Origin of the sequence: Pseudoalteromonas lipolytica, assembly GCF_900116435.1 — a bacterium.
Classification (GTDB): Bacteria; Pseudomonadota; Gammaproteobacteria; order Enterobacterales; family Alteromonadaceae; genus Pseudoalteromonas; species Pseudoalteromonas lipolytica.
In genome coordinates this window covers 58896-116566 of record NZ_FPAZ01000003.1, presented here as the reverse complement: position 1 = coordinate 116566, position 57671 = coordinate 58896, and the positions used below count along the sequence as shown (strand labels likewise).

Annotated in this window: 48 protein-coding genes, 1 other RNA gene and 1 pseudogene (2 of these 50 cut by a window edge); 34 read left to right on the top strand and 16 right to left on the bottom strand. The window is 41.5% G+C overall.

What is annotated here, in order from left to right:
* From BM378_RS03480 to map, 4 genes are all read right to left on the bottom strand, one after another.
* Nucleotides 1-773: the beginning of an efflux RND transporter permease subunit gene (locus BM378_RS03480; protein WP_074988622.1), read on the bottom strand. Its footprint begins 2338 nt before the window's first position; only the first 773 of its 3111 coding nucleotides appear in the window; its start codon is at nt 771-773; its stop codon lies off the left edge, out of view.
* A 241-nt stretch (nt 774-1014) separates the two neighbouring features.
* Nucleotides 1015-1842: a 2,3,4,5-tetrahydropyridine-2,6-dicarboxylate N-succinyltransferase gene (gene dapD / locus BM378_RS03475; protein WP_036969760.1), complete on the bottom strand. Its 828-nt coding sequence runs from the start codon at nt 1840-1842 to the stop codon at nt 1015-1017.
* 9 nt (nt 1843-1851) lie between these two features.
* Nucleotides 1852-4470, bottom strand: coding sequence for a [protein-PII] uridylyltransferase (glnD, locus tag BM378_RS03470; RefSeq protein WP_036969758.1), 2619 nt, complete (start codon nt 4468-4470; stop codon nt 1852-1854).
* Between the two features lie 12 nt (nt 4471-4482).
* Nucleotides 4483-5292, bottom strand: a complete 810-nt coding sequence (gene map / locus BM378_RS03465; RefSeq protein ID WP_227006846.1) for a type I methionyl aminopeptidase — start codon at nt 5290-5292, stop codon at nt 4483-4485.
* Between the two features lie 248 nt (nt 5293-5540).
* Between map and rpsB the strand changes: the two genes are divergently transcribed.
* From rpsB to BM378_RS03395, 14 genes are all read left to right on the top strand, one after another.
* On the top strand, nt 5541-6269 hold the full coding sequence (rpsB, locus tag BM378_RS03460; protein ID WP_036969753.1) for a 30S ribosomal protein S2: 729 nt from the start codon (nt 5541-5543) through the stop codon (nt 6267-6269).
* Nucleotides 6270-6374: 105 nt separating this feature from the next.
* Complete coding sequence (gene tsf, locus BM378_RS03455) at nt 6375-7226, top strand: translation elongation factor Ts (protein ID WP_036969749.1); 852 nt, start codon at nt 6375-6377, stop codon at nt 7224-7226.
* Nucleotides 7227-7379: 153 nt separating this feature from the next.
* Entirely contained in the window at nt 7380-8129 is a 750-nt protein-coding gene (gene pyrH, locus BM378_RS03450; protein WP_036969747.1) for a UMP kinase, read from the top strand.
* Between the two features lie 14 nt (nt 8130-8143).
* Nucleotides 8144-8701 (top strand): ribosome recycling factor, encoded by a 558-nt coding sequence (frr, locus tag BM378_RS03445; RefSeq protein ID WP_036969745.1) that lies wholly within the window; start codon nt 8144-8146, stop codon nt 8699-8701.
* A gap of 58 nt (nt 8702-8759) precedes the next feature.
* On the top strand, nt 8760-9539 hold the full coding sequence (uppS, locus tag BM378_RS03440) for an undecaprenyl pyrophosphate synthase (protein WP_036969734.1): 780 nt from the start codon (nt 8760-8762) through the stop codon (nt 9537-9539).
* Nucleotides 9540-9561: 22 nt separating this feature from the next.
* Nucleotides 9562-10428, top strand: coding sequence for a phosphatidate cytidylyltransferase (locus BM378_RS03435; RefSeq protein ID WP_036969733.1), 867 nt, complete (start codon nt 9562-9564; stop codon nt 10426-10428).
* The gene (gene ispC / locus BM378_RS03430; RefSeq protein WP_074988621.1) at nt 10425-11624 is read left to right on the top strand and encodes a 1-deoxy-D-xylulose-5-phosphate reductoisomerase; all 1200 of its coding nucleotides are present in this window, start codon (nt 10425-10427) and stop codon (nt 11622-11624) included. The genes BM378_RS03435 and ispC overlap by 4 nt, the downstream gene beginning before the upstream one ends.
* A 1-nt stretch (nt 11625) precedes the next feature.
* The gene (rseP, locus tag BM378_RS03425; protein WP_036969731.1) at nt 11626-12978 is read left to right on the top strand and encodes a sigma E protease regulator RseP; all 1353 of its coding nucleotides are present in this window, start codon (nt 11626-11628) and stop codon (nt 12976-12978) included.
* Nucleotides 12979-13084: 106 nt separating this feature from the next.
* Nucleotides 13085-15556, top strand: a complete 2472-nt coding sequence (gene bamA / locus BM378_RS03420; RefSeq protein ID WP_036969730.1) for an outer membrane protein assembly factor BamA — start codon at nt 13085-13087, stop codon at nt 15554-15556.
* Nucleotides 15557-15567: 11 nt separating this feature from the next.
* Complete coding sequence (locus BM378_RS03415) at nt 15568-16086, top strand: OmpH/Skp family outer membrane protein (RefSeq protein WP_036969722.1); 519 nt, start codon at nt 15568-15570, stop codon at nt 16084-16086.
* Nucleotides 16087-16095: 9 nt separating this feature from the next.
* Nucleotides 16096-17136, top strand: coding sequence for a UDP-3-O-(3-hydroxymyristoyl)glucosamine N-acyltransferase (gene lpxD / locus BM378_RS03410; protein WP_036969718.1), 1041 nt, complete (start codon nt 16096-16098; stop codon nt 17134-17136).
* 10 nt (nt 17137-17146) lie between these two features.
* Entirely contained in the window at nt 17147-17599 is a 453-nt protein-coding gene (gene fabZ / locus BM378_RS03405) for a 3-hydroxyacyl-ACP dehydratase FabZ (RefSeq protein ID WP_036969715.1), read from the top strand.
* A 2-nt stretch (nt 17600-17601) separates the two neighbouring features.
* Nucleotides 17602-18372, top strand: coding sequence for an acyl-ACP--UDP-N-acetylglucosamine O-acyltransferase (lpxA, locus tag BM378_RS03400; protein WP_036969713.1), 771 nt, complete (start codon nt 17602-17604; stop codon nt 18370-18372).
* Between the two features lie 103 nt (nt 18373-18475).
* The gene (locus BM378_RS03395; RefSeq protein WP_141687274.1) at nt 18476-18850 is read left to right on the top strand and encodes a septal ring lytic transglycosylase RlpA family protein; all 375 of its coding nucleotides are present in this window, start codon (nt 18476-18478) and stop codon (nt 18848-18850) included.
* Here BM378_RS03395 and cydC read toward each other — a convergent pair.
* Genes cydC through BM378_RS03370 form a run of 5 tightly spaced genes read right to left on the bottom strand, consistent with a single transcriptional unit; the run spans nt 18847 to nt 25213 of the window.
* Nucleotides 18847-20583 carry a thiol reductant ABC exporter subunit CydC gene (gene cydC / locus BM378_RS03390; protein WP_036969711.1) on the bottom strand — a complete coding sequence of 579 codons (1737 nt, stop codon included), beginning with the start codon at nt 20581-20583 and terminating at the stop codon, nt 18847-18849. The genes BM378_RS03395 and cydC overlap by 4 nt on opposite strands.
* Nucleotides 20576-22336, bottom strand: a complete 1761-nt coding sequence (cydD, locus tag BM378_RS03385) for a thiol reductant ABC exporter subunit CydD (RefSeq protein ID WP_074988620.1) — start codon at nt 22334-22336, stop codon at nt 20576-20578. Before cydD ends, cydC begins: the two co-directional genes overlap by 8 nt.
* Entirely contained in the window at nt 22326-22478 is a 153-nt protein-coding gene (gene cydX, locus BM378_RS03380; protein ID WP_036969707.1) for a cytochrome bd-I oxidase subunit CydX, read from the bottom strand. The genes cydD and cydX overlap by 11 nt, the downstream gene beginning before the upstream one ends.
* A gap of 12 nt (nt 22479-22490) precedes the next feature.
* Nucleotides 22491-23630: a cytochrome d ubiquinol oxidase subunit II gene (cydB, locus tag BM378_RS03375; RefSeq protein ID WP_074988619.1), complete on the bottom strand. Its 1140-nt coding sequence runs from the start codon at nt 23628-23630 to the stop codon at nt 22491-22493.
* Entirely contained in the window at nt 23627-25213 is a 1587-nt protein-coding gene (locus tag BM378_RS03370; RefSeq protein WP_065979759.1) for a cytochrome ubiquinol oxidase subunit I, read from the bottom strand. The genes cydB and BM378_RS03370 overlap by 4 nt, the downstream gene beginning before the upstream one ends.
* Before the next feature lie 421 nt (nt 25214-25634).
* Between BM378_RS03370 and lpxB the strand changes: the two genes are divergently transcribed.
* The 6 genes from lpxB to BM378_RS03340 all read left to right on the top strand — a co-directional run bounded on the left by lpxB (nt 25635) and on the right by BM378_RS03340 (nt 33592).
* Complete coding sequence (gene lpxB, locus BM378_RS03365; RefSeq protein WP_036969702.1) at nt 25635-26792, top strand: lipid-A-disaccharide synthase; 1158 nt, start codon at nt 25635-25637, stop codon at nt 26790-26792.
* Entirely contained in the window at nt 26782-27387 is a 606-nt protein-coding gene (rnhB, locus tag BM378_RS03360) for a ribonuclease HII (protein WP_065979760.1), read from the top strand. Before lpxB ends, rnhB begins: the two co-directional genes overlap by 11 nt.
* Nucleotides 27387-30878 carry a DNA polymerase III subunit alpha gene (dnaE, locus tag BM378_RS03355; protein ID WP_074988618.1) on the top strand — a complete coding sequence of 1164 codons (3492 nt, stop codon included), beginning with the start codon at nt 27387-27389 and terminating at the stop codon, nt 30876-30878. The genes rnhB and dnaE overlap by 1 nt, the downstream gene beginning before the upstream one ends.
* Before the next feature lie 16 nt (nt 30879-30894).
* Nucleotides 30895-31851, top strand: a complete 957-nt coding sequence (gene accA, locus BM378_RS03350) for an acetyl-CoA carboxylase carboxyl transferase subunit alpha (RefSeq protein ID WP_036969697.1) — start codon at nt 30895-30897, stop codon at nt 31849-31851.
* A gap of 81 nt (nt 31852-31932) precedes the next feature.
* Nucleotides 31933-33243, top strand: coding sequence for a tRNA lysidine(34) synthetase TilS (tilS, locus tag BM378_RS03345; protein ID WP_074988617.1), 1311 nt, complete (start codon nt 31933-31935; stop codon nt 33241-33243).
* On the top strand, nt 33236-33592 hold the full coding sequence (locus BM378_RS03340; protein ID WP_036969693.1) for a hypothetical protein: 357 nt from the start codon (nt 33236-33238) through the stop codon (nt 33590-33592). Before tilS ends, BM378_RS03340 begins: the two co-directional genes overlap by 8 nt.
* A 51-nt stretch (nt 33593-33643) precedes the next feature.
* Here the strand turns inward: BM378_RS03340 and BM378_RS03335 are convergent, their stop codons facing one another.
* The gene (locus tag BM378_RS03335) at nt 33644-34540 is read right to left on the bottom strand and encodes a GGDEF domain-containing protein (protein ID WP_036969691.1); all 897 of its coding nucleotides are present in this window, start codon (nt 34538-34540) and stop codon (nt 33644-33646) included.
* Between the two features lie 139 nt (nt 34541-34679).
* Here BM378_RS03335 and BM378_RS03330 point away from each other — a divergent pair, with 139 nt between their 5' ends.
* Nucleotides 34680-36653 (top strand): monovalent cation:proton antiporter family protein, encoded by a 1974-nt coding sequence (locus BM378_RS03330; protein ID WP_074988616.1) that lies wholly within the window; start codon nt 34680-34682, stop codon nt 36651-36653.
* A gap of 8 nt (nt 36654-36661) precedes the next feature.
* On the opposite strand, the gene BM378_RS03325 is transcribed toward BM378_RS03330, so the two are convergent.
* A complete protein-coding gene (locus tag BM378_RS03325; protein WP_036971648.1) occupies nt 36662-37807 on the bottom strand; it encodes a patatin-like phospholipase family protein in 1146 nt (381 codons plus the stop codon).
* 139 nt (nt 37808-37946) lie between these two features.
* Here BM378_RS03325 and BM378_RS03320 point away from each other — a divergent pair, with 139 nt between their 5' ends.
* The 9 genes and pseudogenes from BM378_RS03320 to BM378_RS03280 form a co-directional block, all read left to right on the top strand.
* Nucleotides 37947-38810 carry a DUF3014 domain-containing protein gene (locus BM378_RS03320; RefSeq protein ID WP_036969689.1) on the top strand — a complete coding sequence of 288 codons (864 nt, stop codon included), beginning with the start codon at nt 37947-37949 and terminating at the stop codon, nt 38808-38810.
* A 136-nt stretch (nt 38811-38946) separates the two neighbouring features.
* Nucleotides 38947-39043: signal recognition particle sRNA small type (gene ffs, locus BM378_RS03315), an RNA gene on the top strand.
* A gap of 425 nt (nt 39044-39468) precedes the next feature.
* Complete coding sequence (locus tag BM378_RS03310) at nt 39469-39966, top strand: zinc-ribbon domain containing protein (protein ID WP_074988615.1); 498 nt, start codon at nt 39469-39471, stop codon at nt 39964-39966.
* A 424-nt stretch (nt 39967-40390) separates the two neighbouring features.
* Complete coding sequence (locus tag BM378_RS03305) at nt 40391-40891, top strand: SEFIR domain-containing protein (RefSeq protein WP_074988614.1); 501 nt, start codon at nt 40391-40393, stop codon at nt 40889-40891.
* 14 nt (nt 40892-40905) lie between these two features.
* On the top strand, nt 40906-43236 hold the full coding sequence (locus BM378_RS03300; protein ID WP_074988613.1) for an NACHT domain-containing protein: 2331 nt from the start codon (nt 40906-40908) through the stop codon (nt 43234-43236).
* Between the two features lie 183 nt (nt 43237-43419).
* Complete coding sequence (locus tag BM378_RS03295; protein WP_074988612.1) at nt 43420-43713, top strand: helix-turn-helix domain-containing protein; 294 nt, start codon at nt 43420-43422, stop codon at nt 43711-43713.
* 12 nt (nt 43714-43725) lie between these two features.
* Nucleotides 43726-44898, top strand: a complete 1173-nt coding sequence (locus BM378_RS03290; RefSeq protein ID WP_074988611.1) for a HEPN domain-containing protein — start codon at nt 43726-43728, stop codon at nt 44896-44898.
* Between the two features lie 64 nt (nt 44899-44962).
* On the top strand, nt 44963-45184 hold the full coding sequence (locus BM378_RS20615; protein ID WP_227006831.1) for a hypothetical protein: 222 nt from the start codon (nt 44963-44965) through the stop codon (nt 45182-45184).
* A 490-nt stretch (nt 45185-45674) separates the two neighbouring features.
* Nucleotides 45675-46238: pseudogene (locus tag BM378_RS03280) on the top strand (cytochrome b); the annotation flags it as partial.
* Between the two features lie 369 nt (nt 46239-46607).
* On the opposite strand, the gene BM378_RS03275 reads toward BM378_RS03280, so the two are convergent.
* Complete coding sequence (locus BM378_RS03275) at nt 46608-47987, bottom strand: alpha-amylase family glycosyl hydrolase (protein WP_074988610.1); 1380 nt, start codon at nt 47985-47987, stop codon at nt 46608-46610.
* A gap of 272 nt (nt 47988-48259) precedes the next feature.
* Entirely contained in the window at nt 48260-48460 is a 201-nt protein-coding gene (locus BM378_RS03270; RefSeq protein ID WP_074988609.1) for a hypothetical protein, read from the bottom strand.
* 1004 nt (nt 48461-49464) lie between these two features.
* Between BM378_RS03270 and BM378_RS03265 the strand changes: the two genes are divergently transcribed.
* The 4 genes from BM378_RS03265 to BM378_RS03250 all read left to right on the top strand — a co-directional run bounded on the left by BM378_RS03265 (nt 49465) and on the right by BM378_RS03250 (nt 54797).
* Entirely contained in the window at nt 49465-52104 is a 2640-nt protein-coding gene (locus BM378_RS03265; RefSeq protein ID WP_036969673.1) for a TonB-dependent receptor, read from the top strand.
* Between the two features lie 77 nt (nt 52105-52181).
* The gene (locus tag BM378_RS03260; RefSeq protein WP_074988608.1) at nt 52182-53699 is read left to right on the top strand and encodes a glycoside hydrolase family 10-like protein; all 1518 of its coding nucleotides are present in this window, start codon (nt 52182-52184) and stop codon (nt 53697-53699) included.
* A gap of 62 nt (nt 53700-53761) precedes the next feature.
* The gene (locus tag BM378_RS03255) at nt 53762-54514 is read left to right on the top strand and encodes a hypothetical protein (RefSeq protein ID WP_083422864.1); all 753 of its coding nucleotides are present in this window, start codon (nt 53762-53764) and stop codon (nt 54512-54514) included.
* A gap of 49 nt (nt 54515-54563) precedes the next feature.
* Nucleotides 54564-54797, top strand: a complete 234-nt coding sequence (locus tag BM378_RS03250) for a hypothetical protein (RefSeq protein WP_036969669.1) — start codon at nt 54564-54566, stop codon at nt 54795-54797.
* Here the strand turns inward: BM378_RS03250 and BM378_RS03245 are convergent.
* The 3 genes in view from BM378_RS03245 to BM378_RS03235 are tightly spaced (at most 20 nt apart) and all read right to left on the bottom strand, a layout consistent with a single transcriptional unit that may run on beyond the window.
* On the bottom strand, nt 54794-55174 hold the full coding sequence (locus BM378_RS03245; protein ID WP_065979768.1) for a diacylglycerol kinase: 381 nt from the start codon (nt 55172-55174) through the stop codon (nt 54794-54796). The genes BM378_RS03250 and BM378_RS03245 overlap by 4 nt on opposite strands.
* A gap of 20 nt (nt 55175-55194) precedes the next feature.
* Nucleotides 55195-56820 (bottom strand): phosphoethanolamine transferase, encoded by a 1626-nt coding sequence (locus BM378_RS03240; RefSeq protein ID WP_074988606.1) that lies wholly within the window; start codon nt 56818-56820, stop codon nt 55195-55197.
* Between the two features lie 15 nt (nt 56821-56835).
* On the bottom strand, nt 56836-57671 hold the 3' portion of the coding sequence (locus BM378_RS03235) for an LTA synthase family protein (protein WP_074988605.1). Its footprint extends 1108 nt past the window's final position; 836 of the gene's 1944 nt are visible here — the last part of the coding sequence; its start codon lies off the right edge, out of view; its stop codon occupies nt 56836-56838.

Below are 57671 nucleotides of genomic sequence, written 5' to 3'. Positions count from 1 at the left end.
TAAATTGGCCTGTCGCCAGAATAACCAACGCGCATTTGTGCCATGCTCGACAAATCATACTGACCCGTAAAGCGCACGGTATATTGACGGCGTCCGACATTAGCAAGGCCTCCTGAGGTATCGCGTGAACTGGCTAATACGTTACTTATTTGGTCAAGGCTTACGCCAAGGGCTGCGGCTTTGTGAGGATCAAAGGTGATGCGCAACTCTTTTGGTCGTTCACTGGCTAAATCAACGCGGGCAACACCGGGAATACGGGCTAAACGTGGCTCAACAAATTCGTCGATTTGTTTTTGAAACTGTGCCATATCAAGATCTAAGCTATCGGCGTTGTAGTGCGTGGGAGTCACTAACAAAGTGGCAGCGGCTTCGCCATTATTGCCGCCTGCAAATACCACAGGGTCGAATGCATCTAAGGGCAGTGGCGGTGCTTGGTTTAGACTTGTGAGTACATCGAGCATGGCTTGCTGCATATTTTGCCCGACTGCAAAAGTAAGGGTGATAGAGCCATTACCTCGGTTGATATTGGTATTCACCTCTAAAGCGCCTGGCGTGTTTTTTACTGCGTTTTCGAGCGGCTCAATAATCACTGATTCTATTTCTTCTGGTGCGGCTTGGCGCCAACCTGAAAAAATAGTGATTTGCGGTTGTTCAATATCGGGTGTAAGTTGAATTGGCAGCTTGAAAATACTCAACATGCCAAACAGCATAATCAGTACTAAGATGACAATAACACTCGCTGGGTTCTTCAGTGAACTGCGCGTCAAATTCATTGTGTGTGTTCCAAAATCAATTTGTGTGCATTGTAATGCGACGTAAAAAAAGTGCCAGTAAGTTTAATGGGATGTATGTCAAAGTAGACGCTGGGTTGCTGTATATACGCGATAAAGTGTGTTTTTGAAATAAGATGTAACAATTTAATAAAGTTGATGAAAATTAACAGGTATAAAAAAAGCGCTATTCCTCATTAAGGAAAGCGCTTTTTAGTCATAACAGACTGTGTAAAATCACTGATTACTCATCAATCGAGCGAAGTAGTGCATTAATGCCTACTTTTTCGCGCGTTTGTTGATCTACTTTTTTTACGATGATGGCAGCGTATAGGCTGTGCGAACCATCTTTAGAAGGCAGTGAACCCGGTACAACAACGGCACCCGCTGGTACGCGGCCGTAGTGAACCTCGCCGGTTTCACGGTCATAAATGCGCGTACTTTGGCTGATGTATACACCCATTGAAATAACGGCGCCTTCTTCAACGACAACGCCTTCAACAATTTCAGAGCGTGCGCCAATAAAGCAGTTGTCTTCGATAATGGTTGGGTTTGCTTGAAGTGGCTCAAGTACACCACCAATGCCTACGCCCCCTGATAAATGAACGTTTTTACCAATTTGTGCGCACGAGCCAACGGTTGCCCAAGTATCGACCATGGTGCCCTCGTCAACGTAAGCACCAATGTTGACGTAAGAAGGCATAAGCACCACGTTTTTACCAACAAAGCTGCCTTTGCGCGCCACAGCGTTAGGGACTACGCGCATGCCGCCTTGTTGGAATTGCTCTGGCGTATAGTCGCTAAATTTTAGTGGTACTTTATCGTAGAATTGATTAACACCATCGTTCATTGGTTGGTTATCACGAATACGGAATGACAGCAGTACTGCTTTTTTCAACCATTGATGAACAACCCACTCACCACTGATTTTTTCAGCAACACGAGCCGCGCCGCTATCAAGCAGTTCAAGCGCATCAATAATGGCCTGTTTTACTTCGCTTGATACTGTGCTTGGGCTGATACTATCGCGGTTTTCCCAGGCGTTTTCGATCATGGTTTTTAAATCTGACATAAGATCCTCTTATTCGGTTTCTGCGTTGAGTTTTTTACGCAATGCTTGATGAATTTTTGCTTGTTCTTCGTCTGTTAATGCTTGGTATTCATTATTCGATACCACGAAGAAATCTTCTGCGCGTTCGCCCACTGTGGTGATCCGTGCAGCATGAATATGCAGTAAATGTGCTTGGAATACTTCGGCTATTTTGGTCAGTAACCCCGGAATATCCACTGCTTGAATTTCAATTAGACTGCGGTCTTTTCGTGCATGCGGTCTAAGCACAATTTTTGGTTTAATATTAAAGTCTTTAAAGCGCTGCGAACGATTCTTTTTAAAGCGAATTTTCTTTTTAGGATCATTAATAGCGAGATCCAATGCACGCTTAATCGACTGTGCACGACCACTGGCGATAGGGTCGCCATTCACTTCTAAAATAACAAAACTAAACAACACATAACCGTCTTTGGTCGTTAACACTTGCGCATGTTGGATCTGTGCTTTTTTAGAGCCTATAACACTCACAAGGCGTGCAAATAAGCCACCAGAATAGGGGCTGTAAGCAAATACCTGTGTGCCACCATGCATTGCTGTGTCAGACACCATGACACTGGGTTGGCTTAAGTCTGCACTGTTTAACAGGTGCTCTGTGTGCCATGAAATCTGCTGCTCGCTAAAAGCGGTAAAATAATTAGCTTTAAAGCGACTCCAAATTAAATCAATCTGATCCTCGTTACAGCCAAGATTAAGCAAGCGCTGTTTTGCTTGGCGCTTTTTGTCTCGAATTTGATCTCGTTGGTCCATTGGATTTTCAAGCCCCAAGCGCAGTGCGCGCTGGGTGTGTAAATACAGCTCTCGCAGTAGGGTGTTTTTCCAATCATTCCACAAGTTATCATTTGTAGCACGGATATCAGCCAGTGTTAAACAATATAAATAATCGAGCTGGCGTTCATTTTTAACCTTGCTGGCAAAGTCTTTAATTACATCAGGGTCGTTAATGTCTTTGCGTTGCGCGGTGACCGACATAAGTAAGTGATTGCCAACCAACCACGCAATGAGTTTACCATCTGATGCAGGAAAACGGTGCAGTTTGGCAAACGCTAAGGCATCGACCGAGCCAAGCTCTGAGTGATCGCCACCACGTCCTTTGGCAATATCGTGAAAAATACCGGCTAAATATAACAGTTCAGGTTTATCCATGCGGGTGACGATTTCACTGCACAGAGGAAATTCACTGACTCGAGACTTATCAAAATATTTGTAAATATTATTAATAAGCTTGTGCGTGTGCTCATCCACAGTGTAGGCGTGGAATAAGTCAAATTGCATTTGTCCGAATATATTTCGCCACTGCGGTAAGTAAGCCGCAATAATGCCGTGTTTGTGCATGAGCGTGAATGCTCGGCCCATGCCATTAGGGTGTTTAATTAACCGTAAGAATGCTTCACGACACGCCGCGTAATCTTGTAAATCACCTAATAAACGGCGACGTACTTGGCGCATTGTACGAATCGTGCTTGGGTAAATATGCGTAATTTCGGGGTTGTCGGCAATGTGCTCAAACAACACAAAGAGTTGGTCGCGACGGAAAAATACAGAAGGGTTTTTAACCCGAATCTGATGACCAATACGCTCAAAGTTCCGGTCAAGCTCTACAACGGGTAACTCGCCTGCACCTGGCAAAATGCTTTGCTCAAAGTAAGACAGCAACATTTGGTTAAGCTCTCGTACACGGCTCATAATGCGAAATAAACGTTTCATCATGCGCTCGACCGACGCTTTACCGTCGCTACCAAAACCTAAAATTTCGGCAGCATGAGGCTGGTGATCAAACAATAAACGGTTTTCAGAACGTCCCGCAGCGATGTGCAAGGCAAAGCGGATATTCCACAGGTTTTCTAAACACTCTGAGAGTTCTTGGTATTCTTCATGAGTGAGGTAACCATGATTAATGAGTTCTTGTAATGTTTCAGCCCTAAAGTGCTTTTTTGCGACCCAAATAATGGTTTGTAAATCGCGCAAGCCACCTGGGTTTTCTTTAATGTTAGGCTCAAGATTATAGGCGGTTCCATGGCATTTTTTATGGCGTAATTGTTGTTCTTGTACTTTTGCCAAAAAGAATTCATCAGAGCGCCAAATTGGCGTGTCGATTAAGTGCATTTTGAGTTTTTCAAACTCAATGTGATTGCCAAATATTAAACGGCTTTCGAGTAAGCTGGTGGCAAAAGTAACGTCTTCACGTTTTTGCTCCAGTGCTTGTTCAATAGTGCGAACACTGTGACCAATTTCGAGATTGAGGTCCCATAGCATCGTCACGAACTGGCCAATTTTTTCGCATACAGCGTCACTTGGTTGTTCACTAACCAGCAGCATAAAGTCAATATCGGAGTAGGGGTGTAGCTCGCCACGCCCATAACCACCGACAGCAATAAGTGCTAAATCACTTTCGTGGGCAAGGTCAAAGTCGTGAAACAGTTTAATCAATAAGCGGTCAATAAACTCAGCGCGGGCATTGATTAAGTTGCTGACGGGTTGTTTAGAAAATTCGTTCTGTAGCCACTTATAAAAATAACCAGAACAGTCGCGATAATCGCTAAGTTGCTCAGCTTGGCTGAGCAACTTTTTTACTTTGTTGGGTAATGCCACAGGGGCTGGCTCCTAGTGTTCGATGATCCTGTCGATAGTATCATCTGATCGGAGCGTTAAAATTTCAACACCATTTTCAGTCACTAACAGTGTGTGTTCCCACTGAGCAGACAATGAACGGTCTTTTGTAACGACAGTCCAGTTATCTTTTAATAACTTACATTGGCGTTTTCCTGCGTTCACCATTGGCTCAATTGTTAAACACATTCCTGCTTTTAACACCTCGCCTGTACCTGGTTTGCCGTAGTGCATTACTTGAGGTTCTTCGTGGAACTCAGCGCCGATACCATGACCACAATATTCACGTACAATCGAATAATTAAAGCTTTCTGCGTACTTTTGAATCGCGGCACCAATGTCACCTAAGCGAACACCTGGTTTTACCATTTTTATGGCAAGGTAAAGGCTTTCTTGGGTTATATCAGCAAGGCGTTTGCCTTGAATATTGGGTGTGCCTACATGGAACATCTTTGAGGTATCACCATGAAAGCCGTCTTTAATTACGGTTACATCGATATTAACGCTGTCACCTTCTTTGAGAGGTTTGTCGTTAGGAATACCGTGACAAATAACATGATTCACTGAGGTGCAGATTGATTTAGGGAAACCGTGATAGTTTAGCGGCGCTGGAATCGCGTCTTGCACATTAACGATGTAATCGTGGCAAATTGTATTTAGCTCATCTGTGGTTACACCAGGCACCACATGCGGTTCTATCATTTCGAGTACCTCAGCGGCTAAGCGCCCGGCAACACGCATTTTTTCGATTTCTTCAGGGGTCTTGATCACAGCACTCATTGAGGCTCCAAAGTTGTTTTTCAGGTCATTTTTCAGTGCACAATTTTTGCACTGAATGTTGAGTTTTCAATTTTAATATGGTATAAAGCGCGCCGTCTTTTTACAAATAAATTCTTTACTGATTTTTTGTATTTAAGACAAACACAATTTTATTTTAACACACACACGTATCGTCACATACACTTGGGTGCACATAAGTTACAAATTAACTTAGGTGTTGGTGCTATGGGATATGTGGAGGCCTAACCCTAAACTATTAGAGGAATTTACAAATGGCAAACGTTTCAATGCGCGATATGCTTCAAGCTGGTGTTCACTTTGGTCACCAAGCACGTTACTGGAATCCTAAGATGAAGCCTTTCATCTTCGGCGCTCGTAACCGTGTACATATCATCAACCTAGAGCAAACTGTACCAATGTTCAACGAAGCACTTAAGTTCTTATCGAACGCAGCTTCTAACAAAGGTAAAGTACTTTTCGTTGGTACTAAGCGCGCAGCAAGCGAAGCAGTTAAAGAAGCAGCTCTTCAAAGCGATCAGTTCTACGTAAACCACCGTTGGTTAGGTGGTATGTTGACTAACTGGAAAACAGTTCGCCAATCAATCAAGCGTCTTAAAGACCTTGAAGCACAAAGCCAAGACGGTACTTTCGAGAAATTAACTAAGAAAGAAGCGTTAATGCTTACTCGTGAAATGGAAAAGCTTGAAAAGAGCCTTGGTGGTATCAAAGATATGGGCGGTCTTCCTGACGCACTTTTCGTTATCGATGCAGACCACGAGCACATCGCTATCCGTGAAGCTAACAACCTAGGTATTCCAGTTGTTGCTATCGTTGATACTAACTCTAACCCAGACGGTGTTGATTACATCGTACCTGGTAACGACGATGCGATCCGTGCTATCAACCTTTACACAAGTGCTGTTGCAGCTGCGATCACTGAAGGTCGTGAGAACAACATCGTTGCTCAAGCTGAGAAAGACGACTTCGTAGAAGCTGAATAATTAGCTGTCATCAAGTCTTCATCTTACTTAAGGTGAAGACTTGTTATTCTTGTAAAGCGGCCTATACCGCTTCCCTAATAACAGAATTCAATTGAGGATATTCTAATGGCTGTAACTGCTGCCCTAGTTAAAGAATTACGCGAGCGTACTGGCGCTGGCATGATGGATTGTAAAAAAGCGTTAACTGAAACTAACGGTGACATTGAGTTAGCGATCGAAAACATGCGTAAGAGCGGTGCTGCAAAGGCTGCTAAAAAAGCGGGTAACATCGCTGCTGAAGGTACAATCCTTATCAAAGAAGGCAACGGTTTCGCTGCACTTCTTGAAGTTAACTGTCAAACTGACTTCGTTGCTAAAGACTCAAACTTCCTTGGTTTTGCTAACGAAGTTTTAGATGCTGCTGTTGAATCAAAAGCAGACATCGATGCACTTAAAGCACAGTTCGAAGAAACACGTGTTGCACTTGTTGCTAAAATCGGTGAAAACATCAACGTTCGTCGCGTTGAGTACATCGACGGTGAAAAACTATCTGCATACCGCCACGGCGACCGTATCGGTGTTGTTGTAGTAGGTGATGCTGACGAAGAAACACTTAAGCACGTTGCAATGCACGTTGCTGCGTCTAAGCCTGAGTTCGTAAACCCAGAAGACGTTCCAGCTGACGTTGTTGAAAAAGAAAAAGCAGTTCAAATCGACATCGCGATGAACGAAGGCAAGCCTGCTGAAATCGCTGAGAAAATGGTTGTTGGTCGTATGAAGAAATTCACTGGTGAGATCTCTCTTACTGGTCAAGCTTTCATCATGGAACCTAAGAAAACTGTTGGTGAAATTCTTAAAGAGAAAGGCGCAACTGTTACTAACTTCATCCGTTTAGAAGTTGGTGAAGGTATCGAGCGTAAAGAAGAAGATTTCGCTGCTGAAGTTGCTGCACAAATCGCTGCTGCAAAAGGCGAGTAATTTTCAACGTAAGTGACGCAACGATAATTAGATGAAATTAATCTGCTATTAGCTTTTGCGTCACTGACGAAAATTCTTTAAAATAACCGCGTTTTATGTGTAACCATAAGCGCGGTTATTTTTTATCTCATTATTAAGGCTGGCCCAAATACTATGACTATCAATCGTAAACCTATTTTTAGACGTGTTCTTCTTAAACTTAGCGGTGAAGCATTAATGGGAGACGAAGGCTTCGGCATCGACCCGAAAGTACTTGACCGTATGGCGCAAGAAATTAAAGAACTTGTAGAGCTCGACGTAGAAGTAGGTTTAGTTATCGGTGGCGGTAACTTCTTGCGTGGTGGTTCATTAGCCGAAGCGGGTATGAACCGCGTTGTAGGTGACCACATGGGTATGTTAGCGACTGTAATGAATGGTTTAGCGATGCGTGATGCGCTTCACCGTGCATTTGTTAATTGTCGTCTAATGTCTGCTATTCCACTTAATGGTGTGTGTGATGCATACAACTGGGCTGAAGCGATTAGCTTATTAAAATCTGGCCGTGTTGTTATTTTTGCTGCGGGCACAGGTAATCCATTCTTTACAACAGATTCTGCTGCGTGTTTACGTGGTATTGAAATTGAAGCTGACACCGTGATCAAAGCAACGAAAGTAGATGGTGTTTATTCTGATGACCCAGTTAAAAACCCAGAAGCTACACTATATCGCCACTTAAGCTACAATGAGATCATCGAAAAAGAGTTAAAGGTGATGGATTTGGCGGCATTCACACTTGCACGTGACCACAAAATGCCTTTAAGCGTTTTTAATATGAATAAATCAGGCGCGCTTAAGCGTGTTATTATGGGCGAAGATGAAGGAACGCTTATCTCTTCACAAGCCTCAGATGAAATTGTTAAATAGATTAGGATTGAACCGTGATTAACGATATCAAAAAAGATGCGTCAGAGCGCATGCAAAAAAGTGTTGCGGCACTAGGCAGTCAATTATCTAAAATTCGTACAGGTCGTGCTCACCCAGCATTACTAGACGGCATTCAAGTGTCTTACTACGGTGCAGACACGCCATTAAACCAAGTTGCAAATGTGACGATTGAAGATTCTCGTACTCTTGCAATTAGTGTGTTTGATAAGTCGCTTGCACAAGCGGTAGAAAAAGCAATTATGGCATCTGACCTAGGTTTAAACCCTATGTCAGCAGGTACTGTAATCCGTGTACCACTTCCTCCACTCACAGAAGAGCGTCGTAAAGACCTTATCAAAATTGTGCGTGGTGAAGTTGAAGGTGGCCGTGTTGCCATTCGTAATATTCGTCGTGATGCTAATGGCGATATTAAGAGCTTATTGAAAGATAAAGATATTTCTGAAGATGAAGCGCGCCAAGCTGAAGATGAAATTCAAAAGCTAACGGACAAATTCATCAAAGAGATGGATACACAGCTGGCTGCGAAAGAAGCAGAGTTGATGGAAATCTAAGCAACTAAATTTATTAGTTTTGAAACGCCGTCTGGGGTATACTAGACGGCGTTTTTTTATGGAATACTCGATATTTATGGTTCTTAACGCTGATAAAATTTCCCAGCAAAGTTTGCCTAAGCATGTCGCTATAATCATGGATGGCAACGGTCGTTGGGCGCAAGCGAAAAATCGCCCACGTGTATATGGGCATAAAAAGGGCGTTGATGCGGTTCGTCAATCAGTGCAATTTTGTACTCGCTTAGGTATACAGTCGTTAACACTATTCGCATTTAGTAGTGAAAATTGGCGACGTCCAGAAGACGAAGTAAATACACTCATGGAACTGTTTTTATTCGTACTGGGCAAAGAAGTTAAAAAACTTCATAAGAATAATGTAAAGCTCACTATTATTGGTGATTTATCGCGCTTTTCAGAAAGTTTGCGAAACAAAGTTGATGCAGCCCATGAATTAACTCGTAATAATACGGGTCTACAATTAAATGTTGCAGCTAACTATGGCGGTCGTTGGGATATAACCAACGCAGCAACCGCACTTGCGAAAAAAGTCGCTGCGGGTGAATTAGCAGCTGAAGAGATTACAGAAGACCTCATGAATGAACACATGAGTATGGCAGGTCAAGGTGAGCTTGATTTAATGATCCGCACTGGTGGTGATTTACGCATTAGTAATTTTCTTTTATGGCAAGCTGCCTATGCTGAGCTTTACTTTACCGATACGCTTTGGCCAGACTTCAATGAAGCTGCTTTTGCTGATGCTGTCGCATGTTACGTTGCCAGAGAGCGACGATTTGGTTGTACCGGCGAACAAATAAAACAATTACTCGCCGAGACCTAATTACTAGTTGAAGGTACACACATTGCTTAAACAACGAATTTTAACCTCGCTGGTGCTGGCACCGCTTGCACTTGTACTGGTTTTTTATACCCCACTAACATTATTTAGTTATATCGCCGCTGGTATTGTTTTACTTGGTGCGTGGGAATGGTCAGCTTTTATGGGCCTGTGCGATAAAATTAAACGTTTTTCATTTGTGGCAGCCACGGCGGTCATTCTTGCTCTTTTCAATTGGCATTGGCCTATTGAAGCGTTGTGGCAAAATGGTCAGCTTGTTGGTGACGCGAACTATTTATTTACCCTTTCATTTGCATGGTGGATTGTTGCGACGTACTTAGTATGGCGCTACCCAGCCATGGCAAAAGCATGGAATGAAGGCATTCTCATGCGCGCGATTGCAGGATTCCTTACTTTAGTACCGTTGTGGCTTGCGCTCAATACCTTAAGAAGTGCAGGGTATACCGAGTCGACGCATTTTGGATCAGTGCTTATTTTAGTCGTGCTAGGTATTGTATGGAGCGCAGACATCGGCGCTTATTTCACCGGAAAAAACCTAGGTAAACGCAAGCTCATGCCGAAAGTCAGCCCAAATAAGACGATTGAAGGTCTATTGGGGGGCATTGTTGCCGCGGTTATTTTTGTTTTGGCGTTTTGTCACTTTACCAATGTAGACATGGCAGTATGGCCAATCTACGCCGTAATGACCGCGTTTATCGCCTTGTTTTCAGCAGTCGGTGATTTATTAGAAAGTATGTTTAAACGTGAAGTCGGCTTAAAAGACAGTGGCTCATGCCTACCCGGTCATGGCGGCATTTTGGACCGTATTGACAGTTTAACAGCTGCAGCGCCTATTTTTGTGCTTTGTTATGCATGGACGTTAAGTTTATGAGCAAAATAGAACAGCTTGTCGTACTTGGCGCAACTGGCTCAATCGGTTTAAGCACCTTAGACGTTGTTTCTAGAAATACAGATCGTTTTGCTGTTTTTGCATTAACCGCGGGGCAAAATGCAGAAAAAATGGCAGAGTTGTGTATTACGCATCAGCCTAAATTTGCAGTGATGGCGGATGAGAACGCTGCAAATAAATTAAAATCGTTGTTAGCTAATACCGCTTGTACAACAGCTGTGCTCGCGGGTGTCACTGCTATGAGTGAGCTGTCGGCGCATGTTGATGTTGATACAGTTATGTCGGCCATTGTCGGCGCGGCAGGTCTATTACCCACGTTAAGTGCGGTTGAAGCAGGTAAAAAAGTACTGCTTGCCAATAAAGAATCGTTAGTTATGTCGGGTCAGTTGTTTATTGATAAAGTAAAACAACACGGTGCAACCTTGTTGCCGATTGACAGCGAACATAATGCTATTTTTCAATGTATGCCAGCAAAACTGCAAGCCACTGCGGGGTTACTGTCAGACAACGGCGTGAGTAAAATATTACTGACAGGTTCTGGTGGGCCATTTTTGACGCGTGACTTAAAGAGTTTGTCATCGGTGACTGTGGCAGAAGCTGTTGCGCACCCAAATTGGTCTATGGGACAAAAAATCTCAGTCGACTCAGCAACCATGATGAATAAAGGGCTTGAGTTTATCGAGGCTAAATGGCTGTTTAATTGCCATGCCAGCGATATTGAAGTGGTGATCCACCCACAAAGTATCATTCATTCTATGGTGCAATATCAAGATGGTTCGGTGCTTGCGCAAATGGGGAATCCTGATATGCGTACACCGATAGCGCATGCACTGGCGTTTCCTGAACGTGTTGATGCAGGGGTTAAGCCGCTTGATTTTTCTCAGATTGCTGATTTTACATTTACCAAACCTGATTATGCTCGTTACCCTAACCTTAAACTGGCGATTGATGCGTGTGAAATGGGACAGGGTGCAACAACAACAGTCAATGCTGCGAATGAGATTGCCGTTGCTGCATTTTTAAATGGGCAAATCGGTTTCACTGATATTTACCGTATAAACTCACAGACACTCAACGCGACTGAAGATGTGAACGTACACACGCTGGAAGAGATTTTAGCGTGTGATGAAGCTGCACGTATCAAAGCGAGTGAGTTTATAAAAAGGGGTCTGAACTAACATGTTTGATTTTTTCTGGAACCTTGGTTCGTTTATCTTGGCACTGGGTATTTTAGTGACTGTCCATGAGTATGGGCATTTTTGGGTAGCCCGTAAAGCGGGTGTAAAAGTGCTACGTTTCTCAATAGGTTTCGGTAAACCACTGATTAAGTGGTACGACAAACACAAAACAGAATATGTTATCGCTGCTATTCCCCTTGGTGGCTACGTTAAAATGCTGGATGAGCGTGTCGATGAAGTGCCTGCTGAAGAGCGTCATTTATCATTTAATGCTAAGTCAGTGAAAGCGCGAATTGCGATTGTAGCAGCAGGTCCTATGGCCAATTTTTTGTTTGCTATTTTTGCACTTGCTGTAATGTACATGGTCGGTGTGCAATCATTAAAGCCTGTGGTGGGGTCTGTAACCGAGGGCAGTCGTGCAGCAGCGGCTAAGATCGAACCTAATCAGCAAATTATCAAAATTGGTGAAGATGATATCAGCACTTGGCAAGATGCCACATTCTCATTAATGAGCCGTTTAGGTGAGCAAAGTGTGGTCGTCACATTACGTGATCAGAATTACCAAAAACATGTCCGCACTTTAAATCTAGATGGTTGGAAACTTGATCAGCAAGATGTCCCACCATTGACCTCAATCGGTATTGTGCCCTTTAGACCTGAAGCAACATTAACCGTTGCGCAAATCACTAAAGACTCAGCCGCTGAGCTGGCTGGTTTACAGGTTAATGACACAATTGTGGCTGTAAATGGCGAAAATATCAGCAGTTGGACCCAGTTAGTTTCAGTTATTCAGCAATCACCTAACAAATCCTTACAATTTAGTGTACAAAGGCAAGATAGTATAAGAAAGTTGACTGTGACACCTCAGAGCAGAACCAATGCAGATGGTGTAGCGCAGGGCTTTTTAGGTGTGGCTCCTGTAGTTGAAGCATGGCCAGAAAATTATATTGAAACTAGACATTATGGCCCTGTCGATAGTATTGTGCTGGGCATACAAGAAACATGGCGTTTAATCACCCTAAGTTTTGACATGATTGGTAATTTAATTACAGGTCAAGTCTCGGTTAAAAATTTAAGTGGCCCTGTAGGCATTGCAGTTGGAGCGGGAACTAGCGTAAGCTATGGCTTGGTTGCATTTTTAAGCTTTTTAGCTTTGATCAGTGTAAACCTTGGCGTATTTAACTTATTACCGTTGCCAGTGCTTGATGGTGGGCACTTAATGTATTACATAATTGAACTTTTTCGCAAAAAGCCGGTCTCTGAAAAGACGCAAGAATTTGGTTTTAAAGTGGGTGCCTTGCTACTCATATTTTTAACATGTTTCGCTTTGTTCAATGATGTATCGCGTTTATAACAAATAAGTGAAAAATTCCAATTTGAACACGATTGTAAAACACCGCAAAAGTTTAATTTATAAGGTGTTGAGCGGTAATACAGTTGTAAAGGATAAAGATAACAAAATGGCTATAAAAAAACATTTGGCAGTTTCAAGTTTATTAGGTGCAAGCTTTGCAGCCCTAGGCCAAAACTCCTTTATTGTAGAAGATTTAAAAGTTGAAGGTTTACAACGTGTTGCTCTAGGTGCAGCGCTAACCCATATTCCGATCAACGTGGGCGATAATATTGATGAGTACACAATTTCAAGAACCATAAAGGCTCTCTATCGCTCTGGTCACTTTGACAATATTAAAGCGTTACGTGACGGTAATAACGTCATTTTTCGAGTAACTGAGCGCCCTACGATTAGCCTCATTGAGTTTGATGGTAACAAAGACATCAAAGATGAGCAGTTAAACGAGTCGCTAGACCAGCAAGATATTCGTACTGGTGAGCCGCTTGATAAAACGGTACTTGATAACATTGAAAAAGGCTTAGTTGAGTTTTTCCACAGTATTGGTAAATACAATGCAAAAGTGGAAGTTAGCATCACAAAGCTGCCACGTAACCGTGTAAAATTATTATTTAAGTTTGATGAAGGTGACGCCGCGTCAATTCGTCAAATAAACCTCGTGGGTAACGAATTATTCTCTGACGAAGAATTGCTAAAACTTGCTGAGTCACAACAAGACTTGCCGTGGTGGAAGTTTATGTCGAGTGACCGTTATCAAAAGCAAACTATCGAAGGCGATTTAGAGAAAATTCGTAGTTACTACTTAGACCGTGGTTACCTGCGTTTTAATATCGATTCAACACAGGTATCGGTTAGCCCTGAGCGCGATTCTGTTTATGTAACCGCTAATATTAGCGAAGGTGTAAAATACACCGTAAAGGGTTTTGACTTCATCGGTGATTTATTAGGTCGAGAAGAGCTAATTAAGAGTGTTATACCGCTAAAAACTGGTGAGCTTTATAATGGCTCAGTGGTTACGTCATCTGAAGAATTTATCAAAAGCTACTTAGCACGTTTTGGTTATGCAAACGCAGAAGTGCGCACCATTCCTGAGATTGATGATGAAAAGAAAGAAGTGCAACTGACACTGTCTGTTAATCCAGGTAAGCGTGTGTATGTTCGCCGAATCATTGTTGGTGGTAACCAAAATACTGCGGATGAAGTTGTTCGTCGTGAGATGACACAGCTTGAAGGTGCATGGCTTTCAAATCAAAATCTTGAGCGTTCAAAATTACAAATTCAACGTCTTCCATACATGGAAAGTGTTGATTTTAATGTGGTGCCAGTTCCCGGTGTTGACGACCAAGTTGATGTAGACTTTACGGTTAAAGAACAATCTGCTGGTAGCTTTAATGCGGGCCTTGCGTATGGTTCATACTTGGGTTTGCAATTTAATATTGGTGTGAGTGAATCAAACTTCTTAGGCACCGGTAACCAAATTGGCTTTAACATTAATACCTCACGTGGTTCTGAGCGTATCAGCTTGTCGTATACCGACCCTTACTTTACGCCGGATGGTGTATCGCAAGGAAGTAGTATCTTCTATAGCAACTATGATGCGAGCAAATTTAGTCTTATCGACTATAAATCGAAGAGTTATGGTATTGGTACCAATATTGGCTTCCCAATTGATGCGGTGAACCGTATTAACTTTGGTTTCCGTTGGATTCAAGAAGAACTGTCTGATATTGCAGAATATGAGCAAACACGTGTAATGCGTGAAACCTTCTTAGACCCAGAAAATCCAGATGCAGGTTTCGACTTTACCAAGTTTGAGCTGAGTGCAGGGTGGTCGCGTGTTACTGTAAACCGTGGTTTATTCCCAACAGCGGGTTCGCGTCAGTCATTTAACTTAACTGGTACAACGCCGAATTCAGATTTAACTTACTTTAAGCTAAATTATGATTCACGTTTTTACTGGCCAATCAGTAATGACCATCGTTGGGTATTCTCAACGCGTGCAGCCCTTGCTTATGGTAATGGTTATGGCACAACAAATGGTTATGACCAAACGCTGCCTTTCCAAGAGTTTTTCCGTATCACCGAGATGGAACTGCGTGGCTTTGACCGTAATACAATTCTACCGCGCGCGGTGTCTCGTGAGCCACAAAGTATTCCGGGCACACCGCTGCCTGATGGCACAACAACAGGCAGTATTGGTGGTGCATCAGAATTTGATGTATTAATACCTCGAGGCCGAATTGGTGGTAACGCCAAAGCGGTTGCAGGTATGGAGCTTATTGTTCCTACGCCTTTCTTAGATGAAGAAAACACCAGCTCTGTACGTACAAGCTTCTTCGTGGATGCTGCGAACGTATGGGATACAGAGTTTAACATTGACCGTTATCAAAACTTGTTACCTGATCAACGCGCTAAATTAGAGGATTATTCAGATCCTATGCGCTTTAGGGTGTCAACCGGTCTATCACTACAATGGATCTCTCCAATGGGTCCAATGCTGATCAGTTTTGCGTATCCATTGCAAAAAGAAGAAGATGACGATACGAAGACCATCAGCTTTAATATTAGTAATACATTCTAAAGGAGTTTTTTGTGAAAAAATCATTTAAATCAACAGCGTTTGCACTTCTTGCTACATTGTCTATGGGCCTATCTACTAATGCTTTTGCGCACAAGGTAGGGATTGTAGACATGCAAGAAATCTATAAACAAATCCCTCAAATGGCGAAAGTTGAACAAACACTTGAAGCTGAATTCTCAGAGCGTCGTCAGGAGCTTGAAAAGCTGCAAGGTGATATCCGTTTTGAAGCTGAAAAGTTCAAGCGTGAAGCAACGACAATGAGCGACAAGCAAAAAGAAGAATTACGTACTAAGATTCAAGGTATGCAACAACAACTTGCAGAAAAAGGCCGTCCTTTAGAGCAAGAAATCAAAATGCGTCAAAACCAAGAATTAGCGAAAGTACAAAAGCTAATCTTAGATGCAATTGAAGAAGTTGCTAAAGCTGGCAAGTTTGACGAAGTAAAAGTGAAAGAAACAACAATTTACGTTAACTCTAAAACAGTATCTGATTTATCAGATAAAGTAGTTGAAAAAGTAAGTAAGCAATAGAAACCATATATGCAAAACTACACGCTTTCGCAGATTGCGGATCTTCTGGGCGCCGAACTTCAGGGTGATGGCGCTACAGAGATTAAAAAAATATCAACACTTGCAAATGCCCGTACTGGGCATATTGCATTTTTAGCGAACAAGAAATATCGCTCGCAATTAGATGATACCCAAGCCAGTGCGGTGATCTTATCACCTGCCGACGCTGAGTATTTTGCGGGTAACAAGATTATTGTTGCTAACCCGTACGTGTGCTACGCCAAGCTAGCTCAATTAATGGACACGACGCCACGCTCTGCTATGACGGGTGTTCATCCGAGTGCAGTCATTCACGATTCAGCCTCAATTGGTGATAATGTCGCGATTGCTGCTAACGTCGTGATTGAAGCCGGTGCCGTGATTGCAAATGATGTGCAAATTGGCCCAGGTTGTTTCATTGGCGAAAATGCAAAAATAGGTCAAGGCACTAAACTTTGGGCTAATGTCACTATTTACCACGACGTTGAAATTGGCAGTGACTGCTTATTTCAGGCGAATACCGTGGTCGGCAGTGACGGGTTTGGCTATGCAAATGAGCGTGGCGAGTGGGTGAAAATTCCGCAGCTGGGTCGCGTTATTATAGGTGATAAAGTTGAAGTTGGGGCATCGACCACCATTGACCGTGGTGCACTTGACGACACACTCATCCATAGTAATGTAATTATCGATAATCAATGTCAAATAGCGCATAATGTCGAGATCGGTTCAGGTACAGCCGTTGCTGGTTGCACTGTTTTTGCTGGCAGTACCGTGATTGGTAAGAATTGTCAGATTGGTGGCATGGTCGCAATTAATGGTCACATTAGCGTATGCGATGGTGCTATAATCACGGGCATGAGTATGGTGACAAAGGCAATCACTGAACCTGGGATCTACTCATCTGGTTTACCGCATCTAACCAATAAAGAATGGCGACGCAGTATCGCCCATATCCGTAATTTAGGTGATATGAAAGACCGCATTAAAGCACTTGAGTCACTGACAAAGTCACTCAATATTGAAGACAAATAAGGAAGCTATTTTGGCAAATGAATTAAATAGTCTTGATATCCAAGATATCTTGAGTTTACTTCCACATCGTTATCCGATGTTGCTTGTTGACCGTGTACTAGATTACACGCCAGGCGAGTCGTTACATGCTATTAAAAATGTAACAGTGAATGAACCTATTTTTACGGGACATTTTCCTAATCAACCAATCTTCCCAGGTGTGTTGATTTTAGAAGCAATGGCTCAAGCGACTGGTTTACTTGGTTTTAAAACAGTTGAAAACCGCAGCGAAAATGAACTTTATTTATTTGCTGCGATTGATAATGCGCGATTCAAGCAACCCGTTTTACCTGGCGATACGATGCATTTGCATGTAGAGTTTGTAAAAGAGCGCCGCAATATATGGAAATTTGCAGCAGAAGCAAAAGTTGACGGCAAAGTAGTGTGTACTGCCGAAATCATGTGTGCGAGAAGAGAGTTTTAACAGTGATCCATCCTACGGCGATAATCGAACCAGGTGCGAAGCTTGGAAATAATGTTTCAGTTGGCCCATACAGCTACATTGGTAATGATGTAGAAATTGGTGATAACTGTATCATTGAGTCTCATGTGGTTGTTAAAGGCCCATCGACAATAGGTTCTGGTAACCATATTTTTCAATTTGCATCGGTTGGTGAAGCTTGCCAAGACAAAAAATATGCTAATGAGCCAACTACGTTAATTATCGGTGATAACAACGTAATTCGTGAATGTGCAACAATCCACCGTGGTACTATCCAAGACCAAGGCGTTACTAAAATTGGTAGCAATAACTTGTTTATGGCGTACACCCATGTTGCGCATGATGCCGTCATTGGCGATAACGTTATTTTTGCTAATAATGCATCTGTTGCAGGCCATGTACACATTGGTGATTGGGTTATCCTTGCTGGTAACTCGGGTATTCATCAATTTTGTAAAGTGGGTGCACATGCATTTGTTGGCATGTATTCAGGCGTTAACAAAGATGTTCCTCCGTTTGTTACAACGATTGGTACCCCAGCAGGACCCGTTGCTATCAATACAGAAGGCATGAAACGTCGTGGCTTTGAAAGTGATGAAATAATGGCAACACGCCGTGCGTATAAAACACTTTACCGTAAGAGCCTAGGTGTAGAAGAGGCAATCGCTGAACTCAGCGAAGATGCAGCAAAATACCCAGCCGTTCAGCTTATGATCGACTTTGTGAAAAGTTCTGAGCGCGGAATCATTCGCTAATCAATAGCGATAGACGAAAAGCCACCGACAGGTGGCTTTTTTGTATTTGTAGTTCAGGTTTTACTAAGCAATGATTTGCTAAATTTATTGATTAAAAAGGACAATCAATATGAACAAACTCTTTATTTTAGTGTTAGCGACCTTGCTAATGAGTGGCTGTAGTAGCGCACCTTCCGTACCAAAGGGCGCGATAGAAAAAGGTAAAGCGAGTTATTACGCTGACAAGTACCATGGTCGAACGACAGCAAGCGGGGAGGCCTTTAATCAACAAGCCTTGAGTGCTGCTCATAAAACACTTAGGTTTGGCCAACGGGTCAAAGTGACGAACCTTGCCAACAACAAAAGTGTGATTGTTACCATTAACGACCGCGGCCCATTTATTCGCGGTCGCATTATTGATTTATCTAAGCAGGCGTTTTCAGAAATTGCTTCCTTAAAGCACGGTGTGATTGACGTTACCGTTGAGCAGCTCGATTAAAAACGCGTGATCAGCTCAACATAATCAGCTTCGTTTGCAAGCAACTCTGCATGAGTGGCCACTGCTCTTATTTTCCCTTGCTCTAACCAAATGACCTTATCAACCCGGCTAAGCATGGCTGGGTCATGGGTAATAGTGAGCATCGTTTTATCTGCCCAAACTGTCTCAAGTGTATTAAGCAAATGGTATTTAGTGTGGTTATCTAAACTTTCTGTCGGTTCGTCAAGAATGACTAAATTACCGCGCCTTAATATGGCTTGAGCAATTGCAATACGGCGTGATTGACCGTGCGACAGCTTTCTACCTGCTATGCCTAAACGGGTATTGAGCCCGGCCTTTAAATTGTTAAGCCAAGAGCTGAGTTCTGCTTGTTCGCAGGCTTGAATAAGCATTTCATCTGTTGCATCAGGCGCTGCATAGAGTAGGTTTTCACGCAGAGTGCCATCAAAAATATGATGCTGCTGCGCAACAATTGTCAGTTGTTTAAAGCGTGCTGAAGGTGTCATGCTCTCAAGCTCAAAACTGTGCTCGTCTGTGGTCAGCTTTAAAGAGCCTGATTGCAGTGGCCAAAGACCGGTGAGTAAATTAACAAGCGTGGTTTTACCACTGCCACTGGCACCAACCAGCGCAACCTTGCTTGCAGCACAGACAGACACGTTGATGTCATTAAGTGCCTTACGTGTGCTTCCAGCGTATTGATAACTGACATTACTTAACGTAAGACCGAGCGCTGATTGATTGTCTATTTCATTTTGCTGTGTATTGGCTTTGCTGTGATTGTCTTCAAGTACGAACAGGCGCTCTGCGGCGCTTAAGGTCAGAGGTAATTCTATAAACGCTGTAGGCAGGGTGAGTACAGTTTCAAAGCTTGCTAGAACAAATAGCGCCAGCATAGCCAGTTCAACGTTTTTCATGGTGCCCAGAGAAACCAATGGAATAATCATAAACACACTTGCCAGCATAGTCAGTTGAATAACCAAGGTGCTTAAACCATTGCTGTTTGCAACCGCTTTATGGCGGCTATAGAGCTGAGCATTGTATTGTTGGCTTAAAGAATCACAATGCGTGAGTTGAGCGTTTTGTGCTTGATATACAGCAAGCTCTCTTGCCCCTTTTAATGTATCGGCAAGTTCAGCTCTTAATTCTGCACTAAGTTGTGTTTCGACATGCGCTTCTTTATGAAGTTTACGGCTTAGTAAAGCCGGGAGTAGCACCCCTATAACCATTAATGAAATAAAGCATAGCAATGCAACGTCGGCGTTATACGCTGCCATAAACGCCATCACAATTGGGATAGTAAAAAGCGCAACGATGATTGGTAGCAGCACATTTAAGTAAAACTTATCAAGCGCGTCGACATCGTTTTGTAATCGATTGACTAAATCGGCACTGCGGCTCATTGCTAAATCGACATTATTGAGCCGACTCAGTGTTGCGAACATTTTTACGCGAATCTCGCTCAATAATAAAAATGTCGCGTTATGTGTAATCATTCGCTCGCCATAACGCGATGCGGTTCGCACAATCGCTAAAAAGCGGATCACGCCTGCTGGAGTAAAATAGTTCATCTGCACACCGGCAATGCCAGCGGCAGCCATCGCGGCCAAAAACCAGCCTGAAATAGCCAGTAAACCCACATTAGCCAGCACGGTTAAGCTTGCTAAAAAAGCCCCGAGTAACAGCATGCCAGCATGCGGTTTGCATAGTTTAAGTAAGCGTACAAAATTATGCATGGGCTTCACCTCGACTTACCAGTTTTGCAAATAGCCCCGCGTCGTTGACCAGTTGTTTATAACGGCCCGATTCTACAATGCTGCCTTGCTGCATTACGTAAAGGGTATCAGCGTGCTTTACCGTATTAAGTCTGTGAGCAATGACCAAGACTAAATGATTTTTCGCATATTCACAGATTGCTTGGTTGATAAGCTGTTCTGTTTGGCTGTCTAAATGTGCTGTAGGTTCATCGAGTAGTAGAACTGGGGCATCTTTTAAAAATGCACGGGCAAGCGCTATGCGCTGTTTTTGCCCACCGGAGAGGCCTTCACCTTGCTCACCCAGTAAGGTATCAAAGCCATGTGGTAAAGCGTTAATAAATTCAAGTGCGCCCGCTTTACTGGCGGCTTCAATGAGCTCGTCTTGGCATGCATCAGGTTTGGCTAGACGCAGGTTGTCGGCAACACTTCGGTAAAATAAAGTGGCGTGTTGAGGGATCCATGCAAGCTGTGCATGCCAATCACTTAAAGCTGTGTCACTTAAGGGTTGCCCGTTGATGCTAATGGCGTGGTTAGCGTGATGATGAAAACCTAATAGGCAGTCAAATAAAGTACTTTTCCCTGAGCCACTTTCGCCAACAAATGCAATTAAACCCGTGTTAGGTAGTGTTAAATTGATATCTGTCACCCCTTCGTTTGTTTCGGGGTAGTGATAGCTAAGTGCGGTTAATTTTATGTCTTTAAGCGGTAATGGGAGAGGGGATGTACCCGTGTGTTCATCTGCTTCACTGTGATTAATAATCTCGACCATATCAGCAGCAGCGCTGATACCTTCAAGTTTTGCATGGTAGTGGGTGCCCATTTGCCTAAGCGGTAAATAAAACTCAGGAGCCAGTAATAACACCACAAAACCAGTGGCAAAGTCGAGCGTGCCAAAAAACAGCCTAAAGCCAATAATAACGGCAACAAGGGCAACACTAATGGTGGCTAAAAATTCAAGGGCGAAAGATGATAAAAAGGCGACTTTCAACACCCCCATGGTCGCACCACGGTAATCATCAGAAATCTGACTTATGCTATTTAGCTCACGCTTGGTTGCATTAAAGAGCTTGAGTTGAGTCAGTCCTTGTAATCTGTCAAAAAAGTAATTTCCTAGTACCGCTAGCTGTTGCCAACGCTCTTGGTTTAACTGTTCAGCCTTATGGCCCACTAAAATCATAAAAAATGGGATAAGCGGGGCTGTTAATAGGAAAATGAGGCCCGCTTTGTAATCGGTTGGAAAAATCACCACTAATATCACAAATGGAATAAGTGCACTGTAAGCAACACTTGGAATATAGTTGGCGTAATATTGATGCAGTGCTTCAACACCATTGTGTAAGGTATTAAGTGTAGCGCCGTGACCTTTTTGTTCACTGTAAGCTGGCCCAAGTTTGCTGAGCTTTTCTAGCAATGTATTTCGCATCACGTTTTTTATTTTTAACGCGGCAAGGTTACTCACGCGTTCACTTAGCGCAACCAACAAAGCACGAACTAAAATTAGTCCAGCAAGAGGCCATAATAAAGGGCTTACAGCTTGCAAGTTTGCTTGCTCGAACATGACTTGATGAACTGCATTCGCAAGAAGGTAACAAGAGGCAATCATTAACAGGGCATTGAAAGTGCCCAGACTAATGCTTAATTTAAGAAGCCCAGAAGCGGACTGACTATACTGCTTTAAAAAAGCGCGCAGCGTTTGCTGCTGCGCGCGATTTGGTCGGGGTTTAGTTGTCATCGTTGTTTTTGAGTCTCGCGTACAGCTCTAGCTCATCATCAGCGATAGAATCTTTATGTTGATGAAATTCGTACCACATCACGTTAATTACCCCAAGTGTACAGGCTAATAGAACACCTAATATCCAGGCAAAATACCACATAATTAAATCTCCTTAATAGCTACCGTGAGTGTTGTTTTCGATTTCAGCGATAGTGACTTTTCGCCACATCTTCACATAACACCAGGTCGTGTAAGTTAAAATTAAAGGAACAAAAATAATGGCAACAACAAACATCACATTGAGGGTCATATGGCTCGAAACCGCATCCCACATAGTAAGACTAATATTAGGGTTGTTGCTTGAAGGCATAATAAACGGGAACATTGACATGCCTGCTGTTAAAATAACTCCAGCTAACATGATGCTTGATGAAACAAGTGCTAACGCAGGCTTTTGTAATTTAGATAACACAATAGCCAGTGCCGCCATCACAAATGTTAGCGCTGGGAACAGCATCGTTAGAGGCATTTTTGTATAGTTATCAAGCCATGCACCTGGTGCCTGCGTTACTGTTTTAGCCAGTGGGTTCGCATAGCCTTGAGTGTCGCCCATGCTGACGATTGTATAACCGTCAATTTGCGATATCCAAACACCTGCTAAGGCAAACAATACAATAAACGCCATAAGTGCATATCGGCCATATTGTGCTGAGCGTTTGGCTACGTCTGCATCGGTACGAAGTTGCAGCCACATACCCGCATGACCAACCAACATAAGCACACTTATTAAGCCAGCAACAATGGCAAATGGATTAAGTAAAGCAAAGAATGAGCCCTGATAGCTTACACGTAATAAATCGTCAATATGATAAGGCACACCTTGTAGCAAGTTACCAAAAGCAACCCCAAATACGAGTGCAGGAATAAAACTGCCTGCAAACAAGCCCCAATCCCAGTTATTTCGCCAACGAGCTGACTCAATTTTTGAGCGATAATCAAACCCAAGTGGTCTGAAAAACAGCGCAAATAAGACCAGCATCATTGCAAAATAAAAGCCTGAGAATGCAGCAGCATACACCATAGGCCATGCAGCGAATAATGCACCCCCAGCGGTAATAAACCACACTTGGTTACCATCCCAGTGAGCTCCGATGGTATTTATAACGGTTCGGCGCTCGACATCTGTTTTGCCAACAAGGCGGAGCAAAATAGCCACTCCCATATCCATGCCATCGGTAACAGCAAAGCCAATCAGGAGCACACCGATTAATACCCACCAGATTAATTTTAGTGTTTCGTAATCAAAGATCATGACTGTACTCCTTGGCCTGCTAGCGAGTCTTCTTTAATGAGTTCGTGATGATATTTACCTGTGTGCAAAGAGCTAGGCCCTTGTTTAACAAAGCGCAGCATCAACCAACCTTCAACGGTTGCTAGACCGGTGTAAAATACAATAAAGCCCGTAATGCTGATCAGCAAATCATTTACCGTTAACGAGGAGGTTGCTAAAAATGTGGGTAATATTTCTGAAATAGCCCATGGTTGACGTCCATATTCAGCAACAATCCAACCGAACTCAATAGCAATCCAAGGTAATGGAATACTCCACACGGCGGCCCAGAGTAACCAACGCTTATGCTCTATAACGCGTTTGGCGTTATAGTAAAAGGCCAGTACAAAGACCCCTAACATAATCACACCGCAGCCAACCATTATCCTAAATGACCAAAACATGGGCCCCACTTTCGGAAATGAGTCTTTCACCGCTTTCTGAATTTGCGCTTCTGTGGCATCAACCACATTAGGAGTGTAGCGTTTAAGCAACAGACCATAACCGAGGTCAGCTTTCAGTGTATCGAACTTGGCAATGTTCTCGGCGGAGTCATCACCACCACGCAATTTTTCGAGATACTCGTATGCTTGCATACCGTTACGAATACGTGTTTCGTGTTGTTTTTCTAAATCTTTGATACCCGTGACTTGTTCATCAATCGAACGTGTCGCAATAATGCCCAACGCATAAGGTATTTTAACCGCTGCATGGGTGACTTGCTGTTCAGAGTCAGGAATACCTACCAGTGTAAATGCTGCGGGCGCTTCTTCTGTGTGCCATTCAGCCTCGATTGCAGCCAATTTAACTTTTTGCACTTCGCCTACTTCGTAGCCAGATTCATCTCCTAGTAAAATAACGCATAAAATAGAGGCAAGGCCAAAACCTGATGCAACAGAGAATGAACGTTTCGCAAAGGCCAAATCACGACCTTTGAGTATGTACCAACTACTGATGCCGAGTACGAACATTGAAGCCGCGACATAACCGGCAGACACCGTATGAATAAATTTAACCTGTGCGACGGGGTTGAATACTAGCTCTGCAAAGCTGGTCATTTCCATGCGCATGGTTTGATAGTTAAACTCTGCGCCCACAGGGTTCTGCATCCAACCATTGGCAATCAAAATCCACAATGCCGAAAGGTTGGTGCCTAAAGCCATTAAAAAGGTCGCTGCAAGGTGTTGGCGTTTTGTGAGTCGCTCCCAACCAAGGAAAAACATGCCGACAAAGGTCGATTCTAAAAAGAACGCCATCAACCCTTCAATAGCCAGAGGAGCGCCAAAAATATCACCCACATAGTGAGAGTAATAAGACCAGTTAGTACCAAACTCAAACTCCATAGTGAGACCAGTGGCCACACCAATCGCAAAGTTTATACCAAACAACTTACCCCAAAACTTAGTCATATCACGGTAAATTTCACGACCTGTCATCACATAAACGGATTCCATGATCACCAAAATCCACGTCATACCTATAGTGAGTGGTACAAATAGAAAGTGAAAGAGGGCAGTAATTGCAAATTGCAATCGCGATAGATCCACAAATGTTTCATCTATCATTGTTTAGCTCCTTATTAAAGGGTGCGGTAGACACGACAAAAAATAGCTTTCAAAGTTTCAGTAATTACTGAAACTTCGTGAATATTAACCTTGTATCTATTTTAGTCAATAGAAAATAGGAAATTAATATGATAGCGATTGTTCGTTAATTCTACAGATTAGAGATAAAAACTAAATATTTCAAATGATTAATCTATAATTTAAGAAAGTGATTAATTACTAATTCAACCCCTTTGACTTACTCAAAAGTGAGTAGCCCCCTGTGCTGGCATTGTTTTTATCTATTTTATAAACGGCTTTTAGAGCAACTTTTAATCGCAATTTTAATTTCTAGTATTTATTAACTCTGTGACATTTATCCGATTGCTAAAACACGGTAAACTCATTTTTATTAGTGCAGAAAGTTGCGAATTATCAACGAATGAAAGAACAAACAAAGCCGTTACGTATTGCCTTGGTGGCAGGTGAGTTATCAGGTGATATTTTAGGTGAAGGGCTCATTAAAGCACTTAAAGTACGTTTCCCAGATGCTATTTTTGAAGGAATTGCAGGGCCGCGTATGCAAGCTGCGGGTTGTACAACGTTATTCGATATGGATGAGTTGTCGGTAATGGGGCTGGTTGAAGTGTTGGGGCGCTTACCGCGCTTATTAAAAATTCGCAAACAGCTCGTGCAACATTTTATAGATAATCCGCCTGATGTGTTTATTGGTATTGATGCGCCAGACTTTAACTTACGTGTTGAAAAGCCGCTAAAAGAAGCGGGTATCAAAACAATTCAATATGTGAGCCCCTCTGTTTGGGCGTGGCGTGAAAAGCGTATTCATAAAATCAGCGCAGCAACTAATTTAGTGTTGGCTTTATTACCATTCGAAAAAGCATTTTATGACAAACACAACGTGCCTTGCACATTTGTTGGTCATACGCTGGCTGATGATATTGCGCTGGAGCATGATCAGAGCAAAGCGCGTAATGCACTCGGTTTATCAGATTCAGACAAAGTATTGGCGCTTTTACCGGGCAGCCGAGGCTCCGAAGTAGGTCTTTTGAGTGACACTTACATTCAGACCGCCGCTAAACTACAGGCAGAAAACCCAGCACTGAAAATAGTGGTACCACTCGTTAACGAAAAACGAAAAACTCAGTTTTGTGACATTCTAGAAAAAACAGCCCCTCATTTAAAATTACAGTTACTCGACGGCCAGTCAAATCTTGCTATGCAAGCTGCCGATGCGATTTTACTTGCCTCAGGGACCGCTACATTAGAAGGCATGCTCTATAAAAAGCCAATGGTAGTAGGGTATAAAATAAAGCCAATGAGCTATTGGATATTTAAAACGCTGTTTACCTTTAACATCAAGTACTTTTCGCTACCGAATTTACTGGCCGATGAAGAGCTTGTCCCCGAGTACCTACAAACAGAATGTAATGTTGATAATTTAACAAATGCACTCACACCTATGTTAAATTCAGATAATAGTGAACTAAAAGCACGCTTTTTAGCGATTCATAAAGAAATTAGGTTAAATGCCAACGAACAAGCTGCAACAGCAGTCGCGGAGTTACTAAATGCAGATTGATCGACCACATGTAAATTATATTGCCGGTGTTGATGAAGTAGGACGTGGACCGCTCGTTGGTGACGTAGTAACCGCCGCGGTGATCCTCGACCCTGCAAAACCGATTGTGGGACTAGCCGACTCAAAAAAATTGTCGGATAAAAAACGCCAACTTTTAGCTGCAGAAATTAAAGAAAAAGCCCTGTGTTATGCCATTGGTCGTTGTAGCCCAAGCGAAATTGACGAGCTTAATATTTTACATGCCACTATGCTGGCAATGAGCCGTGCGGTTGAAGGACTCAGTGTAAAACCTGAGTTTGTATTTATTGACGGTAATCGCGTTCCTAGCCAATTAACCATACCTGCGCAAGCGGTAGTAAAAGGCGACAGCTTAGTGGAAGAGATTTCGGCTGCATCAATTCTTGCGAAAGTGGCCCGAGACGACGAAATGATTGAACTCGATAAACGCTATCCAGAATACGGCTTCGCAGGACATAAAGGTTACCCAACCAAAGCGCATTTTGCTGCACTAGAACAGTATGGTGCTATTAATGAGCATCGCAAAAGCTTTAAACCTGTGCAGCGCATTTTGGCGTTAAAAGGAGAGCAACGCTAATGCCTGCGCCGCAATTTGTTCATTTACGTGTTCATTCTGATTTTTCAATGGTGGATGGCCTCGCAAAAACAAAACCAATCGTTGCCAAAGCAGAAGAGCTACAAATGCCAGCGCTGGCCATAACAGACCAGATGAACTTATGTGGTTTGGTGCGTTTTTATGGGGCTGCACATGGCGCTGGAATTAAGCCAATTGTGGGAGCTGATTTTTGGTTACGAAGCCCAGAATTCGAAGATGAACCATGCCGAATAACTATTTTAGCCAAAGATAACGAAGGCTATAAAAACCTCACGTTATTAATCTCTAAAGCGTATCAACGCGGGCATGTTTTTCACCGTCCCGTGATTGACCGTGAATGGCTGGTGGGGCTCAAAAATGGCCTCATAATTTTATCAGGTGCAAAAGATGGCGATTTAGGCAAAGCATTACTTAAAGGCAATGCCGGTCTGATTGAGTCGGTGGTGAGTTTTTATAAGCAACACTTTAGTGACCATTATTATATTGAGCTTATTCGGACTGAGCGCCCATTTGAAGAAGATTACCTTCATTTAGCGGTAGAATTAGCAAGCCAAGAACAACTGCCCGTGGTGGCCACTAACGAGGTGGTGTTTTTAAAACCTGAAAACTTCGAAGCCCACGAAATTCGTGTTGCAATTCATGATGGTTACACCCTTGAAGATAAGCGCCGACCAAAACGTTTTTCTGATCAGCAATACCTAAAAACAGCTGAGCAAATGGCTGAGCTCTTTAGTGATATTCCTGAAGCGCTCGAAAACACCGTTGAAATTGCAAAACGCTGTAACGTAACCGTGCAGTTGGGCACCTATTTCTTACCCGATTACCCAACGGGCTCGCTCAAAATCGATGAATTCTTAGTTAAAGTATCGAAAGATGGTCTTGAAGAGCGATTGCAGTTTTTATTCCCCGATGAAGAAGAGCGAAAAGAAAAGCGCGTAGAATACGATGAGCGCTTACAAATCGAGCTCGATGTAATTAACCAAATGGGGTTCCCGGGTTACTTCCTAATCGTAATGGAGTTCATCCAGTGGAGTAAGGATAACAATATTCCAGTGGGACCGGGACGTGGCTCGGGTGCGGGCTCGTTGGTTGCATATGCACTTAAAATTACCGACTTAGATCCGCTTGAATTTGACTTACTATTCGAACGTTTCTTGAACCCTGAACGTGTATCCATGCCCGACTTTGACGTTGACTTCTGTATGGACAGACGTGATGAAGTGATTGATCACGTATCGGCATTGTATGGCCGCGACGCGGTATCGCAAATTATCACCTTTGGTACCATGGCTGCAAAAGCGGTTATTCGTGATGTGGGGCGTGTACTTGGCCACCCTTATGGGTTTGTCGATCGCATATCCAAATTAGTCCCTGGCGACCCCGGTATGACGCTTGCGAAAGCGTTTGATGTAGAACCGCGTTTACAAGAAGCCTATGACGGTGACGAAGAAGTAAAAGAGCTTATCGACATGTGTCGCATTCTTGAAGGGTGTACACGTAATGCCGGTAAACACGCAGGGGGGGTGGTAATTTCACCCACCACGATCACCGATTTTGCTGCACTTTATTGCGACGATGAAGGCAAGTTCCCGGTAACTCAATTTGACAAAAATGACGTTGAAACCGCAGGCTTGGTTAAGTTCGACTTCTTAGGTTTAAGAACATTAACCATCTTGCAATGGGCGCTCGACATGACCAACGAGCGTTTAGCGCGCGAAGGTAAAGACCCCGTTGATATCAATGCTATCCCGCTTGATGATAAACCCAGCATTGACTTATTGCTCCGCGCTGAGACGACCGCGGTTTTCCAGCTAGAATCGCGCGGCATGAAAGACCTTATTCGTCGTCTAAAACCCGACTGCTTTGAGGATATGATTGCACTCGTGGCATTATTCCGACCGGGTCCACTGCAATCAGGCATGGTAGATAACTTTATCGACCGTAAGCATGGGCGTGAAGAAATATCGTACCCCGATGTACAATGGCAACATGAAAGCTTACAGCCAATATTAGAGCCGACCTACGGCATCATCCTGTATCAAGAGCAGGTAATGCAGATTGCGCAGGTACTGGCAGGCTATACCCTTGGTGGCGCAGACATGCTTCGCCGTGCAATGGGTAAGAAAAAACCTGAAGAAATGGCCAAGCAGCGTTCAACCTTCGAAGAAGGTGCAGAAAAGAACGGTATTGACGGCGAACTAGCGATAAAAATCTTCGACTTGGTCGAAAAGTTCGCAGGTTACGGCTTTAACAAATCTCACTCCGCTGCTTATGCATTGGTGTCGTATCAAACTCTGTGGATGAAAACGCATTATCCGGCCGAGTTTATGGCGGCCGTAATGTCGGCTGATATGGATAACACCGATAAAATTGTTACCTTGGTCGACGAATGTGAAAACATGAAGTTAACCTTGCTACCGCCTGATGTAAATGCGGGTGAGTACAAGTTTACGGTTAACTTAAAAGGTCAAATTGTTTACGGTATTGGTGCGATTAAAGGGGTGGGTGAAGCCCCAGTAGAAGCCATTTTAGAAGCGCGTAAAGAAGGCGGCCCGTTTAAAGACTTATTTGATTTTTGCGCTCGCGTTGATTTAAAACGTTTAAATAAACGTGTAGTAGAAAAACTTATTTATGCGGGGGCGCTGGATCAGTTAGGCCCTGATAAAACCCAGCCTGGTCGCGCAACATTGTTAGCTAGTTTAAAAGATGCCATGCGAGCGGCAGACCAGCACCATAAAGCAGAGTCGCTTGGTCAGGCTGATTTATTTGGTTTATTAGCCACAGAGCCAGACGAAGTTGAACAAGCCTTTATTAAAGCCCCTGACCTTACGGATAACGAATGGTTAGACGGTGAAAAAGAAACGTTAGGGCTGTATTTAACGGGCCACCCGATTAATCAGTACCGAAAAGAGCTTAAATATTATACTTCGGGGCGTTTGGTTGATTTGCAGCCAACGAATCGCGATGTGCAGTCAACCGCTGCAGGCTTAGTCATTGCGGCGCGTACGCTCATAAATAAAAAGGGAAATCGTTGGGGTCTTGTAACTTTAGATGACAAGAGTGCCCGTATTGATGTACGCTTATTCCCAGAACAGTTTGAAATGTACCAAGATATGCTGCAAGTTAACAATATCTTGGTAATATCTGGACAGGTCAGCTTTGATAACTTCTCCGGTGGCATTACAATGACCGCCAGAGACATATGCACCATTGCTCAAGCGCGAGAAAAGCGTATAAAAGCGATTAAAATGACGCTGAATATGGTGCAGATCGAGGCGAACTTCTTCGATAATTTACAAAAAGTGCTTGAACCTTATAAGTTTGGCACGTGTCCTATTAAAGTATTCTATCAACGTCCTGATGCGTTGGCTGAGATTACGTTAGGAACCGAATGGTGTGTTACGCCTAGTGATGACTTAATTCACAAGTTATCACTGATGGCGGCGCAAGATGTAGAACTAGAATTTAATTAATTAGGTAGTTTAGAGCATGAGCCTCAATTATCTTGATTTTGAGCTTCCAATCGCAGAATTAGAAGCAAAAATTGAAGAGTTACAAAATGTAAGCCGCGCTGGCGAATTAGACCTTGGATTAGAAGAGGAAGTCAGTCGATTAAAAGAAAAAAGCGCTGAAATGAAAGAGAAAATTTTCTCTGAGTTAGGTGCTTGGCAGGTTTCACAGTTAGCCCGTCACCCGTTGCGTCCTTATACTCGTGATTACATCGAGCGCATTTTCACGGAATTTGACGAACTAGCAGGTGACCGTACTTTTGCTAACGATCCCGCTATTTTAGGCGGTGTGGCGCGTTTTGAAGGCCAACCAGTCATGGTTATTGGTCAGCAAAAAGGGCGTGATACAGCTGAAAAAATCAAACGTAACTTTGGTATGCCAAAACCAGAAGGCTACCGTAAAGCATTACGTTTAATGGAAATGGCTGAGCGTTTCAAAATGCCTATCATGACATTTATCGACACGCCGGGAGCATACCCAGGTGTTGGCGCAGAAGAACGTGGTCAATCAGAAGCGATTGCACGTAATCTTAAAGTGATGGCTGCATTAAAAGTACCGACGATCTGTACTGTTATTGGTGAAGGTGGTTCGGGTGGTGCATTGGCAATAGGCGTGGGTGACCGCGTAAACATGTTGCAGTACAGCACTTACTCAGTAATTTCACCAGAGGGTTGTGCATCAATCCTTTGGAAGAGTGCAGATAAAGCGCCTATCGCTGCAGAAGCAATGGGTGTAACAGCTGCACGTGTTAAAGAACTAGATTTAATCAATAACGTGATTGAAGAGCCGCTGGGTGGCGCACATCGTAACTACGATGCAATGGCGCGTAACCTTAAAAATCAACTAAAGCGCGATTTAGCTGATTTACAAGGCTTGTCACTTGATGAAATGCTTGATCAGCGTTACAAACGTTTAATGTCGTTTGGTTATTGCTAATTAGCATAATGATGAAAAAGCCGCTTTTGCGGCTTTTTTTGTTTTATAATACAACGCAATTTATTTTAAGCGTGCCAGTCGATGTTAACTTTGCCACTTTATACCGATTTTCGTAAAGAACTTGAGCCTCTAATTACAAAGGGGCACAAGGCGTATACTGTTGCCTTGTCTGGTGGTGTCGACTCTGTGGTGCTTTTGCATTTAATGGCTGAATTACACCGTGAAAATACGGCGCTGAGTGTGGATGCTGTGTATGTAAATCATGGCTTGAGTGAATATGCAGGGCAGTGGCAATCATTTTGTGAAACGTTATGCAGCTCTCTTGCAGTGCCATTTAAAGCAATAAAAGTGAACATTGAAACACAAGCACGAACCAGCCTCGAGGCGCAAGCCCGAGACGCACGTTATGATGCGCTCGATACGCATAGTCCAAAAGGCAGCGTGTTGTTACTAGGTCAGCATTTAAATGATCAGCTTGAAACGTTCTTTTTGCGCCTAAAGCGTGGCTCAGGCTTGCAAGGGTTAAGTGCAATGCAGCAGCAAAGAGTGTTGTCATCTGGGCGTGTATGCTTTAGACCCTTGCTTAATGTGACACGCCAGCAAATAGAGCTATTTGCTGAACAGCGTGGAATTCAACATATTACAGATGACTCAAACAGCGACGAGCGCTTTGACCGTAACTTTTTACGTCATCAGGTGATCCCCGTTTTAAACGACCGCTTTCAGGGCTTTGAGAAAAGTGCTGCGCGCAGTATTCGCTTATTACAGCAGCAACAATCACTGTTAGATGAATACACAGAAACAGACCTTGCGCACTGTCAAAATAAACACGGCGGTTTAAGCTGTTGTGCGGTTAAAGGTTTTTCTGATACGCGTAAAGCAAACCTTGTGCGCGCGTGGCTCAAGCAATTTACACATCAAATGCCCTCTGAAAATCAGCTTAAGCAAATTATTGAACAGGGCTTAAACGCACAGGCCGATGCCCAATTAAAAATCTGTTTAGCGAGCGGACAAGTTCGTCGCCATCAACATTACTGGTATTTCGTTACAGAACAGCCAATACCCAAATCATGTGATATAAATCTTGAAACCGTAACCTTATCGGATGGCCGAACTTTAAGATTTAAAACAGGTAAAGGAATTCGATTGCCAACGGCTGATGAGCAGGTGAAAGTGGTGTTTAATTGCCCGCAAGCGCGCATAAAGCCGCTTAAAAAGCCGGGGTCAAATACGCTCAAACATTGGTTTAAAGATGCGAAGGTCGCTCCTTGGGTTCGTGCACAAGTGCCGCTTATTTTTTATAATGATCAGCTTGTTCAAGTGGTTGGCTATTTTATCAGTGCTACGCACAGTTCAGATGAAGGCATTTTTTGGGAGAGTGAAAATGAGTGAACAGGCTCATGTTGGTTTATCGCTAGTTAATAAAGCACCGCTGGGTTTTATTGTGTCGATTATAGTTGCGGTTATTGCCGGTTTTTCGTTTGCTGAGCTTGAAATGAGTACCTTGTTTTATGCGCTAGCGGGGGGCGTTGCGTGCTCGTTATTGCTGTTAGGGTATTGGTCAGGCAAAGGCGGCGTGTTTTTTATTTTAGGGGTGTTAACACCCCTCGCCCTCGTGGTTGTGTCGCCACTAACGACAATGGCTGCTTTACTTTATTTACTGAGCGGTTTTTTTGCAGGTTTTTGGTTGGTATTACTCGGTTATAAATTGGCTACAAAAAAGCCTAGCGGGGGAAGCTAGGCTTTTCGTAACGATATTTGCGAATTGTTTTGCGCTTTAAAAATGTGACTTTTAGTACGCTTTTGCGCAGTTTCTACCCGCGGCTTTAGCACGGTATAGGCCTTTATCTGCGCGGGCAAACACTTCATTTTCGCAGTCTTGGTTATTCGCAAGCGTAAACCCTATGCTCGATGTTACAGCGTATTGGGCCATTATGCTTGATTGCGAGACTAAACGCATAACGCGATCTGCGATGACTTTGTTAGTGGTAAATTCAGGGTCGTCAATTAACAGCGCAAATTCATCGCCACCAAAGCGAAAAATTGAATCTGTGCCTCGTACACAGTTACGTAAAACATTAGCAAATTCTTGTAGTACGTCGTCGCCAATTTTATGACCGAAATTGTCGTTCACTTGTTTAAAGTTGTCTAAATCGAGCAACATTAAGCTAAATGGACGATGCTGACGGCGACAACGCTCTAGTCTTTGTGCCAAGCTGTCATTAAATTGACTACGGTTATTTAACCCCGTTAGCGCATCTTTTGTTGCCAAGCGTAATACACGTGTATACATAATTGCATTACGAAGCGGGTAAACAAGCGCAGCATGTAATTGCTGTAGTTTGGTTTCGATAGCTTGCCCCATAGGAAATTGGCTAAAATAAATTAGCTGACCTAAACGCTCACTTTCTAAATCTAAATCAAACGAGTAGGGAGTGTGCGTGGTATCGCTGTCAACACTTTCAGACACACCCAAAGCCGATTGAAACTGCAACCCAGACAAATTGATGAGCTGTTTTGCATGCTCGGCAAAAATAGTCAAAATCCCCTCAATCGACAGGGTTGTTTGTAATTTTGTCACTAAGTCATGTGTATTGTGCTGTTCACTTATTCGGTAACGTTCTGCCGAAAACGGCATAAAGTCGCCTCTTGCAGTCACTCGCTGCGTCAAAATATGGACATTTTCCATGATTGTTCTCCCCCCGGAGTGTTAGATACTCCTTAATAAAGCGAAATTTGTGCCACTTTTTTAAACTGGCTGAAAAACATATGGTTGCTATATTTAAACGAGGGTTCGGCTTTATCATTAAGTAGAAGGAGGTAATTGCTTGCAAAATGTGCTGATTCAAGCCTTTGGGTTACTCGTAGCTGCGGTCATTTTTGTTTGGTTTTTCAAGCGAATTGGCTTACCTCCTATTCTGGCGTACCTTGCAACGGGTTTATTAGCGGGGAGTCATGGTATTGGCTGGATGGCACAAAGCCACGAAATGCACTTTGTAGCTGAGCTAGGCATTGTTTTTTTACTGTTTAGTTTAGGGCTTGAGTTTTCAGTGCCGCGCTTAATGGCAATGCGCAATATTGTATTTGGCTTAGGGTCATTGCAAGTGGTGATCACAAGCCTAGTGTTCATGTTGATTTTACTGTTACTTGAGTACAGCTTACTTAATAGCTTTACGATTGCGAGCTTAATGGCTTTATCATCAACGGCAGTGGTCGTGAAGTTACTCAAAGAATCAGGTGAGTTAAATCAGCGGCGTGGCCAGTTAGCAATTGGCGTGTTGTTGTTTCAAGATATTGCTGTCGTGCCCTTACTAATTATTTACCCCTTACTTGCTCAAAGTGGCTCTGATGAAATTGTTGGCGCACTTGCCTTTGCATTAACCAAAGGTGCTTTTGTGTGTATTTTGTTATGGGCAATAGGCAAGTGGGTACTGCCTAAAGTCTTTAGAGAAATAGCGCTTGTTAGAACCGACGAGCTCTTTGTGCTCACCACATTGTTAGTGGCATTGTTTGCAGCCGGTTTAACGTATTTGTTTGGTCTTTCTATGGCGCTGGGAGCGTTTTTGGCCGGTATGATGCTCGGTGAAAGCCAGTACCGTCACCAATTAGAAGCCGATATTAGACCGTTTCGCGATATTTTAATGGGGCTGTTTTTTGTTACCGTAGGAATGCAATTAGATATTTTGTATGTGCTGCAAAGTTGGTATTGGATCATTGCGGTATTAGTCGGTTTATTATTTTTTAAAATTGCGGTTCTGGCTATTTCTGCACAGCTTATAGGCGAGCGAAAGCAAGATGCCGTTGCAGCAGGTATTATGCTGTGGCAAATGGGCGAATTTGGCTTTGTGTTGATTGCACTCGCTTCACAGCATTTATTGATAAGCTCAGAGCAAGCCTCATTTTTAATTGCGGTAGGCGTGTTGTCTATGGCACTGACCCCTTACCTTATTGAAAAAACACCTGTTTTACTAAAGCGTTTGGGTTTGCTTTCTCAGCCAGGGCAGTATTGGCAACAGCCTGCTAATAGCAGCCCCTTGTATCATAACCATGTTGTTATATGTGGGTTTTCACGGGTAGGGCAAACAATCGCTCGCTTTTTAAAGCCCGAAGCCATTGATTACGTTGCAATAGAAAGCAATCCCATTTTATTGCAAGAAGCAAAAGCCGCAGGTGAGCCAATTATATTTGGTCATGTAAAACAAAAAGATATTTTAAAATCTGCAGGGGTTGAACGCGCTCGTTTAGTGATCATAACGTTTACAGACTTTGAGCAGACGCAAGTCGTGGTAGATGCGATAAAACAAATTGCACCCACCGTTAAGATACTCGTACGTATGCGTGACGACTCACAGCTCGAAACCCTAAAAGAGTTAGGTGTCACAGAAGTGGTACCAGAAACCCTTGAAGCAAGTTTAATGCTCGTATCACACGTACTGTATATGTCGGGTGTACCAATGACCCGTATTATCCGCAGAGTGAGCAAAGAGCGCCGTAATCGTTATCAGTTTTTAAATGGATTTTTTACCGGTGATAAGCTCGACAGCGAAGAAAGCAGCTCAGACCGATTAGAGTACTTACATGTTATCGCTTTACCTGAACACGCATTCGCTGTGAATCACATGATAAGCGAACTTAAGCTTGAGCAGCGCCGAGTATCAGTTCGTGCATTACGTCGTCAAGACCGTGAAATAGAATCGCCCTCAGAGCAAACGGTTTTGCTCGCCGGTGATATTTTGGTATTGCAGGGGAAACCACGCAGGGTAGAGCGCGTTGAACGCTTTTTACTAGATGGATTAGAGTAACGGGTCAGTTACTCTAATTCTAAAAATTTCCGTATTTCGGGCAGTTTTTTAAGCCCATCTTGATAACCAATCTCGATCAATTTTTGGGTGTAACGTTTTTCGAATAACAAGTAACTCGTTAAACTTGATTGAGAACGTTTTTTCACCCCGATCATGCGCAGCAACACTTTAATAGCTAATGGCATATCATCGTAATACTGCGCAGCAATCATATTAAAGTTTTGTGATGGATTGATAATACAGGTTTCAATTTGTTTCAGTTCTTGGTGCTTGTCACGCGCTGGTAATAACCCAAGCGTACGATTAATGCGTTGTAAACGTTCTAAATCAGACTGCAATGTGTCGGTAAAAACACTATCTAACAGGTGACCTGCAATATTAGACAGCCCCGGATAGTGGGGTTGATAACCAGGTGGGTGCAACTCTTTGGGTGCATCGACACCAATAATAAATATTTTTTCAGCCCCTAAATGCACAGAAGGACTTAACGGCGACAATTGGTGAATAGAACCATCGCCAAAGTAATGGTTGTACACATTAACACTTGGAAACACCATTGGAATGGCACTGGATGCCATTAAGTGTTCAACATTAATGCGGGTCGCTTGTCCCTCGCGTTTGGCTCGCTGCCAAGGCTGTTGGGTTAACGACTGAAAAAACGCCACAGAGTCACCCGTTGTATAACTAGAGGCTGTGATTGATACCGCATCAAGGTAGTTTTTGTGAAGGTTACGCTCAATGCGTGCTAAATCGAGTATCTCGTTAAGCAGCTTTCTTAACGGTTGATTATTTAACAAGCTTGCGGGTGGGTGGTTAATATGTTCAGACTGAAAGCTCGTTAAAATATTGCGAGTGAGGTGTGAAAATACACTTAAAAAATCACTTTTATAAACTTGCGAGGTGGAAAAGTTGCGCCATACCCATTCAAGCTTTTTACTTGCTAAGTGAGCACAAGAAGCATAACAGGCAAGCGCAGCGGAATTAATTGCGCCGGCTGATGTCCCATTAATAATGGTAAAAGGTAAAGGCGCAGTACGAGGCATACTTTGTGTGATGGCTTTAAGCACACCCACTTGATAAGCCGCTCGGGCACCACCACCTGTTAATAATAAAGCGATTTTTGAGTGTTGTGTTTTTTTTAACTTACTGCTCATGGTTGCATTTAAATCGTTGTGCGTCTTTACTTTATTTATCAACTGTAAGTCTTTAAGCTAGAAGAAGCAAAGTTTACCTTACTGGTAATATTAATTTTGTCGTGTTTTTTTGTCTGTTTTTTATATTAAGGGAGTGTGTATGTCAGAGCATTCGTCAGATACCGAATTAGAAAAGCGTCCTGGGAATAACAACCTCATTTTTGCAGTTGTTATTGTTATTATTGTAGCCTGTGTTGCGGCGTTTATTTTTTTACAGCCAGACGACAAACCGACGCAAGTAGTCGAAGACGTTGTTATCGAAGAAACGCCAATGGCTGAATATAACGAGCCAGCGCCGGAACCCGAAGTAACAGAGCCAACCCCAGACCCTGTTGCGGTTGAACGCCCAGAGCAACGAGCTGTTGAACCTGAGCCAGAGGTTAAGCCTTTGCCTACATTAAACGACAGTGATGAGGTCGTGGTGGCCCGTATGGATGAATTATTAACAGATCAAGTCATGAGTTTAATGGTGACCGATGATCTTATTCGCCGTGGTGTGGTTTATGTTGATAACCTAGCCAAAGGCAAAGTTGCATTGAGCCATGCGCCCGTTGAGCGCCCTAAAGAATCATTCATGGTTATCGAAGGGGATATTTTAACGATTGACCCAAATAGTTATGAGCGTTACACCCCGTATGTAAAATTATTTACCAGCTTAAGTGCTGCACAAGCGATTCGTATTTATGACGAATACAAACCGCTTATTAATGAAGCATACGCAGAAATTGGTTATCAAGGTGATGCCTTTACGCAAACACTTGAAGAAGCGATTGATGTACTACTCGATACCCCAGAACCCAAAGGTGATATGCCGTTAGTGCGTAACTCAGTGACTTATCAATATGCTTATTCAGAATGGGAAAACTTACCCGATGCGCAAAAACAATTATTGCGTATGGGCCCAGAAAATATGAAAAAAGTAAAAGCAGCATTGCGTAACATAAAAGCTGAACTTGAAAAGTAAGCATAAAAGCCCCTAAATACAGTGCGATTGTATACCAAGTATGCAATCGCACTTTCTTTTTCGAATACCCCTTGAATAACGAGCCAAAAGTAGAGATAATCCCTCCCGCGCCAAACAAGGCCCTCAATGGTAGTCTTATTGGTCCTCTCGCAACACTAGCAGGTGAACCTGGTCAGGCCCGGAAGGGAGCAGCCACAGCGTGTGACGTGTGTGCCGAGATGTGGCTGGTAAGACTGCCACCCAAATTCTTCTTGGGTGTCGTTTGAAGTAAAAGATGACATAAATTGAAAGTATAAAGTGACATGGCTTTTTACCTAAATAAGTAGTACTTAACTCATTCACATGTACAGAAAAAAATAAAACACCGCCTGTTAAATCCTCAAGTAATTTATAAACAAAAAATAAATCTAGCTGTTTAGTTGAATCTGCTTTCGATGAGTATAAAAATCCCTCCTAATTCACCTTATGTGGAGTGGTTTATTAACTCTTTGATGCGGCATAAATAAGAAACAAGCTATCTAGGGTTATCAAAACCACTATACCGCTATAATTGAAAACGGTACTTTTGCGAAGCGTATCATAGAGCTAATGTTGATTAAGTTATCGGCTATGTGCTAAATGATAGACCTGATCCTACTTAATTAGCACTTCTAGGCTTATGACGAAGAAAGATAGCATTCCGAGCTATGTTACTCACCCAAGATATGGCGATCGCCCAGTTATATCATCAGATGAAGTGCCTGCATGCGCAATTGAAAGTGCACATTGGCGTTACTCAAGTCTTAATTACTTTGCTGAAACAGCGATTTTTGCAGACACTTCTAAGCAGAATTTTGCTATTTACCCCCGCAAGATTTATGTAGACATTGAAGAAATGTGTGACGTATGTTGCAGGCCTTTCATTTTCTTTGCACAAGAGCAGAAGCATTGGTTTGAAGAGCTGGGATTTTGGATCGACGCCCACTGCACAAGGTGTATTGAATGTAGAAAAAAAGATCAAGGCGTCCGATTTATGCATAAGCGATATCAAAAACTTATTACTTTAAAAGCAAGAACGCCACCCCAGAATAGGGAGCTCAAGCAAATAGCTATTGAGCTTTATAAGCTGGGGTATATACGAGATAAAAACAAGCTGAATATTGATATAGAAAGCTAACAATGTAAATCACTTGCTCCTAATTGCAGCGTCACACAACTCAGTGAGCCGCCCTTGATTACCTGTACTTTATGTATTTACTTATGCATTAATGAAAAGTACAAAACCTTCACGACCAAGCATTTGCTGTACTATTCCAAGAAATACTAAAACTATTTACTTTACCAGTCGCAGAAATCATAGCAAGTCAAGTCGAGCGCTATTCACTATACAAATCCTAAAGCGCCAAAGATGAAGACCCATTTATAGCGGGTTTACTGACCGGATGTCTATTAGTCAGTTTTTGAAGAAGTGAGAAAAAATTTACATATTAAAATTAAATTTGTAGGAAGTTACTGAATCTCAGATATTTTTTTACATGCTTGCTTTTAAACTGAATAAAAAAAATATATCCTGAACTGTATCTTAACTTCATGGAATTGAAATGAAAAAAATTTTTATATCTTACTCCTGGGATTCTCTGGAGCATAAAGAATGGGTTGCAAAACTAGCAGATGAGTTAGAAAAGTTTGAAGACTTTCACGTTTGTCTCGATCAATTTGATTTAGATAGCAAAATGGACAGACATTTATTTATGGAAAATGCTGTATATGAAAGTGATGTAGTAATCGTTATAAGCACTAAAGAATATGCTAGAAAAGCGAATGCTCGCACAGGTGGAGTAGGTGAAGAAACTTTCTTTAATACAGGTAAATTGTGGAGAGATTTTCCTTCAGAAAAAAGAGCTCATACGCTGAATATCTTACGTGAAAAAGAAGGAACACCTAGGTACCTTGAAAACTTCTTCCATATAGATTTCACTGATGATCTACAGTTTGAGGAAAAGTTATCTGATCTAATTCTCGAGATAAATGATAATACAAAAAGAGTTAGACCAGCGAAAACTAAAGGTCTATCAACAGCAAAAAAAAAAATTATAAGTTAACGAAAGCAGAGGATTTGATATCAATAGCTTTCTCAGCTAGAAAAACTTTAATATCTGAAAATCAAGGCACAGATTATAGCGGAAAGAACAGAATAAAATATGAGGTGTGGGAATCAAAAGCTATCGTGGATATAACCATAGTTATAATCCACCCAAATGCGAATATTGCCCAAACTCTTGAAAGAGCAGCTGATGAAATAAATTTTAAAAAAATAAATATTAGTCAACTATTAGTTTTGAGTGAAACGTCTAAAAGAGAGTCTCTAAAAAGTTACTTAATTAATAAAAATCGTGAACGTTACGGCAGTATGCAGTGCAAAGAGATTACGTTTTCTGAATTTATTTGGGATAGTTGTATTAATAATGACTTTCAATCAGATGAAGACCTACCCGTTGTAAACCATTACACAGATCAAGAGCTAAAAGATACAGAAGGAACTTACCCTTCAGCTTTAGTTGAATTATCAAAAGCATTATCTTCAAATAGTTACTTTAGTATTTTTCTTCTTGTGGGTGATGGTGGCAATGGTAAAAGCTCTTTGTGCTATTCACTTTACTCAGAACTTAAGCAACAGAATAATATCGTTCCTTTTTTGATTAGCTCAGAGGCTATTACAAGTTTTGTTGAAGAAACTAAATATACTCCCGATAGTATTACATCTATTTTCGACTTATATGAAATTCAAGCTAGGTGTGATGAACAAGCAAACATTCTTGATAGGAAGAGGTTTGAAATATCACTTTGTGCAGGAAGTATTGTAATAATAATAGATGGTTTAGATGAATTTCCGTCTATTTTTGGTGATAAATTTGACACAATAAAGCTACTTCAGTCAATAAACGAATCTCATGCTCAGCTAGGAAAGAGTAGAGTGTTAATAACATCTAGAGATACAAAACTGTTCACTGACGACTCATTCCATGATTTAGATATAAAACGATATGAGCTCCTGGGTTTTAAAGAGCGTGACTGTAAAAAATATATAAGAAAACGGTTTAGAGATGAAAGTAATTTAGATAAAACTATTGATACAATATTAGATGTATTTAAAGATAATGACTTCAAATCGAAAGATAGAGTAATACCATTCATTCTTTTGAGTATTTGCAATATATATGAAAAAAGTGATAACACAGATAAATTCAAAGAGTCAGTATCATCCAAGGCATTACCTTTTTTATGCTTGAATACTCTAACGGATAATATAATTTATGCTATTTTCAAAAGAGAAGAGCAACGTCAAAAAGTTCCAATACCTGCGCTAGAGATGCTCTACTTTTTCGCAGAGTTTTCTGCTAGATTTGGCCCAAGCTGGCCGATAGTCGAAGTTGAGTCTGAGCTTAAGTTGTATTATGACGAAAAAGCAGAATCTATATTAAAAGCCTTTCGCTTGAATGATTTAATAAAATTTAGTAATAATGTTCTGACATTAAAATACGATTTTACTTTGTCTTATTTTAAATCGCTCTATTATATGGATCTTTTCTATAACTTTAAGTATGTAAATGAATGTATAACTGCATTGGCAAGGATTAGAGTTAAGTCTAAAGAGGTATCCGATTTATTTAAGTTTATTAATAATTCTGAAAAGGAAGTACTTGACTGCATCCTACCAATTGTAAACGCATTAAAGGCTGAACCACAAAGCTCAGATAAAAAGCTAAAACAAAAGATAATGGCATCTATTGAAAATATTTTCTCTATGACACTTTTAGATAAAGGGATTAAAGATAAAGAAAATGCAACTGAATTACTAAAGTCTTTCTTTTCAAATAAACAAAGAAATACTATTGATAATTGCTATATAAAAGGTGATATTCCTCCGTTGGATTTTTCAGGGTTGACTATAATAAATAGTAGATTCAGTAGTATGCAAAGGTTTCTTCAATCTAACTTTATAAATTCTAGCTTTATGTATACAGAGTTCAACCAGTGCAATAATCCACTCATAAATGACAAAAATATATTAGATGCTGAAATTGACAAAAATACTTGCGTATTGGGTGACTTAGTTGATGCGATTAACTCCAAAATAAAATTGAATGAAAATGATTATCTTCACCTAGAAAGTGAAGCAAAGAAGTTTTTATCTAGTTTTAGAAAAGGTCTAGGATTTAAAGATGTTAAAATAGACTATATAAAGTTTTCTACATCAGTTGATGGCTTGTCTAAGACTAATTTCGATAAATTACGAAGAGAAGGTTTTATCAGTATTAAATATGAAAAAGAGAATGAAAAATTTTATATAATTGATCCAAGTTTCAAAGATAGTGTTCAAAGCTTCATGACTAATAATCAACCTGATCATATGATCGATAGGTTTCTAGATTTTGTGGGGACTTAAATAGTTTAAATTTGAAAGCTATAGTTAAATAACAAATACTAATAGTTTTTAAAAAGCTCTAGCAGTGCTTTGACTGTACCCCGATTAACATGTGATAAACTGAAAACTAAAATATCCTTAGTACACTTATGTAGTCGATATTAAGAGAATCTTAGCATAATATAATTTATTGCTAAGGTTCTCATGGAAACTCCAACATCTTCACGCCTAAAATCTGCAAGAAAAGCAGCTTGTCTTACTCAGCAACAGTTAGGTATGGCATTAGGAATGGAGCCAAACACGGCAAGTGCTCGCATGAACCAATACGAAAAGGGCAAACACGCTTCTGATTTTTTAACCATGAAACGCATTGCTAAAGAGTTAGATGTGCCAGTTGCTTACTTTTATTGTGAAGAAGATATTCTCGCTGAACTTATTTTGGAGTTGGGTAAGTTAGATACCCTTCAACTAGAGCGAAAGTTACAAGAATTCAAGTAAGGAAAGTGATCTATGAACACACAGCAACAGAATGCGTTAGTTAATTTAAACGAGATGGATTTAAGTACAAGTGCTAACGATCCAAATTGCTGTAATGATTTAAAAGTCGCAGCTAAGGTATTTGAGACTGAATTTCCTAGTTTGAGCCAACAAGAGATTGAATATGTTATCCATCAGACCTTAGTGCAATGTAGGGGAAAGAGCACTTTTGAGCATGAGAATAGGGTCAAATATGCAGGTAAATTAAAAAGGCTGGTTAACACTGCGCTACAGCGCTTCCAATCTGAATCTCCTCAATTTGCATTAATACCAATTCATTCAGCGTTTGGTGATTACAAGCCGGACTCAGAGTTAGTTAAAGTAATTAGCACGGACATATACCCAGAACTTATTGAAGACTATTTTGAGAAAAACCGAATTAACAAGTTTTTAGTTATTCCAAACTTTCATCGACTTGGGGTAGATAAGTTCGCTGATTGGCACAAGCTCTCATTAACATGTTTCAAAGGACTGATAAGAATATTTGCTATAAATATGAATCATCCTGGTTTCAAGCAGGTTATTTTTGAAAACTTGCATGAAGCAGGGTTGGGAACACGAAATAATAATTCATTTATTGTTACGTCAAGGGAAGTGTTACCGTGTTTCGATTTCAGCTGTAACTTGTCTGGAATTCCTTTTTTGGTAAATGAAATTGAGGATCATAACTTTTCACAAATTATCGAGTCGCTCACTTCACAGCAGTTTTCTAAAGGAACTATCGGGTTACGTGCTGCCATAGCATTAATACACTTTAATGAAGCTGTAGAAAGCTCTAACAAGTTAACTAAGGTAATCAGTTTGTGTTCTGCAATAGAAACAATGTGTGGCGCTTTTATAAAGACGGAAGAATGTGAGACATGTAAATCTATTAAATTTAGTGAAAAGCTGTATGAATTTTTAGACAATATTGTTTTCAAGGGTTACGGAATCAAAATTTTAAATGATGAGGCCGCAAAGAAGACCTTTAAGGAAATATACAGTTTAAGATCTAAAATTGTACATGGCTCTATTGATAGCAACCAACTTTCTAATCTTGATGATCAATTTAAACAAGCATTAAAGTTTGTTTCCAAAACTCTATTTGTGCTGTTAGCTAGGCTTTGTACAACAGGCTTTGAGAAAAAAGTTAAGAATAAACGATAAAAGTTTGACTGACAGTAAAAGCTAATCTTAACCTAAACTAAGATTTTCTTAGTTTAGGTTGGCGATGCATTTTTTAGTTCAAACAAAACCTTATCCTGATGAGGCGCTTGAAAGCTATTTACTCAGACTTGCAAGGAATAACTCATACGATGGCTATAGTGAGCTTGCTGATATTTTATGGCAATGGCTTGCAGAGCAAGATCATGAGCTCGAAGGTGCATTGCCGTTAGAGCTAAACAAGGTCGATGTTTATCATGCTAGGCAAGCGAGCAGCTTTAGAATATGAGCACTTAAGTTAGCAGCTCAATTAGCAAATACAAACAATGCTAATGTTCTTACGCTTACATGGCGGCGCAATAACTTTAAATTTGGCAACCTAGCAGCAGCGAGCCGAAATGAACTGACAATTCCTCTTGAGCTACTTAGTACTTATAACATATCTGTATGCATTGAATGCTTGTTTGAATCGTCCCCTTTGTTTGCTTCAACCTCAGTTGTTTATAGCTCTTAAACGCACGCTATTTTTTAAAACGGTCACTTAAGGTTATCGTTTTTATCCTCGATATTTAATTTTAATAACATACATAAGTTTATTTTAAGTTTAATAAATTACAGTTAAGTGCAAGCAAAGTAGTAAGCAAGAAAGTAGTAAACAAGAAAGTTAAAAGTAACTCATTTTATGTTTTAGAACATGAAAACAAGGATGAGTATACGCTAGGCTAATTCTGCACATTTATTACGCATAAAAAGAGCACTTATCTGAATGCGTTTTTTACAAAAGAGGCATTATGAATTTTAAAAATACAACAACTCATTACAATACACTCTCTATTGCCTTGCACTGGCTAATGTTTATATTAATTGTCACTGTTTTTGGCAGTATTGAGCTACGTGAGTTATTTGAAAAAGGCACAGAAACCCGTGATGCCTTTAAAATGTGGCATTTTATGTTGGGTTTATCGGTTTTAGTTTTAGTGTGTGTGAGGGTAATTGTGCGCTTGGCGAGTGGCTCGTTACCTGCTATTCAGCCTGAGCCTGCAAAGTGGCAAAGTACACTTGCTAAATGTGTACACGTTTTGCTGTATGTCTTTATGTTTACTATGCCGATAGCGGGTTGGTTAATCTTGAGTATGGCAGGTAAACCTGTGCCATTTTTTGGTGTAGAGCTCCCCCCATTGGCAAGTGAAAACAAAGAGCTTGGTAAAACCATTAAAGAAATACACGAAACAGCAGGTGAGGTTGGGTATTACTTAATAGGCTTACATGCTGCGGCTGCATTATTTCACCATTACGTTTTGGCAGATAACACTTTTAAACGTATGTTGTTTTCTAAAAAATAAACACATTACAAAAGCCAAAATGGTGGAGCTTTAAGGTCTGGTATCACAATTATCAAGGTCTGTTCATGCGTGTGAGCTTAATGTAACGACGCAATAAGTCGTTTAAGTCGCCCGTTGGTTCGCTCTACATTGCTAACGTTTACAAATTATAGTTGGCGTTTTTAGTCACTTTATCGTTGATTTTATTGCGAAACCGCTGTGCTTTTAATTTGTTTTTAGCACGGCTAAATCAGCGATGCATAACAGCCAAGGCATAACAGAAGCTATGACAACCAAGTTTTAAAGAGCGAAACTTATTTTATCAACACCCTGTTTTTGAGCCTTAAAACAGCCCTCTTAATTAAGAGAGCTGTTATGTACCTAAGGTCGTTATTTTTCGAACACCTTAAACCCCCAAGCGGGCAAACTTAACGTTGTGTCGTTGGTAAAGTTAACCGTTTTCCCCGATAGCGCCTCTTTATATTCACCGATAAATAATGGTTCTTTAAAGTTCACTGTTTGCGGTTCTTTGGATAGGTTAAACACTGCAAAGACTTTTTCATCGCCTTTTGCGCGTACAAAGCTAAGAACATGTTTTGGAGCCGTGTTTGGTACGTGTACCATACGCCCACCAAATTGGCCATTCCACAGCGCTTCGTTACGATGTTTGAGTGCAAATAGTGATTTATATAAATCACCGATTGGGTGGGGTTGCCACTTAATCGGATCGCGTTCAAAAAAGGCGAGTCGTCTATCGTTTCCTGCTTCTTGTCCGTTATAAATCATTGGGAAACCTTCACCTACGACCGATAACGTAATGACCGCTTCAAGTGCGTCACCGTAGGTTTCAAACATAGTCCCTTCCCATGCATTCGAGTCGTGATTGGCAACCCCTACAAGCCTATAAGCCTCTACAGGGAATGCGCTTTCGTTCCAAGAATAGTAAACAAACAGAGCGCTCACATCGGCATGGCCATTAACTATTTTGTGCATGTGTTCTGACCATGACCACGCATAGGTCATATCAAAGGCTTCAGCGTGTAAATCACGAGATTCCCATTCTGCTAGCATTAATACGGGTTTTATTTCATCGAGTTCGCGACGTACATTATTCCAAAAATCAACGGGAACGAAACCGGCTACGTCACAACGATAGCCATCTACACCGACTTCTTTTACCCAGAACTTCATAGACTCTGTCATGTATTCACGCAGCGCAGGTTTTGAGTAATCGAAGTCGATTATGTCAGACCAATCCCACCAAGGCGTTGGTCTAAATTGTCCTTGGTAGTCACGCTCGTACCAATCAGGGTGCTCATAGCGCAGCCAGTTATCCCATGCACTGTGATTCGCCACCCAATCTAAAATAACGTACATGCCCATGTTATGCGCTTCACTTACAAAGGTTTTTAAGTCATCAAGGGTGCCCAGTTCAGGGTTTACTTTTCTGTAGTCTTTGACTGAATATGGGCTGCCGAGAGTGCCTTTACGGTTTTCTTCGCCAATTGGGTGTACGGGCATTAACCAGATTATGTCGACACCTAACTCTTTTAAACGAGGTAACTGCTTTTTAGCTGCGTTAAAGGTGCCTTCGGGCGTAAATTGACGGGTGTTTAGTTGATACATTACCGCATTTTTTGACCAGTCGGGGTGAGTGATCTTTACATAGGGCTTTGGCTCGTAAACATGGGATGTTGACGTGGTTTGCGTACAGGCAGTGAGCACACACAGTGTGAGTATTAGTAAACTTTTTTGCAGAAATGAATTCATGTGATTCCTTAAACACAGTTGAATAACAGCATGTGATTAAAATATATACTTCAAATCGCGGTGCAACAATAAAGTGCATACGTATTCACTTTTAATTTACATAATCGATTAAGTGATATATTTGCTGTGTATTCGTAGTTATTTTTTGATGTTTTCTGGAATGGTTAAGTTTATTTAGGAGTGCTTTTATCAATAAACAATACGGGTAGTATCAATAAATAAAACGGCTAGCTAACATTAAGCACTGCTAGCCGTTATGTGATCTTGGGAAATTAAGCAGAGATGAAAAATGCAGATTTATTGGGATCCCAGTTGACGAGCTGTTTGATTTCAAGCTCTTTCATAATGGTTAATAATTCAAACTCGCTCAGGTAGCAATCTTGTTTGAGTTTTTCCAGTGAAATTTCTTTGTTACGGCTACGAAGTTTAGAGGCCAACATAATACGGTAAATTAATTTTGATTTACGGCTCATAACATTCTCCCTCCTTATTTTTTTATGCAATGACACTGCTTATTGAGAGTCTTTTACTGTTTTGGATTAAAGCATGGGTTGAATGACTATGGCTCATCATTTTTATCTCGTCAATTTATGTCTAAATGTTAATGCGTCAGTGGTAAAAAACATTCAAAAACCTGTTTTATATTCGCAAAATAATGCATTGAAAAATAAGCTGTTATTTATCTAAAAACAGTAATAGGTAGGCTGCATATTTAATTGAATTAACTAATGACCTTAGTATCTCATTGTTTTAGTTTGATTTTTTACTAAAAGATTTGTTCAATGCGTTTTGTGTATTTAATGGCTATGTGTTTAGTGAATGGCATACAGAGTAAGCTAGCAAGCGTTTTAAAAGAGGCGGTTGCAACTATGTTATCGGGCACTTTTTAAGGCTGATAAAACGCTTTTTGTAATCGAACAAAAAGTTAAAGTTTATGTTTAGGTATTTATACATTACGGCGAGCACAGAGAGCGAAAGCCGATAAGTGCCGAAGTAAAGTGCCGGTACTATGGTGACAACGGCCCTTGCAATCAGTTTTCTGGGCACTGTATTCACCTAGTTATGAGTTAAACATACTCTTTTAGGAGGTGTGAATACCTATTGTCTCATCAGCACTTTTTGGTTACCCAATAACAGCAACCCGAGCGTGAATTTCTCTGTTTTAGGCGTTATAAAGGCGTATTCATCAGGGGGTGTTAAGCGATATAGCCTTTTCTCGTTTTCTATAACGTTGATTAATGGATAAAAAATAATGTGGCAAAAATTCAGCTAAACACTTTTAGTCCCTTTTATAGAATTTTATATTTTTAAAAAAATAAATATAAAGAATAAAATATCTTGATTTTAAAGTTTATTACGAATATTGTAGCCGCAATGTAACAATAAAGTTGTTACCGTTTGTTGTTCTAAAGAGCATTTATGTAGTTTGTAGTCACAAAATCTCTCACTTTATAAAAAACGATAGGGTTACAGTTTCATGAATAAAAAATTCTCTGCGTTAGCTATTTGTATTAAAAAAGCGCTCGTTCCATCACTTGTTTTAGGGGCTTCAGCATCGGTTTTCGCAGCCGATGAACAAGCTGATAAAAAGAAAGTCACCAAAGAAGACATTGAACAAATAGAAGTTCGTGGGTATGCGGCTTCCGTTGAAAAAAGTATCAATATGAAGCGCTTTTCAAATAGCGTAGTTGATGCTGTGTCTGCAGAAGACATCGGTAAGTTTCCAGATCAAACGGTCGCAGACGCACTTCAGCGTATTCCAGGTGTTCAGGTTGAAAAAGACTTGGGTGGCGAAAGCGACAGAGTAAGTATCCGTGGTACTGCACCTCATTTAAATATTACGTTGTTGAACGGGCAAAACGTGGCATCAGCGACAGCTTCAGCCTCAATTACGCGCCCATCACGAGGTTTTAACTATTCGTTATTACCTGCAGAGCTTGTTGATACGCTTGAAGTATATAAATCGGCTGAAGCTGACATTGACGAAGGCTCAATTGGGGGAACCGTTGTTGTTAAAACACGTAAACCGTTGGATAGCGAGGCAAATTATGCCGCGTTATCAGTAAAGGCGTTCCATTTTGAAAATGCTGATGAAACAAAACCGTATTTATCGGGTTTATACTCGTGGAAAAATGAAGCACAAGACTTTGGCTTCAATGTGGGTTTTATTCACAAAGAAACAGCGACGCAACGTGACAGTAAAGAAGTACGTTTTGGCTACCGTAGTACTGATGCAAACCAAGACGGCAATGCTGAGTTTTATCCGGGTGCTGTGGGTTACAACCGTTATGCAAGTGACAGTGATTTAGACACCGCAACCGTGACGCTGCAATATGCTGCAAATGATAATCTGGATTTTGTATTTAACAATTTATATTCATCGTCGGAGCACAAGTCGTTTGGCACTTACTCCAGTGGTTTTATTTTACAAAACATCAGTAATGTAGAAAATCCTGTTATTGTTGATGGTACGTTAGTGGCGGGTGATTTACCGGCTCATAATAATTTAGGTTATTACGGTAATGCAGGTTACGAGGGTGAATTTAAGACTCAAGCGCATGATTTAAAAGTAACTTACAAAGCTGATAATTACACCGTAACGGGGCAATTAGGTTACAGCAAAGCGGATGGTGAGGTCAGCGATGTGTATTCAGAATATTATGCTAATACAGATGCCTCATTTACACTTGAAAATGGTACACCCGATGTCACTTTATCAGCGGACTTAAGTCCACAAGATTACCGCTTAGACTATAACCATAAAAACGATATTTTTAATGACTCAAAAGAAATTTATGGTCAATTAGACGTTGAATATTTACTTGATGGTGGTTTTTTTACCGCTATCAAAGCGGGTGTTAAGTACAGAGAGCACTCAAAAGCAGCTAGTTTAATGAAAGCTAATTACCCTAAAGTGTCAGCAGATGGTGAAACTTATCACTTGGGTATGTTTGCAAGCGACTCGGCCTCTGACTTTATGGGCGAGGGGGCAAATGCAATTTTATGGCAGTTTGATAACGCTAAGTACGCCGATTGGATTTCATCAACCACGCCGACTAGTGGCCCATACGAGCACTTAGATTACACCTTTGATTTAGAAGAGACCGTGACCGCTGGATATGTAAAGGCTGTGTTCGATTACAATAAATGGCGTGGTAACATGGGTGTTCGAGCGGTGAAAACTGAGCTTGATTCGCGTTCAGTTGAGTACACAGGTCGCAGCTTTGCACCTGAAAATATCCAAGATGTCGAAAGCACAAATAGTTACGATGACTTTTTACCAAGTGTAAATATTAATTATGATTTAGCCGATGATGTTGTTGTGCGTTTTGCTGCAGCAAAAGTGATGTCTCGCCCTGATTATGACTTTTTATCTGCACGCAAAAGTGGTTACTGTGCAGCTGCCACAGGGTGTAAAGGCACCGAAGGGAATCCTTATTTAAAACCATATCGTGCGACTCAATATGACCTTTCGGCAGAGTGGTACTTTAATGAATCGTCAATTCTATCATTTGCTTACTTCTACAAAGATATCGACTCGTATATTACCAATGCGACTGTTGAAAAACAGTGGACATGGACAGACCCAGATACCGGTATTGAAGAAGTGCGTGATTTCTTAGTGACGCAGCCACAAAATGGTTTAGGTGGCGAAAATGCGGGCTTCGAAGTGAACTATACTCAAAAACTACCGTATGGTTTTGGTATTCAAACAAACTATACCTATTCTGATGCTGAGCTTGAGCAAACCGCTGAGCAAAAAGAAGCAGGTGAAGAAGCCGTATTACCAAATAACTCTGAAGATACGTTTAATGCCACGGTTTATTACGAAAACAGCGCATTCTCTGCACGTGTTTCATACACTTATCGCTCTGAGTACTTCTACACAAACTACTTAGGTTTAAACCAGTATAAAGATGGCTTTGGTCAATATGATTTGAACATGAGTTACAACGTGACAGAAAACCTTAATCTTATTTTCCAAGCGATTAACCTCACAAACGAAGAGCAAAAAGCGACGTCGGGTAACAGCACCGGTATGCCTGATAACAATCGTCCGTTGGCTATTCATGACTACGGTCGCCGTTTCTTACTGGGCGCACAAATGAAATTCTAATCAGATTGATTCGACGTTTACTCATTTAATTAAGGCACAGCATATTTATGCTGTGCCTTTTTAATAATAGGTTAGCTATGCATTTTAAAAATTTACTTATCTTGTTGATGTTTTCTGGTTTGATTGGATGTAGCTTTTTGCCCAGTTCTGAGCCCAGTAGTGCTGAAAAGCAGATGCTTGGCAAAATTCACCAACAGGTCGTCGCGCGAGAATTTCGCGCAGCGTGGGTTGCGACAGTGGCCAATATAAATTGGCCCCTGGAGCCGGGATTACCTGTTGCAGAGCAAAAAGAGCACGCAATTAGAATACTGGATACGCTGCAACAACATAATTTTAATACGGTGATTTTTCAGGTGAGGCCCCAAGCTGATGCCCTTTATCAAAGTAGTTATGAGCCGTGGTCTTACTATTTAACGAAAGAGCAGGGAAAAGCCCCAGAGCCTTATTATGATCCCTTACAATTTTGGATAGAAAACGCGCATAAACGTGGCTTAAAGCTTCACGCATGGATCAATCCATATCGAGCACATCATCATGTAGGGGGGCCGCTATCGTCGCAGTCGGTCGTGAATACCCAGCCTGATAAGGTGGTTAAATTAAAAAATGGTACTTTTTGGTTTTTGCCGACAGATAAAGATGTGGTCACTCATACATTAAATACATTAACAGAGCTGGTAACGCGCTATGATTTAGATGGCATTCATTATGATGATTACTTTTACCCGTATCCATCGTATAACGAAGGAGACGATTTTCCAGATGCTGAGCAATATCAGGCATATATTCAAGCAGGTGGGACGCTTAGTGTGCCAGACTGGCGACGCAATGCGGTGAACACATTTGTGCAGCGTCTTTACAGTACGGTGAAAGAAATTAAACCACATGTGTTAGTCGGGATCAGCCCATTCGGTATATACAGACCAACACAGCCGAGTACCATTCGTGGCATGGATCAGTACGAAACGCTTTTTGCAGATGCCAAGTTATGGCTAAACGAAGGGTGGTTAGATTACTTTTCACCTCAGCTTTATTGGCCAATAAACCAATACGCACAAAGCTACCCGCTCTTATTAAGCTGGTGGCAGTCACAAAACACGCAAGGTCGTCATTTATGGCCGGGTATTAATGCGCTGCGATCATTCGACGAAGCAGGTGTTAATGAAGTGGTTAATCAAATAATGATCAACCGTGGATTTTTGACTGCATCGCCAGGGACCGTTTTTTGGAATGTTGCCGCACTAGATGGGAGCCAATTAATGCGTGACGTCATTGCAGATGGCGTATTTCAGCATCAAGCTTTAATTCCTGAAACGCCTTGGATAGACATGCCCGCTCTATCACCGTTTAAACTTGAGTATCAACAACAGGCTGAATCTATAGTGTTACGCTGGCAACATACAACCCCCGAACACGTCGCACACAGCTTAGTGTACACGCAATATGGTGATGATTGGCACTATCAAATTTACACGCCTGATGTTAATTGGCTTAAGGTCAATAAAACAAAAGAGGGGCAGTCGCTCAATGCTGTAAAAGTGATTGCGGTGGATAGGCTAGGAAATCAAAGCCCTGCCACAGAAATCGCCTTTAAGTAGAGCCTGTACGCAGTATCCCTTTATCTGTTACGCTTATGAAAATCAATAAAGTAGGCATCAGAGTGAACGCAATTAAGGTATTTGCAGTATTGCTGCTGGGATGTATTTTTTCGACAAAAAATATGGCCGCAACTCAACATATAAATCTTGTTAAGCCAGTGGTTGCGGCATTTAAAGCGGGTGATAAAGACACCATCGCAGAGCGTGTTCATTATCCGCTAAAGCGTAAAGCCCCCTTAGAAGCTATTAAAAACAAGCACATGCTGATAGCGCGCTTTGATGAGGTTTTTGATAAAGCGTTCGTTGAAAAAATCACGACCTCCAATATTCGCCACGATTGGCAAATGATGGGCTGGCGAGGCATTATGTTTGACTCGGGTAAATTGTGGCTTGATTTTGATGGTTCAATTTGGGCTGTTCCCTATGAATCAGAAGCAGAAAAAACACGGCGTGAAGCGCTTATTGCAAAGCAAAAACAACGCCTGCATGAAAGTCTTCGCGAATTTACACAGCCGATACTAACTTGGAAGACAAAAAAGCATTTAATACGTATTGATGAATTGGCAGAAAACCAATACCGCTATGCAGCATGGGACATCACGCAAACAATGGCGGATGAACCACGCATTGTGATAACAGGGGGCACGTTAAGCTTTGATGGCAGTGGCGGTAACCATTTTTATACGTTTATGAATAACGGCTACCGCTATGTGTGTCATGTTATTGTGCTAGGTAATGAGCAATCACCAGCGGGGCAATTAGAAGTGTTTAAAAATGGTGTACAGGTTTTGTCTGAGCCTGCTTTGGATTTTTAGGTGTTTTTGCTTATTTTGCACTACGCTTACTCTTTTAAAGGAGTAAGTTATGAGTACAAAATTTTGGGTTTTAAGAGCCATTAGAGTTTTCACGCTGGTGGCTATTTTATTATTTATGGTAGAAATCCTTAAAGGTCACGACACACAAAGTGCATTAAGTTTTGCGCTACTTTGGTCATTTATTGCAACGGCAATTTTTATCGCAACCCGTTTATATCACTCATCAAAAGGGCGACATTGTGCATTGTGTAATGACACCCCAGATGATAAAAAAGCGAATTAACCTAGGTTGCTAACAAATACACCGCCCCATACCAGCGCACAAATCGTAAGAGCAATAAGCACAGCTGCTGACCCCAAGTCTTTGGCTAGGCCTGATAACGGATGAATTTCAAGGCCTATGCGGTCTATTGCAGCTTCAATTGCCGTATTGACCACTTCAGCAAACATCACAAATAACACAGAGACAAGCAGCATGATTTTCTCATACAGGGTAATTTGCCAGACAAAAACCACGGCTATGGCAAGGACTAAAAGTATCAGCTCTTGTTTAAAAGCAGACTCATGCTTTGCTAACCACGTGAATGCACGTTGGGAATTTTTAAATGCTAGGCGAATACGTTTAATGCCTATAGGTTTGTTAGTGCTATCAAATTGCATCGTATGAAATCTCTATTTCGTTAGCTTTGTTTTGAGCAAGCATAGAAAATGTCTTGCTCAGGGTTATATTTAATACTTCCGACATGAGTTAAGCCAAGTAGGGTGTCAAATATGTTATCGTGCGAAAAAACATGGTTACGCTGTTGCTCAATACATTGGTTAAAGCGGCTATCGGCTAGTTTATTACTCCAAAACAGCATAGGCACTTGGGTTTGCTCTTTAGGCGCTAATGCATAGGGAAAACCGTGCAAATACAAACCTTTTTCACCTAACGACTCACCATGATCAGAGACATATAACAGTGATTTATCATCCGCCTTACTGTCTCTAAGCAAGTTGATTAGTTTACTCAGCACTAAGTCGGTATAAGCAATGGTATTGTCATAGGTGTTTGTGAGTTGCTCGCTGCTACAATTTTGGATATCGCTACGTGGGCAGTCAGGCAAAAATTTAGTCGCTTTTTCTGGATAGCGGCGATAGTAGGTTGGCCCATGCGAGCCAATCATGTGTAGCACGACTAGTTGGTGCGTCGCATGACTCTTGGCAAGTGTTGCAGCTAACTCTTCAACGAGTACTTCATCAAAACAGTAATGGCCATCACACTGTGTATTTATTTTATTTGGTTCGATAGTCTTAGACTTAACGCGAACACAAACGCCTTTACAGCTGCTGTTATTGTCAATCCAAGTGACTTCAACACCACTTCGCTGGATAAGATCAAGCACATTTTCTTGGCTCTGCGCAAGTCGGGAATCGTATTCATTTCTATCTAAACGCGAGAACATACAAGGCACAGAAATCGCTGTTGCGGTGCCACATGAGCTGACATGGCTGAAGTATTTCACACCGAGTTTTGGTGTATATGGATTCGTTTGCTTGCCATAACCTTGCAGTGAGAAATTGGCTGCTCTGGCTGTTTCGCCAACCACCATAATGGTGAGCGAGCTTTGCTGCTTAGCCAATAAATGCGGTGTTTTATCTAATACTTTAAATGGTAAAGGCGGGTAAAAATAATTATCGCGCAAGTACTTATAACTTGCGGTGTAAAATGCAAAGGGAGTTATGTAACTTGTTAGCTGGCGGTTATTACGCCCTACAGAGGCATAATCTTTATAAAATGGCACAGCAATAACGGCTACAGCAATAAACGCTGTGACGTTGAGAAACGCAAAGCTTTTTAGGCGAACACGAAAGTTTCCGACAATTTTAAAGCGAGAAAACAAATAGGCTGGGAGCACCCCAAGCACACCAATAAAAGCGATGACTTGTACATTTAGGTATGAAAATGCCTCACCTGAATTTGTTTCTAAGACATTTTGCAACATGCTTTTATCAAAGATAACACCGTAATTTAAGGTTGCATAAAACAACAGCGACGAAACTACGATGCTTGTTAAAAGCACGGGTTTTACAAAGGTGATTAACGATAACCAACTCAATACCATTGCCGTCAGTGCTAATAAGAAAAAAGGTACGCTTGCTATAAATAACCAATTGATATGTTCAGGTTTGCTGGCAGCTTCAAGCATGTTAAATAAAAACAGGCCATTAAATGCTATAACCAAGTAAAACGACACCAGCCAGACAAATTGGCTGTAGCTAACGTGCCATTTTTTAGTAAGGAGTTGTTTAATTTGCATGCTCATAATCATTCCTCATCGCTACGGTTTATTTGGTAAGCGATACAACTGTTCGGTATAAGCTAAATTGCTAAATAAGACGTGAGCTAAGGCTTTTTTGGCAAGCTCAACGCTGCTATCTGCGTTATCGATGGCAACTTGGGTTTTACTAGCAGGGTCATAGCGCCAATAGCTCACTTTTTGGTTTGGCATCAGGATCACGGCTTCACCATTTTCTACGTAAGCAAAGTTGTCGTAGTACTGCATCATGGCGCGCTCTACGGGGTATTGTTTTGTTAAGTCGTAGCCGATCATTGGGGTCGCTTGTTCAACACCTAATAACGATAACAAGGTTACCGGTAAATCCATTTGGCTTACTAAGCGAGTATCACGCTTTGCTTTCATATCACTGTTTAAAATGACCGCAGGAATATGGAAAGATTTAAGCGGCACAGGCTCTGAGCCAAACACGCGCACATCATGATCAGCAACCACTAAAAATACCGTGTCTTGCCAGTAATCTTGTGTTTTGGCTTTTGTGATGAATTTACCTAGCGCGTAGTCAGCGTATTTAATTGCGAGATCGCGTTTGTAGTTTTGAGGGTCGTGGCCTTCAGGCAGCGTTACCTTACCTTCTGGAATATCAAAGGGATCGTGATTACTTGAAGTAAACACAAGGCTGAAAAAAGGTTTGCCCGCTTTATTTAGCTCGTTTAGTTCTTTATCAGCTTGATTGAATAAGTCTTCGTCGCTTACTCCCCAAGATGAGATAAACTCTGGGCTTTGTATGTCATTAATATCTACAATATCGCTAAAGCCATTGCCTAAGAAAAAGCTTTTCATGTTATCGAAGTGACTTTCTCCGCCATAAATAAATT

What these genes read in the sequence shown, in the direction of transcription:
- dapD (WP_036969760.1), bottom strand. Translation starts at nt 1,842, where the DNA reads ATGTCAGATTTAAAAACCATGATCGAAAACGCCTGGGAAAACCGCGAT.
- rpsB (WP_036969753.1), top strand. Translation starts at nt 5,541, where the DNA reads ATGGCAAACGTTTCAATGCGCGATATGCTTCAAGCTGGTGTTCACTTT.
- tsf (WP_036969749.1), top strand. Translation starts at nt 6,375, where the DNA reads ATGGCTGTAACTGCTGCCCTAGTTAAAGAATTACGCGAGCGTACTGGC.
- pyrH (WP_036969747.1), top strand. Translation starts at nt 7,380, where the DNA reads ATGACTATCAATCGTAAACCTATTTTTAGACGTGTTCTTCTTAAACTT.
- uppS (WP_036969734.1), top strand. Translation starts at nt 8,760, where the DNA reads ATGGAATACTCGATATTTATGGTTCTTAACGCTGATAAAATTTCCCAG.
- ispC (WP_074988621.1), top strand. Translation starts at nt 10,425, where the DNA reads ATGAGCAAAATAGAACAGCTTGTCGTACTTGGCGCAACTGGCTCAATC.
- rseP (WP_036969731.1), top strand. Translation starts at nt 11,626, where the DNA reads ATGTTTGATTTTTTCTGGAACCTTGGTTCGTTTATCTTGGCACTGGGT.
- bamA (WP_036969730.1), top strand. Translation starts at nt 13,085, where the DNA reads ATGGCTATAAAAAAACATTTGGCAGTTTCAAGTTTATTAGGTGCAAGC.
- lpxD (WP_036969718.1), top strand. Translation starts at nt 16,096, where the DNA reads ATGCAAAACTACACGCTTTCGCAGATTGCGGATCTTCTGGGCGCCGAA.
- cydC (WP_036969711.1), bottom strand. Translation starts at nt 20,583, where the DNA reads ATGCATAATTTTGTACGCTTACTTAAACTATGCAAACCGCATGCTGGC.
- cydD (WP_074988620.1), bottom strand. Translation starts at nt 22,336, where the DNA reads ATGACAACTAAACCCCGACCAAATCGCGCGCAGCAGCAAACGCTGCGC.
- cydX (WP_036969707.1), bottom strand. Translation starts at nt 22,478, where the DNA reads ATGTGGTATTTTGCCTGGATATTAGGTGTTCTATTAGCCTGTACACTT.
- cydB (WP_074988619.1), bottom strand. Translation starts at nt 23,630, where the DNA reads ATGATCTTTGATTACGAAACACTAAAATTAATCTGGTGGGTATTAATC.
- BM378_RS03370 (WP_065979759.1), bottom strand. Translation starts at nt 25,213, where the DNA reads ATGATAGATGAAACATTTGTGGATCTATCGCGATTGCAATTTGCAATT.
- lpxB (WP_036969702.1), top strand. Translation starts at nt 25,635, where the DNA reads ATGAAAGAACAAACAAAGCCGTTACGTATTGCCTTGGTGGCAGGTGAG.
- rnhB (WP_065979760.1), top strand. Translation starts at nt 26,782, where the DNA reads ATGCAGATTGATCGACCACATGTAAATTATATTGCCGGTGTTGATGAA.
- dnaE (WP_074988618.1), top strand. Translation starts at nt 27,387, where the DNA reads ATGCCTGCGCCGCAATTTGTTCATTTACGTGTTCATTCTGATTTTTCA.
- accA (WP_036969697.1), top strand. Translation starts at nt 30,895, where the DNA reads ATGAGCCTCAATTATCTTGATTTTGAGCTTCCAATCGCAGAATTAGAA.
- tilS (WP_074988617.1), top strand. Translation starts at nt 31,933, where the DNA reads ATGTTAACTTTGCCACTTTATACCGATTTTCGTAAAGAACTTGAGCCT.
- BM378_RS03340 (WP_036969693.1), top strand. Translation starts at nt 33,236, where the DNA reads ATGAGTGAACAGGCTCATGTTGGTTTATCGCTAGTTAATAAAGCACCG.
- BM378_RS03335 (WP_036969691.1), bottom strand. Translation starts at nt 34,540, where the DNA reads ATGGAAAATGTCCATATTTTGACGCAGCGAGTGACTGCAAGAGGCGAC.
- BM378_RS03325 (WP_036971648.1), bottom strand. Translation starts at nt 37,807, where the DNA reads ATGAGCAGTAAGTTAAAAAAAACACAACACTCAAAAATCGCTTTATTA.
- BM378_RS03320 (WP_036969689.1), top strand. Translation starts at nt 37,947, where the DNA reads ATGTCAGAGCATTCGTCAGATACCGAATTAGAAAAGCGTCCTGGGAAT.
- BM378_RS03310 (WP_074988615.1), top strand. Translation starts at nt 39,469, where the DNA reads ATGACGAAGAAAGATAGCATTCCGAGCTATGTTACTCACCCAAGATAT.
- BM378_RS03305 (WP_074988614.1), top strand. Translation starts at nt 40,391, where the DNA reads ATGAAAAAAATTTTTATATCTTACTCCTGGGATTCTCTGGAGCATAAA.
- BM378_RS03295 (WP_074988612.1), top strand. Translation starts at nt 43,420, where the DNA reads ATGGAAACTCCAACATCTTCACGCCTAAAATCTGCAAGAAAAGCAGCT.
- BM378_RS03290 (WP_074988611.1), top strand. Translation starts at nt 43,726, where the DNA reads ATGAACACACAGCAACAGAATGCGTTAGTTAATTTAAACGAGATGGAT.
- BM378_RS20615 (WP_227006831.1), top strand. Translation starts at nt 44,963, where the DNA reads ATGCATTTTTTAGTTCAAACAAAACCTTATCCTGATGAGGCGCTTGAA.
- BM378_RS03275 (WP_074988610.1), bottom strand. Translation starts at nt 47,987, where the DNA reads ATGAATTCATTTCTGCAAAAAAGTTTACTAATACTCACACTGTGTGTG.
- BM378_RS03270 (WP_074988609.1), bottom strand. Translation starts at nt 48,460, where the DNA reads ATGAGCCGTAAATCAAAATTAATTTACCGTATTATGTTGGCCTCTAAA.
- BM378_RS03265 (WP_036969673.1), top strand. Translation starts at nt 49,465, where the DNA reads ATGAATAAAAAATTCTCTGCGTTAGCTATTTGTATTAAAAAAGCGCTC.
- BM378_RS03260 (WP_074988608.1), top strand. Translation starts at nt 52,182, where the DNA reads ATGCATTTTAAAAATTTACTTATCTTGTTGATGTTTTCTGGTTTGATT.
- BM378_RS03250 (WP_036969669.1), top strand. Translation starts at nt 54,564, where the DNA reads ATGAGTACAAAATTTTGGGTTTTAAGAGCCATTAGAGTTTTCACGCTG.
- BM378_RS03245 (WP_065979768.1), bottom strand. Translation starts at nt 55,174, where the DNA reads ATGCAATTTGATAGCACTAACAAACCTATAGGCATTAAACGTATTCGC.
- BM378_RS03240 (WP_074988606.1), bottom strand. Translation starts at nt 56,820, where the DNA reads ATGAGCATGCAAATTAAACAACTCCTTACTAAAAAATGGCACGTTAGC.